Raw genomic sequence first — 57,671 nt, 5'->3', positions numbered from 1 at the left:
CGCGACGATGTCGCCGTGCAGGTTGGCGATCTGGATCTGCGATGTTCCGGTGTTGGGTTGGATCAGCGCGAGATCGCCGTCAGGCCCCAGGACGTTACGGGACCAGGCTGCCGCCCACCCGGTCGCCGCGTTAGGACGAGTTTCAGTGGCGATCCATGCCGGGGCGTCACCACCGTCGGCGTAGTGGTTGACCGTCTTGCGCAGTTCAACACCTGCAGTCGCATCCGTGCTGGACGACAGTCGCATGGCTGGGTCCAGAGTAAATACCTTAGATTTCGCGACAGTCCCTCCTGCACCATCCGGGACAGTCTGGGACAGCTTCGCGACCATGTCATTGCCGTGATAGTTCACCGTCAGATCACTACCGGTCGGCTGATCCGTGTGAGCCTTAGGAACTGTCCGCGTGCGGCCAAGGGAGTCATAGACGTAGCCGTCGGTGATCCGATCAGCAGCATCAAACGCACTCGTATCCGTCACGGCGCTGGTCGTCGTGCAGGCACCGCCAGCGTCTGGGCCTGAGGTGGCCAATGTGTTCCTGTTCGAGTCCAGGCTGAATCCGTACTGACGGGTGACACATCCTGCTGCGGTGGTGTCCTGCACCTTGGTCAACCGGTCACGATCGTCATACTCGTACGACTGCGTCGAACCAGTTGACTCAGCCACACGCACCCGCGACTCGGTATCCAAGGTGTTCGCGAAAGCGGCGATCTCCACGTCCGTGCCATCGACATACGACAACGCTGTTTCTGCACCAGTTGCATCGAACGAGGTGGTGGCCTTGATCCCGTTGGGGTACTTGGTCAGATAGGTGTTGCCGTCAGCGTTGGACGCGACCTGGAACTCATCGGGACCAGTAGCAAGCCCCACCTTCAGCTTCGTGACCTTGCCACGGCGTTCAAGCTCGCCCGCAGCGTCAGTTCCGTCGTAGGTGTAGGTGTAGGTGCCTTTGCCATCATCCAAGGCCTTGACCCGGCCAGCTGCGTCATACGATGTCGTCGCGGTGTTGCCAACCCCGTCGGTTTGGGTCAGCACCCGACCCCAGTCGTCATACGTCGTTGACTGAGTCATCGTGCCAGTAGCCGTCGAAGTCAGCGCACCTGTGGCCGGTGAGTATGTGTACGACACCTCCGGGACGCTCACATCACCAGTGGGTGCTCCCGACACTGTGGTCTTCTCACTGATCTTCCGACCGGCCGCGTCATATCCGGTGATCGACGCCCGGGACATCGTACCGCTAACACCTCCGGTGGCGGACTCTTCAGATCGGGTCTCGTTCAACAGGTAGTCGTACCCGGTCGCCCTGGTCTGCGGGACAGAACTGTCGCCGGTTTTGGTCAGGCATTCCAGCCCGGCCCACTCCGGCTTCTCGCGACATGCCGTGTCTGCCGCCGAGGCGTCAGCGGTGTAATAGACGGTTTTGGTTGAGCGAGCGTCGTTCGCCGTCCCGTCAACGTCTGCGACACCCTGCGGGGTACGAGTTTCGATCGTCTTGCCCTCGGTGTCAAAGCGCGTCAATGTCGTGGACGCGACGCTCGTGCCTTGCGCGACAGTGGTGCGTGTTGGCGTGCCGAGCACCCAGCCGTCACCATCGCCTGTCACGACGGGGTCGTACCACATGCGGGTTTTGGTGACGTCGTAGACGTTTCCAGCGGCGTCGACCGTTGCTGACCGTTCTTCAACCGGCAGGTTCAATGCCGGCGATTCCGGTTCTGGTGTCGGTCGCCCCGGTGTCGGAACTGACTCGTCGGCTGCTTCATCGTCGTAGACCGTCGTAGACAATGACCTGCCGGTGATCTGGGTACCGTCCTTGAGTACCACGTCACGGGTCGGACCGAAGGACTTCTCGACCCGTGTACCAGCAGGAATCCCTGGGGCCTCCTCGTTGTAGACCGTCAACGTTGCCAGCGAGTTCGCCACAGCAGCGGTGTCACCATCAGAAGCCAGAGCGGTGTTGCGGTTGCCCTCATCGAGCGCCCACACCTCGTTGCCCTTGGCGTCATAGACAGTCGAATCAATCTGCCAGTCACCCGCACCGAACGTCGCGGTATTGGTCGTGCGGCCTTCCACATCCCAATAGCTATTGGTGCCGTAGGTCGGATCACCGGTGCCGGGAGCATCCGGCCCGAACACTGTTGCTCCGGCCACGGGGGCAGCGTCCTGGCCCCACGTGCTGGTCGCTGTCTGTTTCAGATCAGGCAGGCCCGTGCCAGACAGCTGGGTGTCGTACACGACAGTCCAGGTGGCATCACCGGTCAACGGGGACACTTGGGCGCGTTTGGCGGTCTTGAACATGCCCGCATCCGCGCCGCTGGTTTCGTAGTCGAACCGCCACGGCGTCTGACCCGGAGGAGTTGCCTTCGCCAGGACCGTTTTGGAGCCGATCGTGGCGTATTCATAGGCGGTCTTCAACGCCGAACTGCCATCACCGGTGCGCGGATCCCACGTCGCCTTAAGGGTTCCGTTCGAGTTGTACTCGTACTTCTGCACGGTCACTGTTTCCATCTGCCCTGTGCCCGGCTCGCCGGTCGAGGTGGGTTTGGGGTCCCAGATCCGCAGATCAACCTGGCTCAGACGCTTGTCCGGTGACGTACCCGTATACGTGAGCAGCAGGGCGCGGCAGCCTTTGTCCTGCGTGGTCGCGTTGCAGGTCACACCTGCCGGTGTCGGTGCATAGATTCCCGTCACCAGACCCTCCGCGTCATGCGTGAACCTGGTGGTGCCGGTATCGCCAGCCTCATCGACCTTCTCAACAACCCACTGGCCCGCTACGAGCTTCCAGGTCGTCTCAGTCTTATCCTCTTCGTACAACGTCAGGAACTTGGCGCCACCGTCAACGCTGAGTTCCAGAACGTCATTGTCGGTCTCGGTTTCCGCATCACCGACATAGATTCCCGGTCGCTGTGCAGATGCGACACCTTCTTCATGAACATACGTCGACGACGACCCGTCCGGGTCAATCAGCGTGATCGCAGCCTCGGAGGCTGTGTTGTCCACGACCTCCATCGAGGCCACGCCAGCCTCAGGCCCGGTCAGATCAGCAACCCACCCTGGCCCGAATACACCTTGTGCTGGGGATGCGTCGCCCGCGTAGGAGCGGTGTGACCGCCCTATTGACAGCGTGCCAGAATAAGCCGGAACCTCAACATCGGACTCAGAGACTTGGAACTCACCGGTAAACAGGGCCACCTGGCCCGGGCCAGCGTCCTGAGTCGGGAACGAGCTACCAAAAGCGGATGGCACCACGGTCACTTCACGTGACGGCGTGCAGGAGTCGACCCCTGCGTAGGTGAAGCAGATCCGGGTTTCGCGGACAGCTGGTGCGGAGATGCCGGGCTCAGCCGAGATGTCCCAGATCAGTTTGCCCGTCGAATCGGACTCACGCCCTGTAGGCGTCACTGTGCCTAGCCACGGCCAGCTCGTTCCAGACGTGGTGACGTTCGTAGCAGTCACCCACGCACCCGGGCCCGAACCCACAGGCTGATACTCAATCCGAGCACCGGAGGCACCTTCAGGTCCCTCAGCCTCCACTGTCACGGTCGAAGAGGTCCGTTCGCCCTCCACAGGCGTGATGACACCACCCTTGCCGGTACCGAAACCGAAGGTGCCAGCCGGTGACAGGTTTCCGGCAGCGTCGCGGGCCCGTACCGATACTCCGAACACCCCATTGGTCGGAACATCAAAGGTCCCGAGGGTGGCGTTGCCGCCGGTTGCGGTGATCGCAGGTTGCGGTTTGTTGCCACGGGTCCAGTCAAATCCGACTGCGTCGGCACCACCGGCCACCGTGCAGGTGGTCGAAGTTGCGGGACGAGTCTCGTACCACTGGCCACTGGTCGCGTCCGTACACGTCACCACAGGTGCAGGCGGCGGCGTGGTGTCGACCTTCAAGGTCGTCGGCGCGGTCCAGTTCGAAGTCAAAGAACCGTCGGTGGCCCGGGCACGGATCGTGTAGGTGCCCTCTGTCAGCGCCGGGAGCTCTTTAGTCACCATGCTGCCGCTGGCGACGAGAGCAGAATCAACCACAGTCGCAGCAGCGGCGCCCTTCTTGATCTCGATGTTCGCGCGAACCATCTGCGCCTCAGGGTCCGACAACGCCATCGAGACCTTGGGCTTAGACGCGGTGGTCCACAAGGCCCCACTAGCAGACGTCGAGGGGCTGACCTTGAGCGACGTCGGCAGCCTCGGCGGCCCGTTGTACGTGACCGACAGATACGGCAGACGAGCGGCGGTGTTGCAGACCGTTCCTGCGGCGGTGTCCATCGAGCAGAAACGACGCTCAAACGTCGAGGAGTCAGCCTCCCCAGGAGTCAGGCGGATTCCTTCGTTGACAATCGTGCCTTTGGCCCAGGCCTTGGTCATACTCGTCACGTTCAACTTGGTGTAGCCGGCACCACAGCTGCCGGTGATTCCCCGGTTGTCTTCGACATGCGTGCCATAGGCAGCCACCACACCGGGCCGTGTCGCCCAGGTGACGTTCGAGTTCCAGTACCCGTCGGTCGGATAGGCATACATCCGCTTGTCCGCACACGTGTATGCATAAATCTGGAACAGCCCCAGCTCAGCCTTCAGCACATCCTTGCCAGCGATCGCGTCCGAATGGAACTTCATGAACGTATTGGCCGGATTCGTATTCGTCTGCCCGTTGATCCTGCCAACCACTGTGTAGTAGCTGTCGCTGCGGTTCGTCGTGTCACCGTTACGAATCCATGTATCACGCAGACGAGAAAGACTCGAAATGTTCGGGTCGACGATCACCGGATAAACAGTCTCCGGGTCCGACAAATAGCCCTGCGGCGTCGTCAACTCCAACTCATGGCGAGTCACATCACCCGACGACGAAGTCTCATCCAAGTTCACACCCAACGGAACGATCTCTGACGGCGTCCCCGCATCGTCGGTCTTGGAATCCCACGCCACCAGCGTCGTCGTCCCACCAAGCGACTTGCCATCCTCGTCAACCAGCTTCAACCCGCCACCAGACTCGGTAACCCCCACACCCTCAGCGCGCAAACCCAGCTGGAACACCGCATCGTCCTCGGCCGGAGCCTCATTCAACCGAATATGCGCGTTCACACCAGAACTCGTCACACCCACCAGCAGATCCGACGACTCAGACAACCGGTACGTCGCAACACCGTCTTCAATCGTCGGCTCGGGGAGATCCTGCGGCCACGTCACCGCCAACGACTGACCATCATCGAACGTGACCCGTGCGGCCTCTTTCGCCGAACCGCCATCGATCCTGACGTCGACCGGCGACACCCTCGGCGCGTACGACCCGTCCGTCTGCTTCACCAGGGTGTAATCGACGTCTTCCCAGACACCTTCCTCGTCCTGAACACGCACCGGGCCGGCGTACTGCTGATCCGTCAACGTGCCGTCTGGGTTCACGAACGTCTGCGACGTCTCCGTCCGCTTCGACAGATCCTCGACCCGCTTCTTCGACAAGCGCGCCGTGATCGCCGCGGCGACTCCGTCCGGGCGATCCAACTCACCGTCACCGTCGGAGTCGCCACCCGCCTCCCCCTTGGCAGCAGACTTCTTCGGCTTCGACTCAGCCGCGAAGGCGTCGCTCGGCAGGACGGTGACGATCAGCACCGAAGCCACGAAGGCCGCCAACAGGGCGAACACCAGGCGTGACAAACGGACACCAGTACGGGTGAAGTACAGATTCATGCGGACGCGCTTCCTTAAAGACTGTCTGTCACCCTGTCAGAAAGTCGAGTCCCCAAACCGAAGCGTCTGAACGGAACCTAAGAAAACCCAATAACAACAATAAAAAATATGAGTCCACATAGCGAGATGCCATCGCAATAGGACGAAGATCTCGGCGGTTTTGTGTCAAAAACCGGACGCCATCGACCTGAAATCGCCGAAATGTTGGCCGGGGCTGGTTAGCCGGCCGGGCGGACGAGCGGGGCTCGTGATGTCAACGGGGCGGCCTTCAGCGCTAGCGAGGCCAGCTTGTCGCCCTTGGCGTAGGTTGCCGCGGCGATGACATCGCCCTTGGGGCGCAGCACGAGGTAGGCCGCACCTTTGTCGGGTGCCGTGAAACCTTGCGTCGTACCGGCCGGGATCGTGACGGTCGTGATCTTGAGGGGCTTCATCGCGGCATCGAATCCCTGCACCTCCACCGTGGCGCCCTTGGCCGGCGCGGTCAGCAGGAGCCGCGGCATCCCGCTGTCGGCACCGACATCGACCGGTACAACCGTCGGCCCCGACAGCACCGGTGTCGACTCGGCGTAGGCGTAGTCCTTATTGGTCGGGCTCATCCGCACCGTGGTCGAGACCGGCTGATCCGAGGTGATGCGTAGAGCCTGCTCGTCGGTGCCGGCCGACTTGGGCACCGTGACGACTTTCAGCTTCCCTGCCTCGACCTGAATGCTCTCAAGCCCGGTAGGACTCAATGTGCCCTTGCGCCCGATGACATTGACCTTGACTCGCGCGGTCGCCTTCCCGGGATTAAGCACCAGCAGCGTACGGCCGGAGGAACCCTCGACGAGCCCGCCCACGACCTGATCACGAGTCGGTACCTGCGTGGCCGAAACCGGCTCGGTACCCCGATATGTTGCGGTCGACGTGTCATTGGCCACGACCGAAAGCGCGCCCTGGCGCCGGTGCACCTTGACGGCCAACTCCCGCTCTCCCGCAGCAAGGGCATCCAGTCGGATGCGCCGCACTGACTGCGGTTCGATCACGATTCCTTCGCTGTCGAATCCCTCGATCTCGCCGTCCGGGCCCCACAGCGTGACGTCCACCGCGGCGTTCGTCTCGCCGAGGTTAGTCAGGATCAGCGTCGAGAAATGCTTGCCACCCGAACCCAGCCCGAGGAACCAGGCATCGTCGACGACACCTGGGCAATCGCCGACCACCAGACCGCCACCGCCGGACGCCGGCGCAGTGCCCGCGAAGTAGCCCACGGCACCGGTCGAGCGTCCACGCTGCTGCACGATGACACCGGTGCCGTCGACGACCGCCTGCTGCCACGCCGCGGGATCACCCAATGCCGGGTCATCTGTATTGCCCGGCAGTGCCGTGGCGGTGCGGGACGTGCCCGCCGTGACCTGTCCGGACGCCACCGTGATGACCGAGCCTGCCGGGCACGCATAGGTCGACTGTGACACCGCGACGGTGCGCGTCGGCGTCGGAGCCGCTTCATCGTCGGGGTTGACGGCCCAAGCCGCAAGCACGAGTAGGACCGCCGCCAGCGGGAAGACCGCTCCCTTGAAGTCGTTCATGGCGCGACCTCTTCCGCGGGTTCGGCGCCGGTCGCCGCGCCACGACGTCGGACCGGAAGCGACAGCACGATCGCGACGATCCAGATCAGGATCTGCAGACCCATCACGACCCGGTGCCACCAGGGGGCGGTTGCCCCATCGTCTGCCGGTTCGTCGACGAGCGTCCAGACCTGGGCGCCGGGCTGATCGCTACCGGACGGCGACACCCCCGGTGCCGTGCCGATGCGCCGGGTCAGTTCGGGATCGGCGTCCGGCGCGTAGATCGCCGAGATTCCCTGAGCTGTGAGGGCCTCGACATCGCGTGCGGTCGGTTGGGCCAGCAGACGCCGGACGACCGTCGACATGCGTTCGGTCGCGGCCGTTGTCGGCGTGGCCGCTTCCTGACCGAGGAACGGTCCGGCCCCCGCTATCACGCGGTAGTCGATCGCATCGTCGATCGTGCCGGTCAGAATCAGCGTGTCTCCGGGCCGGTCAGCCAGGAAAACCGGGATCGACTCGACCCGATCATCGTCGATCGGTCCCGAGGAACCGTCCTTGAGCCACCAGCCCGCCGAGGCGACCGGCAGGATCAGCGCGACCACGATCGCGGTGACAAGCGCAGCGCGTGGCCAGTCGACCGTCGCGGGGAATGCGAGCAGGACGGCGGTCAACAACGCACCGATCCACACACCGGTCGGCACTCCGACCCACGGCGCGACCGAGGCCTGACCGGCACCGGCCGAGAAAGTCACGATCGTGCCGGCAAGCGCGACACCCAAACCGAGTAGCGCGACCATCCAGGCCAGATGAACGCCAGTCCGGGTACTGCGCGGCACGAGAGCCAACACCGCCAGAATCAGCAGTCCGACCGACAGCCAACCCGGAAGTCCACCATCTGTGGCACGTCCCAACACGACATCGCGGATCTCGGCGCTGCCAGGAATCGGCAGACCTGCTTCCCACCAGACCTGCCACGGACGCAACGCCCGCTGGACGAGCCACGGACCGAGCATCAGCAACGGTGTCACGAGCGCGACGACCAGCTGACGGCTGACCCAGCGGCCTTCGGAGTACCAGAGGATCAACAGACCGCCGAGACCGAGCACCAGGACGACCGGCGCGAACGCTGCGGCCACGGCGATCCAGATACCGAGTCGCAGAGCCAACTGCCAACCCGGCTGCTCCGCCAGCTGCCACGCGACGTTGACGATGATCGGTGCGATCACCAGAGCTATGACGGTGCCGATCCGGCCCTCGTTGACCGCCCCGAGCACGAAGACCGCGAGACCGTACGAGACCGCCCACACGATGCGGGGAGCGCGTTGCGGGCTGAACTGACGACCGAGCCGGTGGGCCGTCAGGGCAGCGAGCGGAACACAGAACACCATGAACGCCGTGACGACGAGACCCGGTGCGAACCACACCGGCGTCGACAAGGCCGCCACTGGAAGCACGAACAGGGCCGGTAGCGATGTGCTGGGCAAGCCGACGTCGTGCCGACGCTCGAACAGCAGGTGCCACCAGTCGCCGGCCGAGTCCGGCGCGGGCAACAGCGCGCCGCCACTCAGTGAACCGCCAAGTAGACCGCGTCCGGCGATCAGGGACAGGACCACGAGCACCAGGACGACCGTGAACCACGGACGCCGCAGGAACAGCGACGGCTGATTCTCGAGGTCGACCGCTTCGTCGGGTGCTTGATCGATGACGGTCGAACGCCGCCCGACCGTCGCGACGGCCTCCGGCTTGACCAGCGCCATCACGGTGTCACGCAGCAGATCGATCCCGTGCTGATACGGCAGCCAGAACGGCGCGAAGAGTTTGCGGATCTCCCGGTGGGACCGGCGAGACGTCCGGGCGCGACGGCGGCGCGCTTTGGCGAGCCTCAAGGGATGCAGATACGCCGACCGCAGCGCGAGCAACTCATCGCTCGCGGCCTCGGGATCCTTGCCGACGAGCTGTGCCACGACACGCAGCAGCGAACCGAAGAACAGTCGGATGTACTGCCACCAGAAACGCGACAGAGGCGTGTTGGCCAATGAGGTGTAGATCGCCGCCCGACGCTCCTCCCATCGGGGCACGTCACCGGCGGTGGCCGCACGCAGTCCGCGACGACTCGATTCGGCGTGGAAGATCACCGCAGTGGGCGCCGTGACGGTGCGATAACCCGCACGCGCCAGACGCCAACCGAAGTCGATGTCGTCGAAATACAGCGGGAGGTTAGGGTCGAAACCGTCGAGTTCGAGCCACACGTCACGGCGGATCAGCATGCCTGCAGTGTTGACCGCGAGCACATCGCGAGGCCGGTCGTGCTGGCCGGCGTCGGGCTCCCCCGTCTCCAGGCCGGTCTCGCGGGTTCCGGTCGCGGTGACTGTCAGACCGACTTCGAGCAGGCGCCGTAGCGACGGCCACTCGCGGATCTTGGGACCGACCGCAGCAATATCGGGGGCTGAGGTCGCGGTGTCGAGTAGGCCTGACAGCGTGCCCGGAAGCACCGAGGCATCGTCGTGCAGCAGCCAGATCCAGTCGGTTTCCGGGAGATCGGCCACGCCGCGACGTGCTGCTTCACCGAAGCCGGTGCCGGACGGCGCATAAGTGATGCGTTCCGCGCCGAATGAATCGCGCAGCAGATCCGCACTGCCGTCGGTCGAACTGACGTCGACGACCTGCCACGCCGTCGGCGCATAGAACATGTTGCTGAAGGACGCTAGAACTTTGGGCAGCCAGCGCGCTCCGTTGTGCGAGACCAGAACAGCTCCGACGGTGGGAGGATCGTCGAGCCAATGGCGCGTCGCTTCGATCTCGTCCACAGGGCCTAACCCTAGTGGACGAGCAAAGAGCCCGTTTACGCTCGCTTTTTGAGTTTGCGCCGTTCACGCTCGGACAGGCCACCCCAGATACCGAAACGCTCATCGTGCGCCAAGGCATATTCAAGGCATTCTCCACGCACATCGCACGTCAGGCAGACCCGCTTGGCCTCACGTGTCGACCCGCCCTTCTCAGGGAAGAATGACTCGGGGTCTGTCTGAGCGCACAGAGCACGCTCCTGCCACATGAGTTCTTCGTCGACCTCTTGTGGGATCCCCAATTCGAATGACATAGATGAAATTACAGTCCTGTGGTGTCTCACATGTCAAGCCGGAAGGCAAGATTGTCGAAATCTCCGGCGTGTCGGCCCGCTGTGTAGGAGGGCTGGGAGCGACACGACACAATGGCACCCATGCGGATCACGCTCATCAGCGGCGCCGACGGCGTTGACTTCACTCACTCCTTGGCCACCTGTCTGTCCCCCGACGACGAGCTCGTCGTCATCGCCCCGACGGTACGCGGGCACATCAGCGCGGGTCTCCAGGCCAGCCCTGACCTCGACGCTCTGTCGGCACCAGCCGGAACAACCCCGACATACGCGACGGCGGACTCGCTCGACGCAATCGGTTACGTCCCCAGTTGGCAACGTGCGAGCGATCAGGCCATCGCGGCCCGCATCGTCCGCACCGATCTCGCAATGAACGGCACCCCGTTGACCGATGCCACCATCGCCGCAGCCGTGCGGGCAAAGCTTCCGTACCGCCTGGTGCCGATGTGCGAGGAGCGCGCCGAGTTCCGCGTCGTCATCGGCACGGACGAGCCGCGCGCGATCCACATCGAGGAGTACCTCCACGATCCGGCCGGGCTGGACGTGACCCAGCTGCTACTCGTGGCCGATCAGATCTCGGTTTCGACGGCGGTGTCGCAGGCGCTTGCCAGCACGGACGTTCTGGTGCTCGGCCCGTCGAGCCGCACCTTGGCAATCGACCCGGTGCTGCGCACTCCCGGTTTCCGCGATCTGATCCGCACGGACCTACCGGTGTTGATCACGCGGTACGACGACCCGACGCCTGCCGATCTCGTCAGGATCGCGGGGCTGAGCGAGCCCGATCCCGGAAGTCCACGCCCCGTCGCGGCGGACGCAGCCGACGTGCTCGCACTGGCGCGGGAGCTGGCAGCGTGACAACTCTCGACCAGCTGCTGCGCGTGAGCCGCGATCCATCCCAGCCGCTCCTGACCTACTACGACATGTCGACCGGCGAGCGGATCGAGCTCAGCACAACCACGACCGCGAACTGGGTCGCCAAGACCAGCAACTTCCTGGTCGACGACCTCGATGCTGAGCCGGGCACACGCATTCGCATCGGGCTGCCGAGCCACTGGCTCACATCCGTGTGGATCCTGTCGGCCTGGAATGTCGGTGCCGCCGTCGTCGACTCGTCAGCCGATATCGGGCTCAGCGGGCCAGAGCTCGTCGCAGAGGAAGAACACCGAGTCGCGGCATCGCTTCGTCCGTTCGGTGGACGGTTCGTCGATCCGCCGCCGGGCTTCCTCGACCTCGGCGTCGAAGTGCCGGGCCACGGCGACTACTTCGCAGCGCTCGATCCGCCCGAACCGGCGACGCTGGCACTCGACCTGGGCAACGGACCCCAAACGCATCAAGACGTCCTGCAGACCGCTTCGCCGACGTCGGAACGACTCGTCGTCGGGGCCGGGTCGTTGGCTCGCGATGCGTCGCTGCTGGTCAACGCATGTCTTGGCAGCGGTTCGCTGGTCATCGTGACCTCCGCTACACCTGAGGAGATCGCCCGTGTGGCGGCACAAGAGGGCGGCCGAATCAGTTAGGCGATCCACTACACTCAACGGGGCTGCTGCGGGGTCCACCACCCCGACCCGGACCTCCTGAACAGTAGGGACACAAGACGAAATGACAACTGCCGAGGACGCGGCGCGCGCAGGCCTGATCAAGGTCGGCGGACGCCCCTCGCTCTTTGACTATGTCGCCGAGGTCTGGCGACGTCGAACGTTCATCTATTCGATGGCCCGGTTCAAGATCGAGTCCGAGAACCAGCAGAACTCGCTGGGCATGCTCTGGGTCATCTTGAAGCCGCTGCTGAATGCCATCGTCTACGGCGCGGTGTTCGGCTTCCTGATCGGAACCCAGGGACGTCCGCAGTATTTCGTCGAGTTCTTGATCATCGGCGTCTTCGTGTTCGAGTTCTTCGCCCAGTCGTGGACGGCCGGTGGCAAGGCCATCACGAGCAACGCCGCCCTGGTACAGAGTCTGGCGTTCCCCCGCATGGTGTTGCCGTTGGCGGCAGTCACGCAACGTTTCCTGCAGTTCTTGCCGACCATCGCGATCTTGTTGATATTCCTCCTGGTCATGGGTCACACCCCCAACTGGGAGTGGCTGCTCATAGTCCCCCTGATGGCGCTTTTCTACGTGTTCAACGCCGGATTGGCGTTGGTCACGGCGCGGCTCTCGGTGCACTGGCGCGATCTGAACAACTTCCTGCCGTTCCTGACCCGTTTCGTGTTCTACACCACCGGAATCTTCTTCAGTGTCGAACAGCGCTTCGGTCCGGACGCCAACGGCGGAGGCACTCCCTGGGTCGTGACGTTGAGCAACTGGCAGCCGGTCCACCAGTTCCTGAGCCTGGCCCGAGCCTGCCTGCTCGAGGGCCCCGGTTACACCATGAGTTCGAGCTTCTGGATCGCCGCCTCCGCATGGTCCATCGGCCTGTTCGTCGTCGGGGTCTGGTTCTTCTGGCGTGCCGAAGAGAGGTACGGACGTGTCGACTGATCCGCACTCCCTGTCCCCCGAACCCGTCGAGCCCATCGAGACCCGTCGTCCCGTGGTGATCGTCGACAATGTGCACGTCGAGTACAAGGTCTTCGCGACCGGCAAGCGACCCACCGCCGCGGATCGCCGCAGTCTCAAACTGCGTGGACGCGGCAAGCAGATGCGCACCGTGCACGCTCTCAAAGGCATTTCGTTCACAGCCTACGAAAATGACTCGATTGGCGTCATCGGCACCAACGGTTCTGGCAAGTCGACGCTGATGCGTGCGATCGTCGGGCTGACCCCGGCGAGCCAGGGCGCGATCTACGCCCAGTCGCGTCCGAGCCTTCTGGGAGTCGGAGCGGCGCTCATGAAGGACCTGTCAGGCGACCGCAACATCATCCTCGGCGGACTCGCGATGGGCTTCACGATGGAGGAGATCGAGGAGAACTACGACGACATCGTCTCGTTCGCCGGTCTCGAGAAGTTCATCGATCTGCCGATGCGCGCCTACTCCTCGGGCATGACCGCCCGACTGAAGTTCGCGATCGCCAGCGTCAAAACCCACGAGATCTTGATCGTCGACGAGGCCCTCGCGGTGGGTGACCGGACGTTCCGGCAGCGCAGTGAGGCCCGGATCCGTGAGATCCGCGACAACGCCGGCACGGTGTTCTTGGTCAGTCACTCCATGAAGTCGATCAAGGACACCTGCAGCCGGGTCATCTGGCTCGATCAAGGCACCTTGATCATGGATGGCGACCCCGACGAGGTCATCGCCGCGTACCACAAAGCCCAAGACAAATAGGCCGGGCGACGACGACCCGACCATAGGCCGAGCGAGCGCAGCGAGCGAAGGCATGAGCCCAGGCGAAGCCTGGCAGCGGTGAGGAAGGAGCCGCGCTCAGCAGCTGCCTTTCAGGTCGTCGGAGTTGTTGGCGGCTCGGCCTGAGGTGTCTTTCTTGACACCCGGCGTCGGCGGTGAGGCGACGCCCTCGGACTTGTCGATCGCCTTCTGGATTGCAGCGTGGATCGCATCGAAATCGGGAGTCACGGTGTTGAACTTCGGCGGCACGATCGAGACCGTACGGATCTTGTTGCCACGTGACTTCAGCGCAAGGTCGGCGAATTGGCCGAGTTCCTTGCGCGGGATCGTGGTGCTCAACAGCTCCTTGCCCGATTTGGCGATCTGGGTCGCATTGGTCAGCACCTTGGTCGGACTCAACTGATCGGCCATTGCGGCCATGAGGCACTTCTGCCGGCCCATGCGCGTGTAATCGTCCGACTGCACCCGGCTGCGGGCATACCAGAGTGCCTGCTGGCCGTTGAGCTTCTGCTTGCCCGGCTCGATGTAGATCTGCTTGTAGGCATCGTCGTGGCCGAACATCGCGATGCGGTCCTTGACGTCCATCTCGACGCCGCCGACGGCATCGACCAGACCCTTGAAGCCGTTGAGATTGACCATGATGAAGTAGTTGATCTTGAGGTTGGTCACACCTTCAACCGCGTCGATCGTCGCATCGAGACCCGGGTCCTTGCTCTTGGGATACAGATCCGCGCGGTTCGCGGCGGTCGTGTGCACCGCGTTCAGGAGGCACTCGGAGCCGCAGTTGAACCCGTAAGGATACAGCTGGCGCATCGGCGAACCCTTGGAGAACGGGACGTTCTGCAGATTGCGCGGCAACGAGACCAGGACGACCTTGCCGGTGTCGGCATCGATACTCGCCACGACCAACGTGTCTGGCCGGATGCCCGTTCGATCCGCCCGTGCGTCCGATCCGACCAGCAGGATGTTGTAGCGGCCCTTGAGCGGCGCGGAGACCTTCGTCTCGGGGAAGACCGTCTTGACGACGCTGCGCTGCACCTCGATCAGCTGAGAGGCGAACGCCGTCGACCCGGCAACGCTGCCGACGATCGCGACGTTGACGATCGTGATGACCGCGCCCCGCACGAACGTCAGCCTGAACGGCGAGCCGAGTCGGCAGGCATCGATGAACAGCGCGACCCACAGCAGCGCCACAACGACCATCGCGACGCGCACCCCGAACAAGATGTCGGGATCGGTGAACCAGGTCAGCACCTGCGCTCGATCGGTTCGCAGCTTCCAGTACAGGAAACCCGCTGCACCAAGCACGCTGACCCAGGCCAGCACGGCAGTCCAGCCGATGAGCTTCTTGCCCAGGGCGATCTGGGCCGAACCCGGCACCACGATCGTCATCAGACACAGCGCGAGGGCGCGCCGGAATCGGACTCGCGGCGAGTCGAGATGACGATCCTGATAGCCGCGGCCCAGGAGACTCGCGCGATGCGACATGTTCCCTCACGATGATGCGGCCGATGTTGAAAACCATTATGGATGATGCCCCCATGGCGCGTCAGCGATAGGGCAGGGATCTCAGCCTCTACTCAGGCCGAATGATCAGCAGTCCGCACCCAGATCGCTGCTTTGGTTGGCTTCGAGCGGATTCTTGTCGTCCTTGTCCTTCGGCATCGAGAGCTTGGCGGCGGCAATCGCGCTCTTGGCCTCAGAATTGCCTTCGGACTTCTCGATGGCCTTGCTGATCATGCGCCGGATCTTCGGATAGTTCGGGTTGCCGGTGTAGACGACCGGGGGCACCAACGAGACCGACGAGATCTTCTGCGACTTGGCCTTGAGCGCCAGATCGGCGAAGACGTCGAGGTCTTGACGCGGAATGCTCGTCGTCAACATCGTCTTGCTCGAGTTCGCGATCTTGTTGACGTTGAGCAGAACCTTCTTGGGGCTGAGTTGCTGGACCATGGCGTTCATGACGCACTTTTGACGTCCCATGCGGGAGAAGTCGTTGTTCTGAACCCGGCTGCGCGAGTACCACAGCGCCTGATCGCCAGTGAGCTTCTGCTCCCCTGCCTCGATGTATCCACGGATGGGTGAACCGATCCCGCCGATCGCGGTTCGCTCCCGCACATTCATCTCGACGCCGCCGACCGCATCGATCAGCTTCGCGAAGCCCTTCATGTTGACCATCGCGTAGTAGTTCATCTTCAGGCCCGTGATCTCCTCGACCGCGCCCATCGTGGCGTCCATGCCGGGATTCTTCTTGCCGAACTTGTCGGCATGGTCATTGGCCCAGGTATTGACCGCGTTGAGGTAGTTACCCTCGCCGGTGAACCCGTCCGGGAACTCCTTGTCCATGACCGAGCCGGCCGGGAACGGGACGTCTTCGAGGTTGCGCGGCAATCCGATCAGCACTGCGCGACCGGTGTCCTTGTCGATACTTGCGACAGTCAGCGAATCCGGACGCACGCCAGAACGATCCGGGCCGGAGTCACCGCCGAGCAGCAGGACGTTATAGCGTCCTTCGGCAGGCCCGGACGTCGTGCCCGACGCGAAGACAGTGCCGATCGAGGAATTGGCTGTGCTGACCATGTGCGCCGCGAACAGCATCACGGCTGCCGTGACGAAGCACAGCACACTGTTGAGGCCCGTCGTCCACAGGCGATGATGGCGGCGCATCTCGAGCGGACGTCCCAGCCGCCAGGCGTCGATCATGAGGGCGACCCACGCGAAGGCGCCGAGGATCAGCACCCATCGGCCGATCGTCAACGGGGTCGACGACTCCAAGGTCATCGACAACAGCGTCTGGCGCGAGGTCAGTGCGACGAGCACAACGCCAGCGCCGACGGCCAGGAAGCCGAGCCAGACCCGGATCGCGATGTGGCCGATCCGCTTGTTGCCGGCCACGAGCTGTGCCGAACCAGGCATCACGAGCGTCATCGCCATGAGGGTCAGGCCGCGGCGGAACTGGATCCGTGCAGAGGTGTCGGCCGGGCTGGCATAGGAGCCACCCAGGACACTGGAGCGAACGTCAGACATGAAGTCCTCGCAAATGGGGAAGGAGCTGAGGCGATCTCAGTATCCCCACAAACTCTCAATCAAAGGTTGAGGGCGCGCCGTGACCCGGCAGCATTTTCCGAGACCTTCACGGCGCTTGCTGCGCGATGGCCTGCGAGCCGTCCGGTACCGTCTTCGGCATGTCAGACGAGCGCCCCCAGGGCAACTATGGGTGGCTGTACGGCCAGGACGAGCCGACCCGGGCAATGACTCCGCCCCCACCCCCGGGAGATCTCCCGCCGCCCAACCTCCCACCGCCGGGCAAACGTCCGACCGCGGGCGCGACCCCGCCGGACAAGCCGAAGAAGCGCAAGACCAAACGCCGTGTGGTCGGGATTCTGGTACTGGCGTGGATCGTGTTCCTGGTCGCGGTGCCGATCTGGGCCTGGGGCAAGATCGACAAGGTCGACGCCTCCCCCGCGACCGGTCGCCCTGACGATCAGCCCGGAACGACCTATCTGCTCGTCGGCTCCGACAGTCGGCGAGGTCTGACCAAAGCCGAGCAAAAGGAGCTGTCGACCGGCGGTGACGGAGGTGGCCGCGGTCGCACCGACACCATCATGTTGCTGCACACCGGCAGCGGTCCCAGCGTGCTGATGTCGCTGCCGCGCGACTCCATCGTCGATATTCCAGGCTACGGCCGGACCAAGATCAACGCGGCCTATGCGTACGGCGGACCCAAACTGCTGGTCCGCACGATCGAGAAGAACACTGGCATCCGAGTCGACGACTACATCGAGGTCGGTTTCGGCGGGCTCGTCAAGGTTGTCGACTCGCTCGGCGGGGTCGAGATCTGCCCCAAGAAGGATCTGAAAGACAAAGACTCCGGACTCGACGTCAAGAAGGGCTGCCAGAACGCCGACGGCAGGACCGCACTGGCTTACTCGCGCAACCGGCATTCATATGCCAGCCAGGACATCCAGCGGGTGCAGAGCCAGCGCGAGGTTCTCGGTTCGATCGCGTCAAAGGCCAAATCACCGTGGACGATCCTCAACCCGTTCCGCTATGTCAGTGTCGCCAAGGGCGCTTCCGGCTCGCTGACGATCGGCGACGATGTGAGCCCTATCGCGCTCGGCAAGTTCGCGTTGTCGTTGTCGGCGGCGATGGGTGGCAAGGGTCTCAACTGCACCGTCCCGCTTCAGGACTTCGCGGTCAACTGGGACGCCGAACGCGCGCCGCAGATGTTCGAATACATCAAGGCCGACCAGACCGACAAGATCGGCTCGCTGTGCACCAAGGACGGCCTGCCGAAGAGTTGAGTCCCCCACGATAGATTTGCGGACATGACTTCTGTGGAACACCCCGGCGCCTACGCGTACGGCATCGCGACCCTGACGGCCGACGGCACCGTACTCGACGTCTGGTACCCCGAACCGCGTCTCGGCGCCGCGCCCTCGAGCTATCCCGAACCTGCCGAGCTGACAGCATTGACGGGTGACGACGAGGTCCGCCAGGTCGTCAAGGTCGTCGTGCACACCGAGATCGCCGATCTGCAGCAGGCGCCCGTCGATGCCTACGACGTGTGGCTGCGGCTGCACCTGCTGTCGCACCGGCTCGTGAAGCCCCACGGCCTCAACCTCGACGGGCAGTTCGGCCTGATGACAAATGTCGCCTGGACCTCGATCGGCCCGTGTGCCGTGACGGGCTTCGAGAGCACCCGCGCCCGCGCCCGCGCAGCCGGCCTCAACGTGCAGGTCACGAGCATCGACAAGTTCCCCCGCATGACCGACTACGTCCTGCCGACCGGTGTGCGTATCGGCGATGCCGACCGGGTGCGCCTCGGCGCGCATCTGGCCGAAGGCACGACCGTCATGCACGAAGGCTTCGTCAACTTCAACGCCGGAACCCTCGGGGCGTCCATGGTCGAGGGGCGGATCTCGGCCGGCGTGGTTGTCGGTGACGGCTCCGATGTCGGTGGCGGCGCCTCGATCATGGGCACGCTGTCCGGCGGTGGCAAGGAAGTCATCAGCGTCGGCGAGCGCTGCCTGCTCGGTGCCAACTCAGGTCTCGGCATCTCATTGGGCAATGACTGCGTCGTCGCTGCCGGGGTCTACGTGACCGCGGCCTCGAAGGTCACGACCCCCGACGGCAACGTCGTCAAGGCCGTTGAGCTCTCGGGCCAGGACGGAATCCTGTTCCTGATCAACAGCGAGACCGGCGTACTCGAGGCTCGTCCCCGCGGCGAGCGCACCGGTATCGAACTCAACGCCGCGCTGCACGCCAACTAGTCGGCATCGGCTTGAGATTTCGCTGGTTCGTCGTCCTGGGGCTCGTCGCGGCCTCGGTGCTGGTGGCGACAACCCTGCGTGATCGCACCCCGTCCCGCGCGGAGTACTGCGTCGCGGAGGTCGGTGACGTCCGCGCGCAGGTCGACCTGGAGCAGGGCCAGTGGAGCGCCCTGATGGCAGCGCTGGCCCAGCGCCGGGGTCTACCTCCACGCGCCACCACGATCGCGATTGCGACCGCGTTCCAGGAGTCGAAGATCCACAACATCGACTACGGCGACCGCGACTCCATCGGCCTGTTCCAGCAGCGCCCCTCGCAAGGCTGGGGATCGGTCGAGGAGATCCTCGATCCGCACTACTCGATCGGCAGGTTCTACCAGGCGCTCGCCAACGTCGACGGCTATGGCGAGATGAAGATCAACGACGCTGCGCAGCTCGTGCAACGTTCGGGCTTCCCGCACGCATATGCCCAGCACGAGCCGTACGCGCGGGCACTGGCCTCAGCGCTCCGCGGCTACAGCCCGGCGAAGTTCACGTGCCAGATCAACCCGCGTGGCACCGGCAGCACCAAGCGCGTCGCAGAAGATGTCGCGCTGGCGTTCGGCGACATCGCGGTCGACCGTCAGGGCGACGATGCCCGCTACCCGCTGAAAGGCAAGGCCGGCGACGTCAAGGCCCGCGGCTGGGCATTGGCGCACTATCTCGTCGCCAATGCGGCCAATCTACGGATCCACAGAGTCTCGTTCGGTGGACGCACCTGGAGCTCGACGGCCTCGCACGAAGGCTGGCGCAAGAACCCCGACGCGCTCAAGACCGAAGTGCTGGTCACGACCAACTAGCGCTGGGCCAGTTAAGACAGACGCGCCACAGCTGCGGCGATCCGCTCGTCGGTCGCGGTGAACGCGACGCGTACATGCTGTGCCCCGGCGGTGCCGTAGAACTCGCCTGGCGCCGCCAGGATGCCCCGCTCAGCCAGCCAGGCGATCGTGTCACGGCAGGGCTCGTCGCGGGTCGCCCATAGGTACAGGGCGCCCTGGGAGTGATCGACCCGGAAGCCGGCACCCTCGAGGGCTGCACGAAGATCCGTTCGGCGGGCCGCGTAGACCTCACGCTGGACCTCGACATGCGAATCGTCGGCCAGGGCGGCCGCCATGGCGTGCTGCACAGGCGTGGGAAGCATGAATCCCAAGTGCTTGCGCACCGCGAGCAACTCGGAGACGACTGCTTGGTCGCCGACCACGAACGCATCGCGGTAGCCGGCGAGATTCGACCGCTTCGACAACGAGTGCACTGCCAGGAGGCCGTCGAAACTTCCTCCGCAGATCTCAGGGTGCAGAACCGAGTAGGGCTCGTCTTCCCAGGCGAACTCCAGATAGCACTCGTCAGAGACCAGCAAGGCGCCACGTTCACGGGCGAACTCGACCACCTTGCGCAGGTGGTCGGGGCCGAGGATACGTCCGTGCGGATTGGCCGGGGAGTTGATGTAGATCAGGCTCGGCCTTCTCGGGCCGATCGCCACGGTCGAATCCGCGGCCAGCACCTCGCAACCGGCGTACTTGGCACCCACCTCGTACGTCGGGTAGGCCAGCTCGGGGATCACGACCAGATCGTCGGCGCCGAGGCCCAACTGGCTCGGCAGATTCGCGATGAGCTCCTTCGAGCCCACCGTCGGCAGAACCTGCGTGGCACTCAGACCTGTGATCCCGAACCGGCGCTCACACCAGTCGACAGCGGCCTGCCGCAGCGACTCGGGGCCGTACACAGTCGGATAGCCGGGCGAATCCGCCGCAGCGATCAGCGCCTCACGCGCGACTGACGGCGTCGGATCGACCGGCGTGCCGATCGACAGGTCGACGATGCCGCCGGAATGCGCCGCAGCACGCGCCTTGGCGTCCGTCAGCGTGTCCCACGGGAACTGCGGGAACCGAGCCGAGACCTGGCCCATCGACGCGTTCTATTCCTGGTTCTGCGGGGGCAGCGCCGCGATGATCGGGTGATCCTTGTCGATCACGCCGAGCTTGGCAGCACCACCGGGCGAACCCAGGTCGTCGAAGAAGTTGACGTTGGCGTCGTAGTACTCCTTCCACTCCGGCGGAGTGTCGTCTTCGTAGAAGATCGCCTCGACGGGGCAGACCGGCTCACATGCACCGCAATCGACGCACTCGTCGGGGTGGATGTAGAGCATGCGATTGCCCTCGTAGATGCAGTCCACGGGACACTCATCCACGCACGCCCGGTCCTTGAGGTCGACACATGGCTGGGCGATCACGTACGTCACGGGTTTTCTCCTTCGGCGAACTCACCCCAGTATCTCGTCTAGGACGACGACACCGGAGGTCAGGTCTGCCTAAACGGCATGGAACTCTTGTGTCATGACTCTAGATGGTGTGGCGCTCGGTTCGCGCATCGTTGTCCGGCATGAGACAGGTCGTGTCGGACCCAGCGGCGGACCGGAGATGACCGACGTCATCGGGCATGTCCGATCCGTCGATCCGTCGTCGGTCACGGTCGAGCATCGCAGCGGCCGTCTCGTCACCGTCGCACGCGGCAGCATCGTGAGTTGGAAGCCGGTTCCAGAGCGGGCCGTGCGACGTCGACGCGCCGTCGCGGTCAGCGCCGAGCAACTGATGCAGATCGCATCCCTTGGCTGGCCGGCGATCGAATCGGTGCCGCTGGGCGACTGGGAGTTGCGGGCCTCGGGCGGATTCACCGGCCGGGCAAATTCGGTCGCAGCGGCAGGTTCCCCCGACATGCCCTTCGCGGATGCGCTCGTCGAGGTACGCGGTTTCTACGAACGACGCGATACGACATCGCTGGCGCAGGTTATCGTCGGCTCGGATCAAGATCGATCCTTCGCAGCCGCCGGATGGGTCGAACTCGACGGATATCACGGCGGCGCAGTCGTCCAGGTCGCCGATCTGGCAGCCTCGTACACCGCAGATCCCGACGCGCGTGTCTCTCCCACTGCCGACGACGCCTGGCTCGCCAACTACGGCCGCGTGGACGACGTGCTCGCGGCCCGGGCCGTCATGGAAGGTCCCTCGCAGGTCGCCTTCATCTCGATCGGCTCCCCGACGATCGCGATCGGGCGCGTCGTCGCGACAGGAGAGTGGGCGGGTCTGTCGGCCGTTGAAGTCCGCCCCGAACACCGCCGCCAGGGACTGTCGCGACGCATCGTCGAAACGTCCTTGGCCTGGGCCGTCGAACACGGTGCCGACAAGGCCTACCTGCAGACGATGCGGACCAACACCGCGGCGCTGGCGCTGTACGCGCCGTACGGATTCGTCGACCACCACGACTACGTCTACCGCCACCCCCCGCTCGCGAGTCACCAAATTGCCGTCCATGAGTCACTTAATTACGTACCGCGAGAACGCAGGTGACTCGCGGTACGTAATTAAATGACTCGCGAGCGTTAGTTGTCGGACTTGGGTTTGGGTTTCTTGCCGCAGATGACGTGATCGGCTGCCTGGTAGTTGGCGGTGTCGGTCTCGGTCTTGACCTTCTTGCCGTCCTTGTAGAACATCCGGTAGATGTCGATGTCGAAACCGGTGATCGGCGCCTGCGGAACACACTGCGGCGTGTCGTCGTACTGCGTACCGGGCGCCCGGTAATTGCGGCGTTCGGACTTGCCGGCCTCGATCTTGTCCCAGACTTTGGTACTCCACAGCTCCACGTGCGTCTTGCCCGACGACGACGGAGTGCTCTTCTCGACGTAGGCCCGGATCAAGACTCCGTACTTCGTCGGATTCTTGAACTTCAGATCGAGGCTTCCGTAGTAGACCGTCGCTTCACGGCCGACCGGATAACGATCGATGTAGAACGCGTGTGGATGATGCTCGACATCGTCCATACCGCCGAAGAAGCCGGCGTTGTAGGTCGTGGTCACCACCTGCGAGACACCACCGCCGAGCTCCTCACGGAAGACCCCGCCGTTGATGACGGTACCCGTGACGAAACCGTTGGCGACAGTACGTTCGCCCACGGTGTCGTTGAAGCTGAACGTCTCGCCGGGTTTGACGATGATCCCGTTGATGAGCTCAGCTCCACGGGACTGGTTGATGTTGCGGTATTCGGCATAGGGGAACTCAGTCTTGCCCTGACCGATCTTCTCGGTGATTTTGAGTGCCTTTGCGTCAGCCGTGGTGAACTCCGGCTCGACCACCTTGGCCTCGACCTCGAGCGACCGGGCTTTGCCGGTCTGGGTCAGCACCGTGACGAGCCTGGTCGCCATCTCCTGGGGCTGGAGCCCGACACCTTCCTTGCCTGGAACCACAACGGGCTTGTTGTTCTGGATCTTGACCGTCGCGTCGACAGCTTTCTTGCCGATTCCGGTCGTGGAGTCGGTCAGGGGCTTGGCGAGCTTCTTGGCGTCGAGATTGAGCTTCAGCAGGCCGCCCTCCACCTGGACGGTCAGCGCCGGCGCGTAGGCCGAAACGGGCAGTGAGACCTTCTTGTCACCGACGACGAGTGTGACCGGACCGCTGACGGCGGGCTCTGCCAACGTCTTCATGGCATCGGCGAGACCTGCCGAATCGACCGCCGGCTCAACGTCGACCGTCGGCACTTTGATGGGTTTGTCGCTGACGAGGTAGGACGTCAGGATCGCGGTCTGCGTGTCGGACTTGGACACGACTCGGCCGGCTTTGGGCTCGCGAGGGACAGGCTTGCCCTTCGCGAACGTAATCTGCGACTCGACGACCTCCTTGTCGACCGACTCGCTGATCGTCGTGATGGCGCTCCGTAGGTTCTCGGCGTCGAAGTCGAACGCCAAGTCGGTCTCCTGTCTGCCGGAGACCAGAGCGACCATGTCGCGTGGATCCCAGCTGCGTTTCGCACCGGCCTGCTCGACCGATTGCTGGGCGTCAAGCACGAGACCGATGTCGCGAGGCTTGATCTGGAACGTCTTCTTGCCGTGGGTCAGATCAATCGGTTTGCCGGCCTGGGGCTCAAGCGCATCCTCCAAGGCCGTGCGGGCCGCGTCGGGGCTCTTACCGCCGACATCGATCCCGCCGATCGTGGCGTCGGCCGGCAACCGCGTCCCGGTGAGGAAGTAGCCGGCGACATACGCCGCTCCCACCAGCACGACGGCACCGAGAAGAACTCGGCGCCCGCGCCGGCGCTTGGGCTTCTTCGCCACCTCTACGGGCTCCTCATCGCGTTGATCTGTGTGTTGTTCGAAGGGTTCGTCACGGGGCTCATCGGAGACCGCCCCTGCCGGCACGACAATCTCCTCGACGGCGTCCTCGACCTCGGGTTCGACGTCGCCGTCGTCATCCAGCTCGTCGCCGTCCTCATCCTCGCTGTCTTCGTCCTCCGGGGCCTCATCGGAGTAGGCGCCGTCGTCGGATGCGACCGTCTTGGGCTCTTCGGGCTCGGAGTCGAGGTCGAGCTCATCGCTTTCGACAACCAGGCCTGGTTCGGCCTGCTGGTCGGGCTCGGCGGAATCCTCGGGCTTGCTGGACTCAGTCGGTTCTTCGGGCTTGTCAGTCATGGGCCGCCCTCATAGACAGTCTTCTCCGAGTCGGGACGCCGCACGATCGTGCCGTAGTGCGAACGGTAATACAACAGCGGGTCGTCGAGGTCTTCGCGGACGCCGGCGCCGGTGACCACACCCATCAGGACAGTGTGGTCCCCGCCGTCGATGACGGTCTCGGTCTCGCATTCGAGCCAGGCCAACGACTGATCGAGCAACACGACACCCGATTCGCCGCGATGGTGCGCGATACCGTCGAACTGACTGTGCAGCGGGCGCCCTTTGTGCGCGAACCACGCGGACGCCGCCATGCCCTCCTCGGCCAAGATGGAAATGCCCCAGAGCTTGCTGTCGAGGACCGCATCGTGGAACCGGCTCGACTTGTGCGAGCACACCAGAACGAGTGGCGGATCGAGCGAGACAGATGTGAAGGCACTGGCCGTCATGGCGTGATCGACGCCGTCGAGAACCGTGGTCACCACCGTCACACCGCTCGCGAACCGGCCCAGAGCCCCTCGAAAGTCGCTCTGGTCGACCGTGACTGTCATTGTCCCAGCCTAGGAGGACGCACCATTGCAAGCACGATGCCCCCCAGCGACACTCCGGTGAACACCCAACCGAGCCAGTCCGATGCGATCAGATAGCTGCCGCCCGGCGACCACTGCAAGACGAGCAATCCGGCTGCCCAACCGAGCGCGAAGCAGGCACTGCCGGTTTTCGCGAGCAGTCCGGCAGCGACCGCCACGACGTACGTCACCGCGATGGCCGACACAAGACCCCAGGGCCAGGTGACGCCGCCGGCATCCCAGACATGACGGTGCGTCACGGCTCCCAGTAGGCATATGTACAGCCCGAGGACCGCCACCACAAAGCGTCTCATCGGCTAGATCCCGGCGAACAGGTCTTCCTCATAGCCGCTGTCGCCGACCGGCCCGCGGACGCCCTTGACCAACCGGTAGAACTCCTGGCCCCAAACGACCGCGGCCATGTCCATACCGCCAGCGAAGAAGGCACCGTCTTCGGTGATCTGTGTGCGGTGCGCTTTCATGGCCGCCAATTTGGCCTGGATGTGGTCCGGTGACTCGATCAGCGCATCGAGGTACTCGTCCTCGATCGCGAACGGCGGCAGATTGTCTGGCTCCATGCCCTCGAACGTCGTCGTGTCGCCCGCATCGCGCAATGCCTGCAGCCCTTCGCGGAACCGCGAGGCCGACATCGCCATCCAGTAGATCTTGGCGATGTCCCACGCCTCGCCGAGGTCGGGTCGAAATGAGCGAGCCGCCGCGAGGTCGGCTGCATAGTGCGCGACCCGGTGGGCCTGGACGTGATCGGGGTGGCCGTAGTTGCCGAAGTCGTCGTACGTCACCAGCACCTGCGGGCGAATCTCGCGGATGATCTCGACCAAGGGCAAGGCTGCCTCGGTCAGATCGGCATGCCAGAAGGCATTGTCGTGAATCTCGTCGGCAGCCGTCGCATGGCCCTTCTCGTCCCATTTCATGCCCGAGTCGCGGAACCGGCCGGCGCCGCCGAGCAGGCGGTGATCCGTGACGCCGAGCACTGCCATCGCCTCATCGAGTTCACTCGCGCGATGCTGGCCCAATTGATCGTCCTGATCGGCTGCCAGGTACGCCAATTCCGGCACCAGTACCTCGCCCATCTCGCCCAGCGTGCAGGTCACCAAGGTGACCTGGGCACCTTCGGCGACGTAGCGGGCCATGGTGACTCCGTTGTTGATCGACTCGTCGTCGGGATGGGCATGGACAAGCAAGATCCGTCGATCGGCGAAGGTCATGAGCCAAGGCTACTGGCCTGGCACGACACATGCCGCGACCAGCTATTTGGGCCGCAGATGATTGGATCGGTGCATGACCGTGTCCTTTCCCCGTCTGGCAGCCCGTACGCTCCGCTTCACCCTCGGCATCCCGCGCAACATCACGGTGTCACCCGACGGCCGGACCGTGCGCTTCATCCGCACGCCTGACGGGGTCACACGTACCGGGCAACTGTGGGAGTTCGATGTCGAATCGGGCACCGAGACGATTCTGGTCGATCCGGCGACCTTGCTGGGCGATGACGGCGAACAGTTGTCGGCACAGGAACGGTCGCGCCGCGAGCGCAGCCGCGAATCCGCTGCGGGCGTCATCGCGTACGACGTCGACGAGACCGGCCGCTGGGCCTGCTTGACCCTCTCCGGGCAGTTGTGGGCCGTGCACCTCGGCGCCAAGGCCGTCACGGCGCTGCCGAGTGTAGGCGGAGTCATCGACCCACGCCTCGACCCGACCGGACGTCATATCGCGTACGCCTCGGACGGCGCACTGCGAATCATCGGTGTCAACGGTCAGGACGAACGCGCACTGGTCTCCCCTGCCTCCGACACCGAGGTCTGGGGGCAGGCCGAGTTCATCGCCGCCGAGGAGATGGACCGCTTCCGCGGATTCTGGTGGGCGCCAGACGGCAAGTCGTTGTTGGTCGAATGCTTCGACGACGCTGCGGTGCACACGTGGCACATCGCCGACCCGGAGAACCCCGACCGTGAGCCCGTCACCCAGCGCTACCCCGCTGCCGGGACGCCTAACAGCACCGTGACGTTGTGGCACATCTCCCTCGACGGGACGCGCACCGAGATCACCTGGGACCGCGACACCTACGAGTACCTCGGCCGGGTCACCTGGACCGCCCACGGAGCACCGCTGTTGCAGGTCCTGAGCCGCGACCAAAAGCGCTCACAGGTGCTGTCGGTCGATCTCACCAGCGGATCGACGTCGGTCCTGCGCGAATTGCATGACGATTCCTGGGTCGAACTCTCGTCGGCTCCGCGCTACACGCCAGGTGGCCGGCTCGTGACGGTCGAGGACGTCGACGGATGGCGTCGCCTCGTCGTCGACGGCACCCCCGTCACACCTGATGAGTGGCAGGTCCGCAGCATCGTGGAGACGTTCGAGGACTGCGTCGTCGCTGCCGCCTCACCAGAGCCCACCGAGATCCATATCGTCCGATTGGGATTCGACGGCACCGTGACTCCGGTCTCGGACGGTCCCGCCGTCCACAGCGCCGTCATCGGGGGCCCGACCACTGTCATCGTCCGATCCGGTCTGGAGTTCGTGGGTACGACGGTCGTGGTCCACACCGAGGACGCGAAGCCGGCCAAGATCCGCGTCGTCGCCGAGCCCGTGCCGTTCGAGCCCATCATCACGATGCTCGATGCCGGTCAACGCAAATTACGCACCGCAGTGCTGTTCCCCCGCAACCACCAGCCCGGATCGCGCCGTCTGCCGGTGCTCATGGATCCCTACGGAGGACCGCACGCCCAACGGGTCATGTCTTCGGCGCGAGCCTTCCTCGAGGCACAGTGGCTCGCCGACCAGGGATTCTGCGTCATCATCGCCGACGGGCGCGGGACGCCGGGGCGCGGGCACGCGTGGGAACGGTCCATCCGCGACGAGTTCGCGACCGTGACACTGGACGACCAGATCGATGCTCTCGCGGCCGTCGCGGCCGAATACCCCGAAGATCTCGACACCGAACGTGTCGGAATCACCGGCTGGTCGTACGGCGGCTACCTCGCAGCGCTCGCTGTCTTGAAGCGGCCGGACGTCTTCCATGCTGCCGTCTCGGGTGCGCCTGTCACGGATTGGCGGCTCTACGACACGTGCTACACCGAGCGGTATCTCGGTGATCCCGCGAGCAGCCCGGAGGTCTACGATCGCAATTCGCTGATCGGTCTGGCCCCCGAACTCGATCGACCGCTGATGTTGATCCATGGACTTGCCGACGACAATGTGGTCGCCGCACACACCCTGCGGCTCTCGTCCGCGCTTCTGGCGGCCGGGCGGGCCCACACAGTTCTGCCGCTGTCGGGAGTCACCCACATGACACCGCAGGAAGTCGTGGCCGAGAACCTCAAACTGCTGCAGGTCGAGTTCCTCAAGGACGCACTAGGAGTCTGACTTCTTCAAGCGTTTCGGCCCAGCCGGCAGGTCCAACGGCGCCGGAGTCGACCGTTCGTCGCCGGGCAGCCAGCCCCCATACACGTCTACCATCGCGATGACCCGATCGTCGAAGGGTGTGACGTGCAGGACCCAGGCACGATCTTCGGAATCGTCTTCGCCTGCGAATCCCTCACGCTCCAATGACGTTGAAAATCCCTCGGATTCCAGTGCCGCGATGAGTTCGGCGGCGTCTTCCTCGGAGTCGAAGTAAATCATCATGTCCACGATCGTATGATGGTCCGGTACGCATTCCCGATCACGAGGTCACCAGTCCGTTGAAGCTCTGAGGTCATTTCCCGCCCGCACAAGTCGATGACGACGGTGCGCGCGATTCCATCGACCTCATGGAGCGCACATGCGTGCAGCTATTTCAATCAACGACCTTCGATTCACCTGGCCCGACGGCAGCAACGTCTTCGATGGACTCGACCTCGGGATCGGCCCGGGCCGTCACGGCCTGGTGGGGCGCAACGGCTCCGGAAAGTCGACTCTGCTGAAACTCGTCGCGGGTGACCTGCCCGTCCAGTCGGGCTCGATCACCGTCGACGGGACATTGGCGTATCTGCCTCAAGATCTGACGGCTGATCCTCGTCGCACGGTGGCCGAGCTGCTCGGCGTCGCCGAGGTCCTCGCGGCACTCCAGCGGATGGACGACGGAGTTGTCCGCACCGAGGACTTCGACGTGATCGGCGACGACTGGGACATCGCCGAGCGGACGACCGCCGAGCTCGGACGACTGGGCCTCGGCCATATCGCCCTCAATCGGACGGTCGACAGCGTTTCGGGCGGGGAGCTCGTGCTGCTGTCCTTGACCGCACTGCTGCTGACCCGCCCCTCGGTGCTGCTGCTCGACGAGCCGACCAACAACCTCGATCTGGCCACCCGACGACGATTGATCGACGTCATCTCGTCGTGGCGCGGGACGCTGCTGATCGTGAGCCATGACCGTGAGCTGCTCAATGCGATGGACGACATCGGGGAGCTTCGGCAAGCTCAGCCGACGGGGTCGGGAGCCGTCCGCTGGTACGGAGGCGGCTACGACGACTACGAGGCCGCGATCGCCGCCGAACAGGAGGTTGCCGAACGCGCTGTCCGGTCGGCGGAGGCCGATGTCCGGGCACAGAAGCGCGAGCTCGCCGAGGCGCAGACCAAGCTCGCCCGGAGCGCCCGCCAAGGTCGCCAGCAGGCTGACAGCATGCCCAAGATCCTCGCCGGCGCCCGCAAACGTGCTGCGCAGGAGACCGCCGGGCGGGTCACCGGAACCCACAAGGATCGCCTGTCGAGCGCGAACGATCAGCTCGACGAGGCCGAGGCCCGGCTGCGCGATGATCGCGAACTCCACATCGATCTGCCCGAAACCGCGGTGCCGCAGGGACGACGGGTCCTCGAAGCCGTGGAGCTTCGTCCACCGCATGGCACCGTCACTCTGGATCTCGACATCCGAGGACCTGAGCGCATCGGTCTGACCGGAGCCAATGGCGTCGGCAAGACCTCACTGCTGCGGACCGTCGTCGGTGAACTCGAGCCGGCCAGCGGAACCGTCGACGTCCTGGTGCCGTGGCGCTATCTGCCGCAGCGCATGAATCTGCTCGACGACTCGCTGACCGTCGCCGAGAACATCGCCCGCATCGCACCAGAGGCCACCGAGACCGATCGACGCTCCAGGCTGGCCAGATTCTTGTTCCGCGGACGGGCCGCCGATCAGCTCGCAGCGACATTGTCGGGCGGTGAACGGTTGCGGGCGACTCTTGCGTGTCTGCTGCTCGCCGAACCTGCACCACAGCTCCTGGTGCTGGACGAACCGACCAATAATCTCGATCTGCCGAGCCTTCGGCACCTGGTCGAGGCACTACGGACGTTCCAAGGAGCTCTGCTCGTCGTGAGCCACGATGAACCATTCCTCCAACAGTTGGAACTGACTCGCCGTATCGAGGTCGAGCCCGCACACTGATCAGGTGAGTGAGACAAACTGGGCCGGCAATGTGATCTACCAGTCCACCACCGTGCACCGACCCAGCAGTGTCGAGCAATTGCAGGAACTCGTGGCGGCCGCCCCGTCGGTCCGCGCGATCGGCAGTCGTCACTCGTTCAACACGATCGCCGACACGCGCGGGATCCACGTGGACACCACGGCCTTGCCCGATCGTTTCGACCTCGACGAGAATGCCCGGACGGTGACCGTCCCGGCCGGTCTCCAGCACGGCGCACTCGTCGAGCGGCTCGATCGCGCAGGCTGGGCGTTGCACAATCTCGCCTCGCTGCCGCACATCTCGGTCGCCGGGGCCGTGTCGACCGGAACCCATGGATCCGGCGACACGAACGGCAGCCTGGCCACGGCCGTCGCGGGCCTCCAACTCGTGACGTCCGATGGTGGATGCCGCGATGTGTCGCGCGGGGACGAGGATTTCGAGGCGATGGTCGTCTCACTCGGGACCCTGGGTGTGCTCACCTACCTGACACTCGACATCGAACCGACCTTCGAAATACGCCAGGACGTCTTCGAGCACCTGCCTTGGTCGGCGGCCGAGGCACATTTCGACGAGATCACCGCCGCTGCCTACAGCGTCAGCATGTTCACCGACTGGGGCGATGACGTGACGTCGGTCTGGCTGAAGTCGCGCGCCACGAAGCCGCGCACGGATCTGTTCGGCGCCGGACCCGCGACCCGGGAGCTGCACCCGCTCCCGGACGTCGATCCGGGCGCCACAACGCGCCAGCTCGGCAGGCCCGGTCCCTGGTGGGACCGGCTCCCGCACTTCCAGCTCGCGTTCACCCCGAGTCACGGCGAAGAACTGCAGACCGAATATCTCCTGCCCCGGCAGCACGCGATCGATGCGATCCGGGCCGTCCGGGCCATGGCTCAGGCCGTCCGGCCGTTGCTGCTGGTCTCAGAGATCCGCACTGTCGCGGGCGATGATCTGTGGCTGAGTCCCAGCCACAGCACCGACTGTGTCGCCCTGCATTTCACCTGGCGTCGTGACGTGCCCGCTGTGACAGCCCTGCTGCCACGGCTCGACGATGCTCTCGCGCCGTTCGTCGCAAGGCCGCACTGGGGCAAGCTGTTCGCCACGACCCCCGAACGACTGGCCGCGGCCTATCCCCAGATCAGTCGATTCCGTACGCTCGCCGATCGGCTCGACCCCGCTGGAACGTTCCGCAACGAACTGACCGATCTATGGCTTGGCCGTGACCGCTCGACGTGACAGCAGGTAACCCCACGCGCCGGCGAAGGCGAACATGAAGATCGAATACACTGCTGCCGGCACCGAGATCTCCGTGTTGTCGAGCACCTCGACCGCGATATAGATCGCGAGCGTCCCGTTGTGGACCCCGATCTCCATCGACGAGGCGATCGCCTGCGATTCAGTGACGCCCAACGCCTTCGGCACGACATAGCCCACGATCAGGCTGATGGCGCAGAACAATCCGGTCGCGAGTCCCACGTCACCGAAGTAGTCGGCGATCTTGTCGCGCTGATCGACCAGGATGCCGATCACCAGGACAGCCAGGATCACTGCCGATCCGATCCGGACAGGTTTGTCGGCGCGGGCGGCGAACCCTGGCCGGGCCGACCGGACGACCATCCCGAGGATGACCGGCACGAGCACAACTGCGAAAACCTCGACGACCTTGGAGAACTGCAGCGACACCGAGTCCTCGCGGTCGTAGTACGCGATCGCGAGGTTGGTGATGATCGGCAGGGTGAAGATCGCGATGACCGAGTTGATCGCGGTCAACGTGACATTGAGAGCCACATCGCCATGGAACAGGTGACTGAACAGATTGGCGCTCGTCCCGCCCGGTGAGGCGGCCAGGAGCAGCATGCCGATGCCCAGCAACGGCGGCAGGTCGAGTAACAGCACCAGCCCGAAACACACCAATGGCAACAAGATCAGCTGACAGGCCAGGGCGATGAAGACCGCTCGCGGGTGTTGACGCACCCGGCGGAAGTCGTCGACCGTCAAGGACAGACCGAGACCGAACATGATGATGCCGAGGGCCAGCGGGAGACCGACTGTCGTCAGTGGTGAATCCATCCAGACACACTAGGGGTGATGTGGGTCACAGCGCAGCATCTATCGCCGGAATGCGGACGCGAAATGCCTCGACCCGGTCGCGGGTGCGCTGAGGTTCGCCGACATCGGCCAGATGGGCGAAGCCCTGATCACCGCGTGCCTGACCTGCCTCGATCCTGTCGGCGGCGGTCGTCATCCGCTCGACGACGGCATTCAGCACCGTCATCGGACCCCACTCGCCGTAGGCGTCGACCAGGATGTCGAGCCTGCGGACGACGTCGTCGATCGGGATCTCGCGGTACAGCGGGATCGCGGTCCACGCCAGGAACGCCAGATCGTCGAGCGGGCGGCCTGGTCCAGCCATGTCCCAGTCGATCATCGCCACGAAGTGACCGCTTTGGATGATCCAGTTGTAGGCACCCGGATCGTTGTGGCAGATGATCTCGTCGGCTCCGAGCGTCGCCTCACCACCACGCCAGACCCGCGCTCCCTCTGGTCGGAACCCCTCGACGATGTCGTGGAAGTCCCGTAGCCATACGACAGCCTCTTCCAGCACCGAATCGAGCACGACTTCCGCATCGATCGGCACACCGCGCCCCTCGACGTACTCCAAAACCTCGCGGCCGTCATCACTCATCCCGTGCAGTCGTGGGATGGCTCCTAGCCCGTTGTCGTGCAAGTACGTCAACAGTTCGTGCACCGCCGGGGTCCACGCGCCGGTCGGTCGGCGCACGGTGCGACCCACCCTCGTGGCGCCGCCCATGGCGCCGGGAAGGTGCTCCGTGTCGTTGGCTGCGTCATCCTCTGGCACGCTTTCATCGTGGCACATTCGCATTCGCACTCACACTCCACAGTTGACTCCGGTCCGCCTCGTCGACAGTTGGCCACAGCACTGGCGGTCGTCGTCCTGGCGATCGCGGCCGTGGCGCTCGCGGCGATGGTCGCTTTGTGGCCCGACAGCGACGCCGTGCCACGGGCTCAGAACCCGTATGGCGCCGACGGGGTCAGCACCGTCGACGCCACCGTGACCAAGGTCGCGCCCTTCAACTGCAACAGCGGCGGCGAGGGCCCCGACGGCAGTGTCGAGATCGCCGGTGACTGCGCCAATGTCACGATCTCGGTCGACGGGGGTACGGGCACTTTCGGCCTCGACGCGTCCCGATACCGGGCCGGCATCGAACCCGGAGACAAGATCCGAGTCATCAGGATCGAGCCTGCGGGCCAGGACGTGTCCTACGAGTTCCTCGACTTCAAGCGCGGCTTCCCGCTGACCGCCCTCGCGTTGATCTTCGGGGTGCTCGTGATCGCCGTCGCCAGATGGCGCGGGCTGTTCGCGATAGTCGGCATCGGAGTGACGCTGTTGGCGCTGACCAAGTTCATGCTCCCGGCCTTCCTCGCCGGCGAGAATCCGCTCCTGGTCGCGATAGTCGGCTCCACCGTCATCATGCTGATAGTCCTGTACCTGGCCCACGGAGTGTCGATCCGTACGACGTCGGCGCTGTTCGGGACCCTGGTCGGCATCGCGATCACTGCCCTCATCGGTCTCGCCGCCACCGGGTGGACCCAACTCAGCGGCATCGGGTCGGAGGACGATCAGCGGTTGATCGCGACGGCTCCGGGCATCTCCTTGTCGGGGATCGTCGCCGGAACCATGGTCATCGCGGGTCTCGGCGTACTCAACGACGTCACGGTCACCCAAGCCAGTGCCGTCTGGGAGATGCGGGCGCTGAAACCCGCCGCTCGCGGCGCCGAATTGTTCGCCTCGGCGATGCGGATCGGCCGCGATCACATCGCCTCCAGCGTCTACACCCTCGTCTTCGCGTACGCCGGTTCGGCCATGACGATCCTGCTGCTCGCATCGGCGTACCAACGCGGATTCGCCGATATCGCCACGACCGAGGAGATCGGCCAGGAGATCGTCCGCACCTTGGTCGGGGCCATCGGGCTCGTGCTCGCGGTACCCGTCACGACGCTGTTCGCGGTATGGCTCGCGCCGTCACGAAGCAATGAGCCTGCGGCAATGCGGACAGGCGGCAGCCACGCCGGCCCGGCAGGCGGCTGAACCGCAGGAAAACCGCGAAATAGGGGGGCTTCGCAGGCATGCTGACACCTTCGGGGGTAGCATGAATGCGACACCGAACCCCGCAGCGTTGCTTACCGAGCGACATTGATTGCTCAGGGCCGTGATGCGAGATCTGATCCGCGATCAGTTCGCCGTATGTCACCCGTCCGCCGTAGCTGTGTCTTGTTTCGCAGGTCTACCAGCAGGAACGGTGTCGGCAGATCGCCGGACGACCGTCCGGCACTCCAACAGGAGGAACTCTTGGCTCGACGAGGCCCGCGGCAGACCGGCAACACTCGCACGGCACCCCGCCAGCAACGCACTGCCCGACCCCTCGAAAAGGGCGACATCATCCGGGTGCTCGCCCGTGCTGTCCGCGAGGTCGAGGCCAAGGCCCAACGCGGCCCGTTGACGGCATCCGGTCGGACCAAGTTCCAGGTCGTCGCTCTCCTCGTGCGCGAAGAACGCAATCGCGTCAAAGCCCAAAAGGACATCACCGACGCGCAGCGGGCCGAACAGCTCAAGCGTCTCGACGGCGTCGCCACGATCCTGGCGCAGACTGTTGCGCTGGATCCCACGGTCTACCCGTTGCTCGACGAGAATGCGGTCTTCACCGACGCTGCCGACACACTGCGCAGCGAGATGCTGCAGGCCGCCGGTATCGAGCAGGCCACCACGACCCAGTCCGACGACACCGTCGCGACTCCGGCCGCCGCCGAACGTCGGGTGGTCCCGCAATCGGTCATCTCCCGCCAGCTTGCGAATCCATTCCTCGCCCCCGACTTCTCGGCCGTCGAGCAGAAATCGGCCAGTCCCAAGCGACTGTCGACCTGGGAGTTGCTCGGGCCACTGTTCCGTGCCTTCGAGTACGGCGGCTCGTCATCGTGCATGCCGCTTCCCGAACCGGGATTCCTCATGACCCCGGGCGGTCTCGAGCTGATGCCGCACCAGGCACAAGTCGTCGCCGCAGCAGCCGAGGGACACCGCACCTTCCTGCTCGCCGACGAGCCGGGTCTGGGCAAGACCGCTCAAGCGCTGCTCGCCGCACACGCCGCAGATGCGTACCCCTTGCTCGTCGTGGTGCCCAATGTGGTCAAGACCAACTGGGCGCGCGAGGCCGATCTCTGGACGCCCAGCCGCAAGGCCACTGTGATCCACGGTGACGGCGATTCGATCGACGGCTTTGCCGACATCGTCGTCGTCAACTATGAAGTCCTCGACCGACACGTCGGCTGGCTGGGCGACTTCGGTTTCCGCGGCATGGTCGTCGACGAAGCGCACTTCATCAAGAACAAGTCATCGCAGCGATCACAGCATGCTTTGGAGCTGTCGGAGCGGATCCGCAAACGGGTTCCACGTCCGCTGCTCATGGCGCTGACCGGCACCCCGCTGATCAACGACATCGAGGATTTCCGCGCGATCTGGCAGTTCCTGGGCTGGATTGATGACAAGAAGCCCCTCGACGAGCTCATGGAGCGCCTCGAAGACACCGGCCTGTCCCCCGCCGATTCCGGTTTCTACTCCGCAGCACGCACCAGCGTCATCAGCATGGGCATCGTGCGCCGCCGCAAGGTCGACGTCGCGGCTGACATCCCGGCCCGCCGCATCGCCGATCTGCCCGTCGAGCTGGACGACGCGATGGGACGCTCGATCCGCGATTCCGAGCGTGAGCTGGCGCGTCGTCTCGTCGCGCGCTACGACACCGCGCTGGAGACCCGTTCGTCCGGCATCGTCGTCGACGGTATCGATCACGAACTCGTGCGCCGGGTTGCGACGTGGGAACGCGAGGACACCGACAACGAGAAGACCGGTGAGAACGTCTTCGGCATGATGCGACGCATCGGCCAGGCCAAGGCCGGCCTCGCGGCCGATTACGCCGCGCAACTGTCGCGCAATGTCGGCAAGGTCGTGTTCTTCGCCAAGCACATCGACGTCATGGACGTCGCCGAGGAGACCTTCACCAAGCGCGGGATCCGGTTCACCTCGATCCGCGGCGATCAGACGGCCAAGGCCCGCCAGGCCGCGATCGACGGCTTCACGAACGACGAGGACGTCGAGATCGTGGTCTGCTCGCTGACCGCCGCCGGCGTCGGGCTCAATCTGCAGGTCGCTTCCAACGTCGTCCTGGCCGAACTGTCGTGGACCGACGCCGAGCAGACCCAGGCGATCGACCGCGTGCACCGTATCGGTCAGGCCGAGCCCGTCACGGCATGGCGCATCATCGCCGCGCAGACGATCGACGGCAAGATCGCCGAGCTGATCGACAGTAAGGCCAGCCTGGCTGCCCGGGCGCTCGACGGCTCCGATCAGGAGATCTCGTCGTCGGCCGATATCCAACTCGAGGCACTCGTCGCGCTGCTCACCGAGGCGCTCGAAGACCGCTGACCGTCACGGGCCACGTCGACGTCCGAGCTAGAGCGCCGACCCGCCGGTGAGTGCCTCCAACATTCCTTTGGTCGCCAGCTGGTCGGCCAGCTCATTGTCGGGGACTCCCGAGTGGCCCTTGACCCAGAACCACTCGACCTGGTGGCGTTCGCAGGCCTTCTTGAGTCGCTGCCACAGGTCGACGTTCTTGACCGGCTGCTTGGCGGACGTCCGCCAGCCATTGCGCTCCCAGCCGGCCATCCATTGCGTGATACCGCCGCGGACGTACGTGCTGTCGGTGTGCAGATGAACCAGGACCGGACGGGTCAAGGCTTCCAGCGCCATGATGGGGGCGGTCAGCTCCATGCGGTTATTGGTCGTCGCCGACGGTTCGGCGCCGTACATCTGCCGCACATGGGTTCCGTGCCGCAGCACGGCTCCCCATCCGCCGGGACCAGGATTGGGCTTGCAGCCGCCATCGGTGTGGATCAGAACTGCTTCTTCGGCCGCGAAGCCCTCCGGCTGCATCATGCGCGCAGGACCTTCTCGATCGTCTTGCCCTTCGCCAACTCATCGACGAGTTTGTCGAGGTAGCGGATCTTCTGCATCAACGGGTCCTCGACTTCCTCGACCCGCACCCCGCACACCACGCCGGTGATCAGTTTCGCGTTCGGGTTGAGCTGCGCGTCCGCGAAGAAGTCCTCGAACGTCGTCTCCGCGGCCAGATGGGCGTCCAACCGGGTCGCGTCGAAACCGGTCAGCCATTCGATGACACGATCCAGTTCGGCTTTCGTGCGCCCTTTCTTCTCGACCTTCGTCACGTAATGGGGATAGACCGACGCGAAGCTCGTCGTGAAGATGCGGTGCATCCGACGAGTTTAGCCGCGCCGGAGCCGCAGCAGCGGGTACGGACGTCCCGCCTCGTCCACCTCGCTGCGACCCACGATCTCGAACCCCTTGTGGACGTAGAACCCGGTGGCGTCAGGATTCTGCTCGTTGACCTGCACCGCGAGTACCCCCTGTTTACGCACGACGTGATCGAGCAGTACGGAACCGATCCCCCGACCACGGAACGTGTCGTCCACGAACAGCATCTCCAGGTTCTCCTGTGCGGTTCCGGCAAATCCGACAGGTCGTCCGCCGACGACGGCGACTGTCAACTCGACGCTGGGCAGATAGGCCGAAGGCAACTGGTCCTCGATCTCCTGGCGGTCGGCTTGCGTCAAGAAGCCGTGCGTCGCTTCTACGGCACTTCGCCAGATCGCCACCAGCGCGGGGAACTCCTCGACGCCCAGGCACGGGCGCACTTCTACATCACGCATATCTTCTTCCTTGATTTTGAGCGTGCTCAATCGAGCAGACGCCGAACTGCCGCCCGCGACAGCAGAAGGGTCGCGATCAAACCGCTGACCGACCAGAAACCACCAAGGCTGACCGACTCGCCGAAGGCCAGATTGACGAGTTCGAGGACGATGAACTTACTCCCGGCGGCAACCAACCAGATCAGCAACGCCGAACCGATCTTGCCGCGCCTCGTCGTCGCCGCGAGCAGGCGGATCTTGAGCCGTTCCTTCACCGCGAGCACCACCTCGAGGGAGACCTTGAGCAGCACCGCCGTCAGTAGCGAGAGCGTGAATCCCTCGCTGATCACCGCAGGGACGTACTCCACTGCAAGGTTGAGCACCACGACGTATACGAAGACGTCGACGACGTCGCTCGGACGCGCACGCGCCCATCGGCGTACGGGACCACTGCGCTTCTCGCTCGTCACCGCGTCAGCATGGCAGGTCGACGTCAGGCCGAGCCAGCGCGAGCACCTCGTCGAGAGGGGCCAGTCCGCCAAGGCTGCAATCCCGCTGAGGCTCCGAAGCCCCTTCACAAGAGCCTGTGCACCGCTCCTTCTGGCTCAAACCAGCCTGCCAGTGACCACTGACAGGGGCCCGATCGGCGCCTTGACTCGAGGTGCTGTGGGCAGGAGCGGACCCTGAAGCCGTTCGTGCGGGCCGGCCCCCGAGAGAGCCGACCCGCACGACACCGCCTTTCACCTCAGCGGCGTACCTTGGCACTGCGCTTCGAGGTGCGCTGGGCAGTCTCGTAGCCGGCCTTCGTACCCTTCACCGTGACGCGGATCCGCTTGCCGACGTCGGCCTTGCCCAACTTGAAGCTCGGCCTGGACGTGACTCGCACCAGCTTGGTGCCGCGGTACCACCGGTACGTCAGCTTGGCGCCATTCCACTTTCCGGTGGCAACCCGGAGCACCTTGCCCTTCGCCGCCTTGCCACGCAGTACCGGCTTGCTCGTGGCAAGTTTGCCCGGCCGCACCTTCGCGGTGACCGTGCTGTCGCGGCTGACGGCGACCTTGCCGGCCTTCGCCCCCAGTACCCGGACCGCGAGTTGCCTGCCGTGATCCGCGGCGGTCGGCGTGTACGCCGAACCGGTCGCACCGACGATCGGCCTGCCCGATCGCAGCCACTGGTAGCTGAACGATGCGCCCGCCTCCCAACGGCTGGCCACAGCTCGTAGTCGTACCCCGACCCTGGCTGCACCCGAGATGACCGGTACCGCCGAGTCCACGACTTCGGGAACCGGCTCTGGATCAGGCGGAGTCGTCGGCCGGGTGACCGTCGCGCTCGCCTCGCTCGTCACCTGAGCGTCGGCATAGCCGTCCAGGTGCCCGGTCACGACCACCTGGATCTGCGCGCCGAGGTCGGCATCATCCACCAGATAGCTGCTGGAACGAGCACCGTCGATCGGCACACCATGACGCAGCCATTGGTACGTGAGCGTGGTTCCAGCAAGCCACTCACCCATGTGTGCACGTAGTCCGGCACCCACCACGGGGTCACCGGTCAGGCCCACCGTGGGTGCCTGCTGGCTTGCCGGTGCGACCGCACCTTGCGTTGCAGCGGTGACCGTCACCGTGGCCCGGCCATCGCCGGAGACAGTTGCCTGAACCGTCAGAGGCTGCCCGATATCGGCGACGTCGACCTCGCGGGTTGCTTGGGTCGCCCCCGCAATCGGGGTGCTGCCACGCAGCCACTGATACTTGACATCAGCGCCGTCGGCCCATGGACCGAGCTTGGCTGCCAGTTTCGCGCCGTACACGGCTTGGCCGTCCAAAGCGATTTCGCCGCCCGTGACGGAGAAGTCGACCGTCGCCGAACCGTCATTGACCGCCAGTTCGGCCGTTCCTGAACCGGCGCGCAACGCCGTCAGCTGCTGAGTCTCCGGGTCGAGTGCGGCAATGCTGCCCGCAGGGGCATCGTCGACCGAACCGATGAAAACGCCAGCAGATCCTGTCCACCGCGAGCTGACCGGGTAGGCCAGATCGAATGGCTGGGTGTCGTCCTGGGTGACCTTCGGCTCGGTGTCGAAAACCTCGCCGACCTTGAGTACCTTGGTCGGCTTGGCCACCTTGAGCTCGTCGACACGAGCGTTGACCTCTGCGCTCAACCACTGCGAGCCGAGAGTCTCCGAATCCTGCCAGCGTCCCTCAACCGGGTCGATGCCGAGCATCGTCCACCCGGTGAAGCCACCTTGAGCCGGAGTCGAGGCAGGACCCTTGCCGGAGTTGCCGTTGACCAGATGGGGCACCCCGTCAACCGTCTCGGCATGGAACACTCCGACGTGCGAACCGACGAATGCGACCGACTTACCTGATTCAGCTCTGAACCCGGTCAGCCAGTCTTCCAGCATCGCCGCTTCCTTGCGGTCGGTGAGCTGGCTGCCCTTGGTCGGCAGCGGGTCGTCGATCGGATGATGTGAGAACAACACGACACCGGTGACCTGGGGGTCGTCGGCCGCCTCATCGAGCTGCGTACGAAGATCTCGAACCTGACTGAACGAAGTGGCAAGCTTTCCGGTCGAGGAGTTCAGTGTGATGAACCGGGTGTTCTTCAACTTGAAATCGTGATTCGTCGCCCCGAACTCATCGGAGAAGTTGCTGATCGGACCGCCCATGATTTCGTGGTTGCCCGGCACGTAGTACCAGGGGAAATCGGCGTCGGCCAGCTCCTCGTCGAGGATGTCGCGAGCCAGGTCGAAATCTGCCTTCGACGCCTCGTCGACGAAGTCGCCGTTGATCACCAACGCGTCCGGCTTGGCAGCCACGATCTCCCTCAGGGCATCGCGTGCACCCGCCACCGCGCCGCTGTCGGGATCACGTGCCACGAACTGTGCATCCGACATCACCGCAACGCGCAGCGGCTCTTCGGACGTGCCGCCAGTCGTGGTCACGACCGGGTCTTCGATCCGTTCGCTCGCCGGCGCCTTGACGCCGTCGGGCGGCAGATAGGCATAGATCTTGGAAAATTCCATCGAGCCGACATACTGCTTGGCCGCGACAGTCTCCAGGATTCTGATCCGCTCAAGCTTCAGCGGGAACTCAAATGAGCTCGGCACCACAAAGTCCTTGCGCTCCCAACCGGTCCAGGTCGCGTACAGAGAAGTCGGCTCGCCAGTCACCTCGTCCGCTCCGTCGATCCAGTTGCGCACCCCATTGGATTGCATGACCTGGAGGCGTAGGAGCGCGCCATTGCCATCGCCCTTGATCCAGACCGAGAGCTTCTGCGGCCGACCTGGAATGTCGATCCCGCCCGAACCGCCCGCAACCGCACCTGGGGCGACGGCGTAGCGACCGCGTGTGCCCGTGGACTCGGTGAAGTTGTAATCGAGCTTGATGCTGGGAGCGCCGTCATGGCCCTCGCCTGCCGTCATACCACCTGTCGGGGCCCGATCCTGGGCAGTCGTCCAGCCGCTCGTGTCGGAGAAGTCGTCGATGAGCCGCACTTCGAGCGGTACTGCGACCGCGACCTCGGCGGTCAGGTTGCCATTGCGGAACGTCACCGTGCCAGTGCCTTCGTCGCCGGTTGCCGTGACCAGGAACTGCCCGTCAGGTGTCGGCTCAACCGAGAACGCGCCGGGATTGGGGTTGTCCACCTTGAGGTCTGCGGGTTCCACAGGAGCCGTGAAGCCCTGGCTGTCTCGACCCGTGATCGACAACAGCTTGCTCGAACCCTTGCGCTCCAAGTTGACGACGCTGTGGTCGACGGTCAACTGCGTAGGACGACCGAGAACCTGCACCTTGGTCGCGCCGACGGCGACACCGCGGCCGGCGCGGACGTTGACAGTGCCCTGCTCCTGCCCGAGGACGATGCCGTCCTTGACCGTCGCGGTACGACGATCACCGCTCGACCACGATGTGGGGTCCTGCTTGACGGGAGAACGAGTTTCGTCATATCCGCGACCGATCAGAGTGCGTTGAAAGCCGGTGAAAACCCGATCAGCGTCATCGCCCTGCGCCCGGGGCTCCACGGAGTAGCCTTCCAATTCACCGGAGCCCTGCTGCGCCAGCGCCAACCCCATCCCATCGCCGTCGTGACGCTCATAGCCGTCGGAAGGAGAGTTGGTGATGGTGGTCTTTTCGCTGCCAGCGCGACGTAGGTTCATCTGACTCGACCCGCCTCCGTCGGCGTTGATCGCATCGTCCGCGCCGAGATCGAGCATCAGGCGGCCCATTTCACCAAAGCCCATGCCCTTCGCAACAGCCGTGCGACCGTCGACGACCGCGAAGTAGGCGGTGCGCCGATCCTCGCTGAAGCCGATCATGGTGCGCGGGTTGAGCCCGGAGAAGTAGTCCTGGGAGGCATCGAACGCAACTGTCTTTCCGTCCGTCACCAAGGGGTGCCAGGCACCACCGGCCTGCTCGATGTCGAGGTTCGCCTCATTCACGCCGTAGTCGATGGTCAGCCGATCCCCTGCACCGAGCTGGCGGAATTTGACGGCGGCAGGACTCGAGTCGGCTGCGACCAGGGCTTGGTGGCCTGCAGCGAGCGTCCCCTCGCCGACCGTGTCGTCGACCGACACCACTCTGCCGTCCGAACCCACGACGACTTCGACGCCCGCAGCCGGGGAGTTGAGGGTACGCGCGCGCGAAAAGTCACCCCACTGCGCGTTGTAGAGAGAGACGCCGTTGGTCGGCGCCGACGAAACGTTGACACCGGTGATCGTCACTGCGGTGTCGTCGGCGAACTTCGCTGAACCGACCAATGCCAGGTTCACCAGCGCACCCAGTCCGTCGCGGGTCATGCCGATCGAGGCGGAGGCATCAGGGTTGCCGGACTTGATGATCTTGCCGTCCTGGATCCCCCAGCCCGCCGCCGCTGCGGAGTTGTTGATATCGAACCGGTCGAGGTTAACTCCGGCGATCGCGCCGTTGTCTTCCGTCATTTCGGTGACCGTGCCACCCTTACCTGCCACCGTTTTCGGTGTCAGATAGCGCATCTTCACCGTCGAATCGGACAACTTGGCCTTGAGCACGTTGATCTGCTGCCAGCCGTCAGGACCGAGTCGTTCCCACTTGACGTGGACGAGTCCCGGTGCGATCTCTTCACGCTCGACTTGATTGACCACGGCACTGCCACTGCGGTCGAGGTTCATACCGTCCACCACCACAGATGCCGATTCCGCAACGGCGGGCGGCGCCATGGCCACCACCCCGCTCACGGTCAGGCCCACGATGGTCGCGCCGGTGACTGTCCGCCACCCGCGTCTGGCTGTACTACTCACTGTTGGTTCTCCGTCTCCGCGCCGGTCATTGGGCGAGCTCCGGGAACAAACCCGGAGCTCGCTCGAACCGTCTCGAAACCAGAAGAACCATCGACCAACGAGATGCCAACCTGACACGAACACCTGGCACCTTCACACCAACTCGGGGTGCCTATCCGTTTTGTCGGTCAGCCACCATCGCCCGGAACACCTCGAACGTCTCCTGCTCGTCCTGCTCGGTGCCGTGGTCGCTGAGCTTGACGATGACGGTCTTCGTGTCCGGATTGACGTACGTGTATTGGCCGTAGATGCCGATGGCGGAGAAGTCGACACCGACTCCACCCGACGGATGCCACCACTGGGCGGAGTAACCCCAGTCGTCGATCGTCAGCGGCGCAGGCGTCGCGATGCGGTCGACCCACGCCACCGGCAGCACTTGTTGATCACCGACGCGTCCGGCGTCCAGAACCAATTGCCCCACCCTGGCGTAGTCGCGGGCCGTGGCATTGACGGCAGCAAAGGCCTTCTCATGCCCGCCGTCGTGGTCGAGACTCCACGTGGCCGACCGCTCGGCGCCCATGGGTTTCCAGATGCCTTCAGACAGCAGTTGCGACAGATCCTTGCCTGTGACCTTCGCAAGGATGAGGCCCAGCACTTCGGTGTCGACGCTGCGATAATCGGCCTTGGTACCGGGTTCATAGTCGACCGTCCGGTGATCTTTGACGAATCCGGGCAGATCACGGGTCAGGAACATCCGCGAGGTGCCGGTGAACGGCCAATACTCGTTGTAGACCTCTGAAACGTCGATGCCTGCGGTCATGTCGAGAAGATGTCTCACCGTGATCTTGTCGAAGTCCTCGCCGGTCACGAAATCAGGCAGCAGATCTACCAGCCGATCATTCTCCGACAGCTCGCCGCGATCGATGGCCTGCCCGACCAGCAACGAGACCAGCGATTTGGCCATCGAGAACGATGACTGCCGGGTCGAACTGTCGAAGCCGTCGCGGTACCACTCGCTGGCGAGCTTGCCGTCCTGCAACACCACGAATGAATTCGTGTGCGTCTTCTTCAGGAACTCGTCGAACGAGATCTGCGAGCCCTTCCACGGCACCTTCTCAGGCAGCGGCTCCGGAGCGGTCACCAGTCTGCGTGACTGACCTGCCTCGATCGTGCGGGAAGGAAAGTACTCGCCCCACTTCGACGGCGCCGAGCTCGAAATCTTCAGCAAGGTGTGCGGCGGCGGGACCTTCATGATGGTTGTGGCGATGTACGCACTGCCGACCAGGAGCAGCAGCACCACCGGTATCGCGATCAGGATCCGCCTCATGGCACCCTAGTCTGCCCGTCGTGCGGGGTCTCACGTCGCGAAACCGATCAAGCGAGGTCAGGGGCGGATGGCGCGACCCGAAGACACGAAGATCCACGGCCGGCTGAGCTTGGGTCCTGGCATGTAGCGCTGGTCGAGCTCCGCCACCTCGAATCCCGCAGCGACGAGCAGTGCGGGGACGTCCCGGGTGAGGTGGCATCCGCCGCCGAGCGTCTTCTGCAGCGGTTCGAGCCGACGTTGCCAGCGTGCGACACCGTCGTCTGGGGCCAGCCCGTGTTCCAGGAACACCAGCGAACCGCCAGGGCGGAGTACCCGATGAGCCTCGCGCAATGCCAGGTCGATCTTGGGGATCGTGCACATCGTGAACGTCAGCAGCACGTTGTCGAATGACTCGTCCGGCTCCTCGAGCCGCTGACCGTCCAGGCCGGAACGGATGACCGGCACGCTCGACACAGCCCGCCGTTCCTGCGACATACGCCAGGCTTCGTCGGACGGTTCGACGGCCGAAACCGACTCGACGCTGTCGGGGTACTTCTCGATATTGAGCCCAGACCCGAAACCGATCTCCAGCACTCGGCCGCTCAACTGCGCGCATACACGTTGCCGCGCCTTCATGACTGATCCCGTGGACAACGCACGGTCCACGAATCGGGGAAGGATCTGATCGGACCACCAACGCATGCGCCCAGACTACGGCTCATGTGTCGAGGAGCAGCCATGCTGCCGCGCCTTATCTTGCCGAGTCGGTCGACCTCTCGCTCCAGGTGCGATGATGACCGGGTGCGTCGTGCCGTAGCTCCCCTGCTCGCTGTGACCGTGGCGATGGTGCTCGCGGATTCCGCGGTCGTGACCCTCGCCCTGCCCGACATCCTGGTGAACCTCGACGCATCCGTGGGGCAGGTCGCGTGGGTGCTGATCGCCTACAACCTCGTGCTGGGTCTGGCAGCAGTTCCCGCAGCTGCGCTCTATTCGCGGGCACAGCCGCACATCTTCAGCGCTACCGGTATCGCGGTGTTCGCGGGCGCCTCGGCCTGGTGCGCCATGGCGGACTCGATCGAGATACTGATCATCGCCCGATGCGTTCAGGCGATCGGCGGAGCTTTGGCTCTGGTCGGTTGCCTCGAGCAGTTGGTCGCGGAGTACGGCGATCGTCGCGGCGTCGCGACCTGGGTCACGGCCGGTGTGATCGGCACTGCAGCCGGACCCGTCGCGGGCGGGCTGCTCACTCAGGCCATCTCGTGGCAGGCCATTTTCGTGGTGCAGGTGCCATTCGCCGCTCTGGCAGTCCCGGCGGCTCTTGCCGTGCGTGCAGCTCCGATGCCTGAGACAGATCGCCACCGTCCGGCCATCCGCCCCAATCTGACCCTCGCACTGATGTCGGCCGCCCTCACTGCGGCACTGTTCCTGTTGGTGCTGCTTCTCGTGGAGGGCTGGGGCCGCTCGCCTGCAGCCGCAGCCATCACCGTGTCGGTCGTGCCGATCGCGGCCTTGGCCGCACGTCCGCTCGCGCGCCTGTTCCGCCCGCCTGCCCAGATCGAAGTCGCGGTCGGTTGCTTCCTCGTGGCCGGTGGACTACTCGGCCTCGCCATCCCGCCCTCGGCCAATCTGGCTTGGAGCATCGCACCCCAAGCGCTGGTGGGCCTCGGCCTCGGGCTGACAGTCGACCAGCTCACCTCCCAGGCCATGCAGATGCGGCTGCCACGAGCTCACCACGCAGGGTGGACGATCGGCGCACGCCACGTGGGCGTCGTTGTCGGTCTGGCGATCCTCACACCGGTGTTCACCGCTGATCTCAGAGACGCTCAAGAGCCGGCTCAGCAAGCCATCACGTCTTTGGTACTCGATGCTCCCTTGGCGCCTCAAGACAAGATCGCGGTGGCCCAAGCCCTCGGTAAGGAGTTGTCGAATCAACAGGGGCAGGTACCCAATCTGCGTCCGGCCTTCGCTTCGCTCGACCTGGATCCCGAAGAGCGCGACGCCGCCAAGCAACTCGAACACGAGCTGAACGGGCAACTGGAACGCGCCGCGACCTGGGCATTCCGCGACTCCTTCCTCATCGGAGCAGGCCTTGCCCTCTTGGCCCTCTTCACCGTGGTCTGGCCCCGCAGACGGGAGACACTGTGAACGCGCCACGCTGGGTCGGTCTTCCGGTCGCCGCGCTGATCCTCGTTATCGGCGTGATCGGGGTGCAACTCGCCAACGGCGGTGGGAAGTACGAGCCCTTACGATCCGCCGACGCATGCGCCGAGCGAGCTGTCACGTCACGAGCTGACGGCATCAACGGTCTCGCCGAACGTCTCGTGCTGCTCGGAATCGACGGCGCCGCCTGCAGCCTGGGGGTCAGCCGCGAAGCGCTGACGTTGGAGATCGCGCAGTCCGGTGCGCGCGACGACACCGAAGTCGACGCTCTGCGCGCCGGCTTACTGTCGGCTGTCGGCAAGATGAAGGCCGACGGGACATTGCCTCGGGCCTCAGAGCTGGTCGATGAGGCGCTCGAATCGGCGAACCTCAACGGTCTGCTCGAGAAGGCAATCCGTGCCATCCCTGATTCGGCGATCAACAAGGTGCTGAAGACCGACGATGTCCTCACCCGGGCGATCAACGACCTCGACCTGCCGGACCTGCTCGCCAATCTGGACAACCAGGACGACCTCGAGAAGCAGATCGAGATCGCAGTCACCGGGGCCGTAGAGGAATCAATCAAGGACCGTCTCAGCGACTTGCTGTGACCGACTTGCGAAGACTTAAATGGGCAGAGTTCTCCTGCCGAGCGAGGTCAGGGGCGCCTCAGTAGGCCGTCGTCGAGTTTGGTGGTGCGCGGAGTTGTCCACAATCGATGTAGGACTATTCCCGTGACGACCTCAATGCGGACTCAAGCCGTCCGCGCCCTGCCATGATGATCTGCTGCCACTTGGCCTGTTCCTTTGCCGATACCACGGGCGTATATGTGACCCCGGGCGGTATGACCTCTTGAAGATTTATTCCCCAGAAGAGCTTGTCCAAGGTCCGGCGTGCGATCTGCCCTTGAAAGCCCAGCGGGCGACCAATCGTCAGACACACGTCATCTATGAAGCTCCAGCCATCCCAGAGCACCCTGGCGATCTCTGGGGACAGTTGCTCTCTTGGAATAGGTATAAGACCGTCCAAGAGAATCGTCACTACAGTTTCGCGACTCTCGGGAGACACCGCTAGGCCACGGCTTCTCAGTTCGATCTCTAGGCCGAGCATGTCTCGGCCGGTGACGACACAGCCATCGGCGTCCAAAAGAACTTGATCAGTCCCGTCGCCATTGTTGATCAGGTACGCCAACCAGTAGCTTTCGCCGTTCAGGATCACTTCAACCGGCTGAATCGAGAACAAATCCAGATTTTGCCTCAGCACCAGGACGTTCCCTGTTCGGGTTTGCGTCGTGCCGCTACAGCAACTAACAGCACCATCAGATCGCGTCGATGATGCTACGCCGCTGCTCGTCGTACTCCGCCTGCGTGATCAGTCCGTCGTCGAGCAACACCTTCAGCTCCCCCAGACGCTTGGCTGCGGTTGTTTGCTCTGCCGCTGGGGACTTCGATGCTGCCAGCGGCTCGCGAAGACTGGCGGCGAGATAAGTGCTCTCCAACCCGTTGTCAGTCAGCAGCGTCATCTGCGTCGCGAGTGACGGGTCCATGCCTGACTGGGTCGCCAACCGACGGGCGGTCCCGACCTTCCACAGCAAGATCGCAATGCTGGCCACTATCGCGAGCACGAACAAGATGACGAAGGCCTCGGTCCCACCGTCGAATTCGGACACCTCATCCGGCCAACTCGCGACCCATCCGCCATCAACCTCGGTGCACACTGGCGGTTCGCCACCATGGTTCTCGGCCTGATCCATGCATTCCTGGAGAGATTGCGCGGCGAAAGCCGAGCCGGCCGTGCCTGCAACGATCACAGCCGCCGTGCCCCCAACAACACTGACCACTCGCGCGAAAGGAGACATGCCCGAATCCTATCGATCGATCCGGGACTGCGACTCGCTTTCGAACTTATCCCGGCGCCGCAGCCAACCGCCGCCGAACAGGGCCCACAACACCAGCAGCGGCTGGAAGAACAGCCGGACGAATCGTTTGGAGTCGGTGTCCAGGCCAAAGGCGTCGGTGCCCTCGACGTACTGAGCGATGTTGCCGGGAAAGATCGCCACGAAGAAGGCTGCCAACAGCCCCCCGATCAGCCTGCGGTGCCGAGGCGCCGCGACGAACGCCGCTCCGAGAGCGATCTCGACCCCGCCGGACGCGAGCACCGTGACGTCCGTGTCGATCGGGAACCACTCAGGCACCTGCGCCTGGAACTCCTCACGCTGGGTCGTCAGATGCAGTATCCCCGCACCGACCATCACGGAGCCGAGAACGATCCTGGCTGCTGTCTGCGCTGTGCTCATCTGCGCAGCGTACGCATGGTTCGGCCGTCCGGCTCACAACATCTGGAAATACTGGGTCTGCCACTCCTGCGTACGGCGAGCCTGCGCACTCGATACCTGAATCCACGGCGCATAGAGACGAAAACCCCGCTTCCCCGCCGATCCGCGCCCTGACACGATGCCTCTCTCACGCAGAACCGCAGTAGGACATGAGAACGCACCGACTTGCCCGTTCCCGCGAACCACGACAAGCAGTCCGCTGACGCCATCGTCGTCCCGAAACGGCTCCGGCACACCGTCCTCGTTCCGCCGCCACACCGTCACGAAATGACCCACTTTGGTAGGCGTGGCCTTTCCCACACGAGCGCGCACGGGGATCCCGTCGAGGACGACCACGACACCGCCGTACTCGGCGTTCTCGATGTCCGGGCGAATCGCACCGAGCACTGCGCCGTGATTGACACGGTGCTGCAGGGCCAGAGCAACGTCGGGGTGCAGAGTGTTCAGCAAGGAAGTCCGCTCGTTCCTGGAAGTCATGGCGGACCGCTGCCGCAGGTCTCATTGTGGCAGTGCGGCCGTCGCCGTCCGCTTGACTCGACGTCATCGGCTGCGTTGGCTACCCCTATGAGCATCCAACGCATCGTGCCTAACCTCGCCGTCGCGGATATCCACGAGGCCGCGCGACAACACAGCGAGATCCTCGAGTTGGAAGTAGTCATGGACCACGGCTGGATCGTTACGCTCGCCGATGATCACGGCCATCAGCTGAGTCTGATGAGTACGGATGCCAGTGCCCCCGTCAATCCAGACGTGTCGGTCTTCGTCGACGACGTACGCGCCGCACATGACCGGGCGCTGGCAGCCGGTGTCGACATCGTCCATCCGCTGACGGACGAGCCGTGGGGCGTGACCAGATTCTTCTACCGCGATTCGGCTGGTCGGGTGATCAACGTGGGATCCCACACTTAGACCACCGCAGACAAATATTGCCGAGGTGCCCTGGCGTGCCATGCTTACTCCTCGATTGCGATCGCTACTGAGGGGACGCGAGCATGAGCGGACGGACCGACACGACGACACATCGCCCGATCCCCTACTGGTGGTTCGCGGCGATCGTGATCGTCTACCTCGCGATCATCCAAGTCGGCGGCCTGATCGGCAAGAGGGTCGCCGATGTCGAGGGTGACGCAATCGCCACCAATGGGGTTGTGATCTGGGTGCTGATCGTGCCTCTGTCGGCGGCGCTGATCTTCGTCTACACGACCGTGGCGGTCCTCGGACGGTTGAGACCGGTCATGCGTGACGACCGTCCGGTTCAGAAGTGGGTCTTGATCGTTCCCGTGATCTTCGTGGTGTGCATCCTCGTGGCGACCGACTACGGCGCGCTCTCGGACAAAACAGGCAGCTTCATCGTCTTGCTGTTCATCGCCACCCAACTCGTCGGCTGGGGTGAGGAGGGAATGTTCCGCGGTCTGGGAGTCACGACTTTGCGCGAACATGGGCTCTCCGAGGGCAAAGTCGCGCTCTGGTCGAGCGTCGTGTTCGGGCTCGTGCACCTTTCCAATGCGATCAGCAGCGGCGTCAGCGCGATCCCTCAAGCTGTCATCGTCAGCTTCGCGGGCTACTTCTTCTACCTCATCCGCCGACGCACAGGATCCAACGCCCTGAACTCCGTCATCCACGGATTGTTCGACTTCTCGCTACTCACCGGGACTGTGATCCTGGTGGACCAGTCGCCCTATCTCGGTTCTTTCGCCGCGATCCTTGCTTACGTCGTGACCGGCATCGTCATCTTCACCCGACGCCACCGCATCGAGCCGGCAGCATCGCCGGTCAGCTGACCTTGCTCACGCCGCGAGCCAGCCTGATCTCGCTGTCGCTAACCTCGGTCGCATGTCCGACGAACACATCGACCTCGTGACGCTTGACAGCTTCCGTTTCGCCGACGGCGGAGGGTTCCCGGCGTCCTATCGAGCGTTTGTCCAACGCGCAGGTTGGGGACGGTCGTTCGGGCTCTGGCTCATCTATCCCCCTGTTCTACCGGGATACGCAGACGGGTGGCAGGGGCGGTCAGCTCACCTCACATCCCGGTTCCGCACCGCATACGAGGACGGTCAAGTCGAAGACTTCGACTGGATGATCGAACCCGACGGCACCTGGCCCCTCGCGAAGTCACTGGAAGTCTTCGGCTGGAGCGAGAACGGTGACGCCTTGCTCTGGGACACCGCCGCGCGCCATGCAGACGGCGAGTTCGCGGTCTGGGAATCACGATCTCTGAACTCGCTGCATCTGCTCGGCGCGAATCTCGACGAGGCGCTGCCACGCATCCGTGACCGCGCCATGGCACTCTTCGGACCAGACCTACGCGACTTCGAGTCGCTGCCTGCGGTGCGACTCTGACCAGCCTCTCGACCCGGTCATCCCGCGAGCGGGGACGGGATCTTCTTCGCCCGATATGAGCTGCCATCGCGCGCGAGAACCCACCGGCGCCAATGCCTGGCAGACAGCCGGAACGGCAAATGATCCTGGAGATGCGACGCTGCGGCCGACAAGCGGTCATCGCCGGGCAGATTGATCCACAGCGATAGGGATGACGCTGTCGTTCCGATCATGGCGCGCACCCCTGATAGGCCGAGTCGACGCCCATATCCGTCCACTGCGAATCTCCCGAAGTCGTCAGGACCGATTCCCTGGTAGGGGGCGTCGGTAGCCGGGTCGATGAGCAGCACCTCGGCACTCCACACCAGCGACGCGATCGGCTGCCCATATTGCGTCACGGCATCAGGACCGGCGTCGGCAAGGACTGCGAGGGTGGCGTCGACCGCATCTGCCCTCACTCCCCACTCGGTGTGCTTCTCCGCACGACTGCGGGCGCCGCCCAGGTGCTCAGATGCGTAAGCCGTCAGTCGTTCGGTGACATCCGCCGGCCCGCCAGACCACACTTCGAACGTCAATCTCGGCGTGGACATCGGACGCGCACACGCGGTGACGAACTCGTGGACCTTGGCCCAAGCCACGTCGGGTTTCTTCGTCCGCAGCGAATGCGCTCCCCCGGCGGCCGCAGGAAGACCGTCGTAGGTCACTACTTCGACCCCGGTCGTCATGAGTCGGGCTCGAGCGGCCAGTCGTCGGCGTCGCTTGCCGCGGCATAGCGCTTCGCGTAACTGTCGAACGCCGCCGATGCCTCTGTCTCGCCAGTCCATTGGTCCGAAACCGCTTGCCCGTCGATGGTCACTCCGGTGAGTCGTGCGGGGCCAGGGTCGATGGTGGTGCCGATGAGCGTGCAACGGGTCAAGCTGCTGGTGGCGGAGAACTCGGCGTCGACGAAGCTGCAGTCGACAAACGTCGTATCGGCGAACTCGGCACCGGAGAGATCCACGCTGTCGAAAACGCACCGTTCGAATCGCGTGTTCGGCAGGGAACGCAGCTTCCGGGCATCGGCACCCGTGAAGTCGCAATCCACGAGGTGTCTGCCGAGCGCCAGCCCCCGAACCGACGCATCGCGGAAGCTGCACCGCTCGAAGCCGCGATCGAAGTGCGGTTGCGCCGAGAGGGAGACCGCATCGAATCTGCAGTCCACGAGCTCGCACTCGAAGAACGACAGCCGTCCTTTCGCGTGCTGAAAATCGACCCGGGAGAGGCTGAGGAACCGGAACTGTATGCCCTCTCGTCCCACGGCGAGCCCACGCAAGTCGGTCCGCCCCTCGTCGGTGTCGGCCCAATCGCTCTCAAACCGATGCGGCCCTTTGACGATGCGCGATTGCTCCACCACCTGTGTCTGCAGGGCCGCGAGCGTTTCAGCGGTCCAGCGACGGCGCAGCGTTGCGGCTTCGGGATACTTCACCGGGCTCCTCACAGGTCGATGAATCCGGCAACGACGTCACGCACGACGCCATCCGGTCCAGGGGTTCCGTAGAAGTAGACCGAGCCATATCCCCACAGATACTCGGCGATGACATCCTCCAATTCACCGTGGACCGGCCACCCCTCCTCGTCCACCTGGAAGAGGAAATGATGGCCGTCTGCGCGCACCGCGTTGGCGTAGCTCGGTTCGTTCTGGATCAGGACCGGTTCAACGTCGATCCTCACCAGTGGGGTCGTGCCGTCGTCATCCGGCAACCTGCTGAGCCCGACGGACCGCAGCCCCGGCCACCCGAGATCACTCCGATTGCCGCGAGACGAGGGTTTGTGCACGAGTGCGCGCATCGCCATGCCCGGATACACGAGATCGTCATCGCCGATGTCGAAATTCTGGCGAAGCAGCACAGACACCTCGACACCGTCATTCCACGGCGCGCACCCGACAGGCAAAGTCAGCACGTAACGATGGGTCCGCATGAGGGGATGTGACTCGATTTCCAGTGGAGGAGCTCCACCCACACGCCCGCCGTCCGCGAGATCGGGCAGGGATGGCCCGAGGAACACCGACATGTTCAGATCCTATGAGACCGCGAGGAACGCGATCTTGCCCGACTCGACGTCCACGTCGACGGACTTGTCCTTGGCGGCGACACGTTCGATCATCTGCCGCACGGCCTCATGGATCGTCCGCCGCAGAAAGCCACGACAGTCCGACGCGGTCAGGATGTCGTCCGCGCCGATACGGATCTGCGCCGTCGCCGACCGTTTGGCGACCGAAACCCGCGGCGCGTAGAGGCCTGTCGGGCCGTCCGTCGACGAGACGTCTCCGCCGATGTGGAGGACATGTCGAAGTCGTAAGGAAACGAGAGCTCCCGCAATTCGATCTTGAGCCGGGTCAGCTCCTCGGCATATTCGAGTGCCACATCCGGACCGCCGTACACGGTTCGGAACGTGAGCCTGCCGCCGTTATCCGCGTCGCTCGTCACGCTCGCATCGTATCGATTCGGCCCGATCGAACGGGCCGATCCTGCGACATTCGGGGAGCGTGTCTCATCCCAAGCCAACCAAACGGCCCGGCCATCGCGTCTATTGTGTGACAGCGTCTTCACCGACCAAGGAGCCAGCGTGCGCCAGACCAGCGAGGCGGAATACAGCGAGTTCGCCAAAACCGTCTGGCCACAGCTGTACCGCACGGCGGTCATGATCATGGGAGACCGTCACCTCGCCGAAGATCTCGTGCAGTCAGCTCTGGTGAAGGCCTACATCGCCTGGCCGAAGCTCCGCGAAACCGACAAGGCGCACGCCTTCACCCGGCAGATCATGGTGAACGTTGCCCGTGACTGGTTCCGCAAACATTCGTGGACACACGAGAACACCACCAGCATGGCAACCGAAGAGGGTATGCCCGGAGACGACCACTCCTCCGCACTGGTCGATCAGATCACCTTGGCCGACATCCTGCAGACCCTGCCGCTAGGCCAACGATCCGTCGTCGCACTGCGATTCCTCGACGACTTGTCAGTCCAAGAGACCGCCGATCTCCTGAACGTCACCACCGGCACCGTCAAGAGCCAGACCTCAGCTGCCCTTGCGGCGCTTCGCTCACACGCCCACCTCGTTCCCGAAGGAAGCCTCCATGACTGATCAGTTGATCGACCAGATCCGCAGCCAGGCCGCCGCCGAACCAGTGCCCGATCTGGACCTGGCTGATGTGATCCGCCGGGGACGCCGAGTGCACCGCCGTCGCTCCGTCGCTCGGCGGACCATCGCGACGCTAGCAGTCGGCGCGCTCGCAGGCACCGCAATCGTCCTCGGAGCGAACCGGGACGACGCTGAGAAGCAATGGGAGGTCAGCACCAGCATCGCGGCCGGCGATGTCGACCTCGTCTCGGCCGCCTACCGCACTGGTGGAGCATTCTCACGCGGCGACACCCTGTGGTTCAGCGACCCCGACTATGCGGTCGATCTCGGCGTCACGATCCAACTCATGTACTACACAGCCGACGGCGTGGTCGCCGGTGTGACGAACGACGAGGCCGGCGACGTGAAGCGCGACTACGTCTACGTCGGAACCGACGGTTCGGCACGTCCGCTGAACCTTCCGGGCAAAGTCGTACCGGGAACGGATGCTCAGGCAGATCGCTTCGCCTACCTGACCAAGAAGGGCTCCGGCTACCTCATCCACGTCGTCGAGGCCTCCACCGGACGCGAGTTGGCGACTCGGCCATTCGATGCGCCCTACACCTGGGCCGGATGGGATGTCCCCCCGATCGGACTCACGGGTGACTTCGTGGTCCTCGGCGTCGACAAGTTCCAGCAAGTCGTCAACTGGCGAACCGGCGAGCGAGCAGCCGATGTGCCGGTCGGACAGCTCCCGACCACCGGTGGCGGACGGGCCCTCGGCGGCGAGCTTGGCGATGTGACGTACCGGCTGGGCGACTCGACCGCATTGCGATCCACGACCGATCTCGCGGCGATCGACGAGTCCGACGAATCTGCTGCGGAGCACCCCTGGGCCATCAATGAGCTCTCCCCCGACGGTCGCTTCGTGCTGACGACCAACACGACGATGGGTGTCGACGACTCGGGTCGTGTCACCGAGGTCTACAGCGGAGTCGGTGGCGAGGTGATCGACAATCCAGTCGTCCACGTGACGAATGTCGACACGGGTCGACGCATCACCCTGCCCGGTCACGCCCGAACCTATGGCTGGACGCCCGACGGACGCCTGATGCGCGTAGACGGCACCGAAGTCACGACGTGCGACGCCTCCTCGGGAACCTGCACCGCCCGCACCGTGCCTGATGGTCCGGGCACGATACGGATGGCCGGCCGATACCTGGGATCCTGACGGTCAGCATTCGACGACGTTGACCGCCAGTCCCCCACGCGATGTCTCCTTGTACTTGGTCGACATGTCCATCCCGGTCTCGCGCATCGTGTCGATGACCTGATCGAGGCTGACCTTGTGGATTCCGTCGCCGTGAAGCGACAGTTGCGCGGCATTGAGCGCCTTGACCGACGCGATGGCATTGCGCTCGATGCACGGAATCTGCACGAGCCCGCCGATCGGATCGCAGGTCAGTCCCAGGTTGTGCTCGATACCCATCTCTGCCGCGTTCTCCACCTGGGCCGGGGTGCCGCCCAGCACCTCACACAGTCCGGCGGCCGCCATCGAACAGGCCGAACCCACCTCCCCCTGACAGCCCATTTCGGCGCCCGAGATCGAGGCGTTGGTCTTGATGAGGATCCCGATCGCGGCCGCGGTCAGCATGAATCGGACGACGCCCTCATCGCTCGCCCCCGGCACGAACCGCGTGTAGTGGTGCAGGACCGACGGGATGATGCCTGCTGCCCCGTTGGTCGGCGCAGTGACGATCCTGCCGCCGGCCGCGTTCTCCTCATTGACCGCCAGCGCGAACAGATTGAGCCAATCGATCGTGTCGGGCGGGACGCCCGCCTGTTCCTTGCGGACCAAGGTCTGGTGCAGTGCAGGTGCTCGCCGCAGGACCTTCAAGCCACCAGGCAGCACACCTTCGTGGACGACGCCGGCTCTGACGCACTCCTGCATGACGTCCCAGATCTCCAACAGACCCGCGCGAACTTCGTCCTCAGTACGCCAGACGAGCTCATTTCGCATCATGACGTCGCTGATCGACAACCTTTGTGCCGCGCAGTGTCCGAGCAGCTCGGCGCTGGTACTGAACGGATATGGCACGTGAGTGTCGTCCTCGGCAAGCTGCGGTGCGTCGCCGACTGTCTCCTCGACCACGAAGCCGCCACCTACTGAGAAATAGGTCCGCTTGACGATCTGAGCGTCCCCCGCGCCCCGGGCCTCGATCGTCATCCCATTGGGGTGCTGCGGAAGAGATCTGAGGTGGTGGAGGATCAGATCCTCTTTCGGATCAAACCGGATGGTTCGCACGCCGGCGATCCGGATCAGACCGTCCGTACGGATCGCGTCGACCCGCGCCTCACCAGCAGCGATATCGACCGTCGCCGGGTCTTCACCTTCGAGTCCCAGCATCACCGCCTTCTCCGAGCCGTGCCCACGGCCCGTCGCGCCCAGGGATCCGTAGAGCTCGACCACAACCCGTTGCGTCCGGTCGATTTCGTCGTCGGTCAGGGCGCAGGCGAACATGCGAGCAGCTCGCATCGGACCCACGGTGTGCGAACTCGACGGCCCGATACCGATCGAGTAGAGGTCGAACACGCTGAGCGCCATCAGACCGCCGACTTTGTGCCGCGTCCTGAGGCGATGGCTTGTTTGTAGAGGCTGCCGGCGCGGTAGGAGGAACGGACCAGGGGTCCGGACATGACTCCGGCGAAGCCGATCTGTTCTGCTTCGGCTGCGAGTTCGACGAACTCTTCGGGCTTGACCCACCGGTCGACCGGGTGATGCAGCTTCGAGGGTCGCAGATACTGGGTGATCGTGATCAGATCACAACCCGCCGCATGCAAATCGGTCAGTGCCTGGGAGATCTCTTCACGAGTCTCACCCATACCCAAGATCAGGTTCGACTTGGTGACCAAACCGAAATCACGGGCCTGGGTGATGACATCCAACGACCGTTCATATGTGAACGCCGGACGGATCCGTTTGAAGATCCGGGGCACGGTCTCCACATTGTGCGCCAACACCTCAGGACGTGACTCGAACACCTGCGCCAACAACTCCGGCACACCGTTGAAGTCCGGAATCAGATTCTCCACACCCGTCTCCGGGTTGAACTCATGGATCTT

Annotated in this window: 51 protein-coding genes (1 of these 51 running past the window's edge); 20 read left to right on the top strand and 31 right to left on the bottom strand. The window is 64.3% G+C overall.

What is annotated here, in order from left to right:
* The 4 genes from ACXJKC_RS18655 to ACXJKC_RS18640 form a co-directional block, all read right to left on the bottom strand.
* Window positions 1-5,673 carry the 5' portion of a DNRLRE domain-containing protein gene (locus ACXJKC_RS18655; RefSeq protein WP_456698249.1) on the bottom strand. The gene continues 594 nt to the left of window position 1, outside the view, so the window shows 5,673 of its 6,267 coding nt (coding positions 1-5,673); it begins with the start codon at window positions 5,671-5,673; its stop codon lies off the left edge, out of view.
* A gap of 218 nt (window positions 5,674-5,891) precedes the next feature.
* Window positions 5,892-7,235 carry a DUF5719 family protein gene (locus ACXJKC_RS18650; protein WP_456698248.1) on the bottom strand — a complete coding sequence of 448 codons (1,344 nt, stop codon included), beginning with the start codon at window positions 7,233-7,235 and terminating at the stop codon, window positions 5,892-5,894.
* Complete coding sequence (locus ACXJKC_RS18645) at window positions 7,232-10,021, bottom strand: glycosyltransferase family 2 protein (protein WP_456698247.1); 2,790 nt, start codon at window positions 10,019-10,021, stop codon at window positions 7,232-7,234. The genes ACXJKC_RS18650 and ACXJKC_RS18645 overlap by 4 nt, the downstream gene beginning before the upstream one ends.
* A 35-nt stretch (window positions 10,022-10,056) precedes the next feature.
* Entirely contained in the window at window positions 10,057-10,311 is a 255-nt protein-coding gene (locus tag ACXJKC_RS18640) for a WhiB family transcriptional regulator (RefSeq protein ID WP_456698246.1), read from the bottom strand.
* 120 nt (window positions 10,312-10,431) lie between these two features.
* Here ACXJKC_RS18640 and ACXJKC_RS18635 point away from each other — a divergent pair, with 120 nt between their 5' ends.
* The 4 genes from ACXJKC_RS18635 to ACXJKC_RS18620 all read left to right on the top strand — a co-directional run bounded on the left by ACXJKC_RS18635 (window position 10,432) and on the right by ACXJKC_RS18620 (window position 13,606).
* Window positions 10,432-11,202 (top strand): 2-phospho-L-lactate transferase CofD family protein, encoded by a 771-nt coding sequence (locus tag ACXJKC_RS18635; RefSeq protein WP_456698245.1) that lies wholly within the window; start codon window positions 10,432-10,434, stop codon window positions 11,200-11,202.
* A complete protein-coding gene (locus ACXJKC_RS18630; protein ID WP_456698244.1) occupies window positions 11,199-11,864 on the top strand; it encodes a TIGR03089 family protein in 666 nt (221 codons plus the stop codon). Before ACXJKC_RS18635 ends, ACXJKC_RS18630 begins: the two co-directional genes overlap by 4 nt.
* 82 nt (window positions 11,865-11,946) lie before the next feature.
* Window positions 11,947-12,822 (top strand): ABC transporter permease, encoded by an 876-nt coding sequence (locus tag ACXJKC_RS18625; RefSeq protein ID WP_456698243.1) that lies wholly within the window; start codon window positions 11,947-11,949, stop codon window positions 12,820-12,822.
* Window positions 12,812-13,606 (top strand): ABC transporter ATP-binding protein, encoded by a 795-nt coding sequence (locus ACXJKC_RS18620; protein WP_456698242.1) that lies wholly within the window; start codon window positions 12,812-12,814, stop codon window positions 13,604-13,606. The genes ACXJKC_RS18625 and ACXJKC_RS18620 overlap by 11 nt, the downstream gene beginning before the upstream one ends.
* A gap of 96 nt (window positions 13,607-13,702) precedes the next feature.
* Here ACXJKC_RS18620 and ACXJKC_RS18615 read toward each other — a convergent pair whose 3' ends face one another.
* The gene (locus ACXJKC_RS18615; RefSeq protein WP_456698241.1) at window positions 13,703-15,112 is read right to left on the bottom strand and encodes an LCP family protein; all 1,410 of its coding nucleotides are present in this window, start codon (window positions 15,110-15,112) and stop codon (window positions 13,703-13,705) included.
* Between the two features lie 105 nt (window positions 15,113-15,217).
* Entirely contained in the window at window positions 15,218-16,651 is a 1,434-nt protein-coding gene (locus ACXJKC_RS18610) for an LCP family protein (RefSeq protein WP_456698240.1), read from the bottom strand.
* Window positions 16,652-16,809: 158 nt separating this feature from the next.
* On the opposite strand from ACXJKC_RS18610, the gene ACXJKC_RS18605 reads away from it, so the two are divergent.
* From ACXJKC_RS18605 to ACXJKC_RS18595, 3 genes are read left to right on the top strand one after another with little or no spacing between them, the layout of a single operon-like run.
* Window positions 16,810-17,928 (top strand): LCP family protein, encoded by a 1,119-nt coding sequence (locus ACXJKC_RS18605; RefSeq protein WP_456698239.1) that lies wholly within the window; start codon window positions 16,810-16,812, stop codon window positions 17,926-17,928.
* 24 nt (window positions 17,929-17,952) lie between these two features.
* The gene (gene dapD / locus ACXJKC_RS18600; protein WP_456698238.1) at window positions 17,953-18,897 is read left to right on the top strand and encodes a 2,3,4,5-tetrahydropyridine-2,6-dicarboxylate N-succinyltransferase; all 945 of its coding nucleotides are present in this window, start codon (window positions 17,953-17,955) and stop codon (window positions 18,895-18,897) included.
* Between the two features lie 11 nt (window positions 18,898-18,908).
* Window positions 18,909-19,733: a hypothetical protein gene (locus ACXJKC_RS18595; RefSeq protein WP_456698237.1), complete on the top strand. Its 825-nt coding sequence runs from the start codon at window positions 18,909-18,911 to the stop codon at window positions 19,731-19,733.
* A gap of 11 nt (window positions 19,734-19,744) precedes the next feature.
* Here ACXJKC_RS18595 and dapC read toward each other — a convergent pair whose 3' ends face one another.
* Both dapC and fdxA read right to left on the bottom strand, forming a co-directional pair.
* Window positions 19,745-20,839, bottom strand: coding sequence for a succinyldiaminopimelate transaminase (gene dapC / locus ACXJKC_RS18590; RefSeq protein ID WP_456698236.1), 1,095 nt, complete (start codon window positions 20,837-20,839; stop codon window positions 19,745-19,747).
* A 9-nt stretch (window positions 20,840-20,848) separates the two neighbouring features.
* A complete protein-coding gene (fdxA, locus tag ACXJKC_RS18585; protein WP_456698235.1) occupies window positions 20,849-21,172 on the bottom strand; it encodes a ferredoxin in 324 nt (107 codons plus the stop codon).
* Window positions 21,173-21,266: 94 nt separating this feature from the next.
* Here fdxA and ACXJKC_RS18580 point away from each other — a divergent pair, with 94 nt between their 5' ends.
* A complete protein-coding gene (locus tag ACXJKC_RS18580; protein ID WP_456698234.1) occupies window positions 21,267-22,277 on the top strand; it encodes a GNAT family N-acetyltransferase in 1,011 nt (336 codons plus the stop codon).
* Between the two features lie 32 nt (window positions 22,278-22,309).
* Here the strand turns inward: ACXJKC_RS18580 and ACXJKC_RS18575 are convergent, their stop codons facing one another.
* From ACXJKC_RS18575 to mshB, 4 genes are read right to left on the bottom strand one after another with little or no spacing between them, the layout of a single operon-like run.
* Window positions 22,310-24,388: a VanW family protein gene (locus ACXJKC_RS18575; protein WP_456698233.1), complete on the bottom strand. Its 2,079-nt coding sequence runs from the start codon at window positions 24,386-24,388 to the stop codon at window positions 22,310-22,312.
* On the bottom strand, window positions 24,385-24,918 hold the full coding sequence (locus tag ACXJKC_RS18570; protein WP_456698232.1) for a flavin reductase family protein: 534 nt from the start codon (window positions 24,916-24,918) through the stop codon (window positions 24,385-24,387). The genes ACXJKC_RS18575 and ACXJKC_RS18570 overlap by 4 nt, the downstream gene beginning before the upstream one ends.
* Window positions 24,915-25,250 carry a hypothetical protein gene (locus tag ACXJKC_RS18565; protein ID WP_456698231.1) on the bottom strand — a complete coding sequence of 112 codons (336 nt, stop codon included), beginning with the start codon at window positions 25,248-25,250 and terminating at the stop codon, window positions 24,915-24,917. Before ACXJKC_RS18565 ends, ACXJKC_RS18570 begins: the two co-directional genes overlap by 4 nt.
* Window positions 25,251-25,253: 3 nt before the next feature.
* Window positions 25,254-26,162: an N-acetyl-1-D-myo-inositol-2-amino-2-deoxy-alpha-D-glucopyranoside deacetylase gene (gene mshB / locus ACXJKC_RS18560; protein WP_456698230.1), complete on the bottom strand. Its 909-nt coding sequence runs from the start codon at window positions 26,160-26,162 to the stop codon at window positions 25,254-25,256.
* Between the two features lie 73 nt (window positions 26,163-26,235).
* Here mshB and ACXJKC_RS18555 point away from each other — a divergent pair, with 73 nt between their 5' ends.
* Window positions 26,236-28,317, top strand: a complete 2,082-nt coding sequence (locus ACXJKC_RS18555) for a prolyl oligopeptidase family serine peptidase (protein WP_456698229.1) — start codon at window positions 26,236-26,238, stop codon at window positions 28,315-28,317.
* Here the strand turns inward: ACXJKC_RS18555 and ACXJKC_RS18550 are convergent.
* Entirely contained in the window at window positions 28,306-28,578 is a 273-nt protein-coding gene (locus ACXJKC_RS18550; RefSeq protein ID WP_456698228.1) for a hypothetical protein, read from the bottom strand. The genes ACXJKC_RS18555 and ACXJKC_RS18550 overlap by 12 nt on opposite strands.
* Window positions 28,579-28,714: 136 nt before the next feature.
* Here ACXJKC_RS18550 and ACXJKC_RS18545 point away from each other — a divergent pair, with 136 nt between their 5' ends.
* A complete protein-coding gene (locus tag ACXJKC_RS18545; protein ID WP_456698227.1) occupies window positions 28,715-30,310 on the top strand; it encodes an ABC-F family ATP-binding cassette domain-containing protein in 1,596 nt (531 codons plus the stop codon).
* A 4-nt stretch (window positions 30,311-30,314) separates the two neighbouring features.
* Window positions 30,315-31,562 carry an FAD-binding protein gene (locus ACXJKC_RS18540; protein ID WP_456698226.1) on the top strand — a complete coding sequence of 416 codons (1,248 nt, stop codon included), beginning with the start codon at window positions 30,315-30,317 and terminating at the stop codon, window positions 31,560-31,562.
* Here the strand turns inward: ACXJKC_RS18540 and ACXJKC_RS18535 are convergent.
* Complete coding sequence (locus tag ACXJKC_RS18535; protein WP_456698225.1) at window positions 31,533-32,396, bottom strand: bile acid:sodium symporter family protein; 864 nt, start codon at window positions 32,394-32,396, stop codon at window positions 31,533-31,535. The genes ACXJKC_RS18540 and ACXJKC_RS18535 overlap by 30 nt on opposite strands.
* A 25-nt stretch (window positions 32,397-32,421) precedes the next feature.
* Complete coding sequence (locus ACXJKC_RS18530) at window positions 32,422-33,186, bottom strand: phosphotransferase (RefSeq protein WP_456698224.1); 765 nt, start codon at window positions 33,184-33,186, stop codon at window positions 32,422-32,424.
* Between the two features lie 9 nt (window positions 33,187-33,195).
* On the opposite strand from ACXJKC_RS18530, the gene ACXJKC_RS18525 reads away from it, so the two are divergent.
* Window positions 33,196-34,437, top strand: a complete 1,242-nt coding sequence (locus ACXJKC_RS18525; RefSeq protein ID WP_456698223.1) for a YibE/F family protein — start codon at window positions 33,196-33,198, stop codon at window positions 34,435-34,437.
* A 261-nt stretch (window positions 34,438-34,698) separates the two neighbouring features.
* Window positions 34,699-36,822, top strand: coding sequence for a DEAD/DEAH box helicase (locus ACXJKC_RS18520; protein ID WP_456698222.1), 2,124 nt, complete (start codon window positions 34,699-34,701; stop codon window positions 36,820-36,822).
* 27 nt (window positions 36,823-36,849) lie between these two features.
* Here the strand turns inward: ACXJKC_RS18520 and rnhA are convergent, their stop codons facing one another.
* The 7 genes from rnhA to ACXJKC_RS18485 all read right to left on the bottom strand — a co-directional run bounded on the left by rnhA (window position 36,850) and on the right by ACXJKC_RS18485 (window position 45,355).
* Window positions 36,850-37,332: a ribonuclease HI gene (gene rnhA / locus ACXJKC_RS18515; RefSeq protein WP_456698221.1), complete on the bottom strand. Its 483-nt coding sequence runs from the start codon at window positions 37,330-37,332 to the stop codon at window positions 36,850-36,852.
* Entirely contained in the window at window positions 37,329-37,670 is a 342-nt protein-coding gene (locus ACXJKC_RS18510; RefSeq protein ID WP_456698220.1) for a DUF2200 domain-containing protein, read from the bottom strand. Before ACXJKC_RS18510 ends, rnhA begins: the two co-directional genes overlap by 4 nt.
* Window positions 37,671-37,679: 9 nt before the next feature.
* On the bottom strand, window positions 37,680-38,123 hold the full coding sequence (locus ACXJKC_RS18505; protein ID WP_456698219.1) for an acetyltransferase: 444 nt from the start codon (window positions 38,121-38,123) through the stop codon (window positions 37,680-37,682).
* Window positions 38,124-38,149: 26 nt separating this feature from the next.
* Window positions 38,150-38,572, bottom strand: coding sequence for a hypothetical protein (locus ACXJKC_RS18500; protein ID WP_456698218.1), 423 nt, complete (start codon window positions 38,570-38,572; stop codon window positions 38,150-38,152).
* A 275-nt stretch (window positions 38,573-38,847) separates the two neighbouring features.
* A complete protein-coding gene (locus ACXJKC_RS18495; protein ID WP_456698217.1) occupies window positions 38,848-43,368 on the bottom strand; it encodes a phosphodiester glycosidase family protein in 4,521 nt (1,506 codons plus the stop codon).
* Window positions 43,369-43,519: 151 nt separating this feature from the next.
* Window positions 43,520-44,674, bottom strand: a complete 1,155-nt coding sequence (locus tag ACXJKC_RS18490; RefSeq protein WP_456698216.1) for a serine hydrolase domain-containing protein — start codon at window positions 44,672-44,674, stop codon at window positions 43,520-43,522.
* A gap of 57 nt (window positions 44,675-44,731) precedes the next feature.
* Complete coding sequence (locus ACXJKC_RS18485; RefSeq protein ID WP_456698215.1) at window positions 44,732-45,355, bottom strand: class I SAM-dependent methyltransferase; 624 nt, start codon at window positions 45,353-45,355, stop codon at window positions 44,732-44,734.
* 36 nt (window positions 45,356-45,391) lie between these two features.
* On the opposite strand from ACXJKC_RS18485, the gene ACXJKC_RS18480 reads away from it, so the two are divergent.
* Window positions 45,392-46,798, top strand: coding sequence for an MFS transporter (locus ACXJKC_RS18480; protein ID WP_456698214.1), 1,407 nt, complete (start codon window positions 45,392-45,394; stop codon window positions 46,796-46,798).
* Window positions 46,795-47,403: a hypothetical protein gene (locus tag ACXJKC_RS18475; protein ID WP_456698213.1), complete on the top strand. Its 609-nt coding sequence runs from the start codon at window positions 46,795-46,797 to the stop codon at window positions 47,401-47,403. The genes ACXJKC_RS18480 and ACXJKC_RS18475 overlap by 4 nt, the downstream gene beginning before the upstream one ends.
* A gap of 115 nt (window positions 47,404-47,518) precedes the next feature.
* Here the strand turns inward: ACXJKC_RS18475 and ACXJKC_RS18470 are convergent, their stop codons facing one another.
* The 4 genes from ACXJKC_RS18470 to ACXJKC_RS18455 all read right to left on the bottom strand — a co-directional run bounded on the left by ACXJKC_RS18470 (window position 47,519) and on the right by ACXJKC_RS18455 (window position 49,577).
* Window positions 47,519-48,034, bottom strand: coding sequence for a hypothetical protein (locus ACXJKC_RS18470; RefSeq protein WP_456698212.1), 516 nt, complete (start codon window positions 48,032-48,034; stop codon window positions 47,519-47,521).
* 76 nt (window positions 48,035-48,110) lie between these two features.
* Window positions 48,111-48,650, bottom strand: coding sequence for an SHOCT domain-containing protein (locus ACXJKC_RS18465; RefSeq protein WP_456698211.1), 540 nt, complete (start codon window positions 48,648-48,650; stop codon window positions 48,111-48,113).
* 9 nt (window positions 48,651-48,659) lie between these two features.
* Complete coding sequence (locus ACXJKC_RS18460) at window positions 48,660-49,088, bottom strand: DoxX family protein (RefSeq protein WP_456698210.1); 429 nt, start codon at window positions 49,086-49,088, stop codon at window positions 48,660-48,662.
* Between the two features lie 33 nt (window positions 49,089-49,121).
* On the bottom strand, window positions 49,122-49,577 hold the full coding sequence (locus ACXJKC_RS18455) for a MepB family protein (protein ID WP_456698209.1): 456 nt from the start codon (window positions 49,575-49,577) through the stop codon (window positions 49,122-49,124).
* A gap of 114 nt (window positions 49,578-49,691) precedes the next feature.
* On the opposite strand from ACXJKC_RS18455, the gene ACXJKC_RS18450 reads away from it, so the two are divergent.
* The 3 genes from ACXJKC_RS18450 to ACXJKC_RS18440 all read left to right on the top strand — a co-directional run bounded on the left by ACXJKC_RS18450 (window position 49,692) and on the right by ACXJKC_RS18440 (window position 51,467).
* The gene (locus ACXJKC_RS18450; RefSeq protein WP_456698208.1) at window positions 49,692-50,036 is read left to right on the top strand and encodes a VOC family protein; all 345 of its coding nucleotides are present in this window, start codon (window positions 49,692-49,694) and stop codon (window positions 50,034-50,036) included.
* 83 nt (window positions 50,037-50,119) lie between these two features.
* Window positions 50,120-50,908, top strand: a complete 789-nt coding sequence (locus tag ACXJKC_RS18445) for a CPBP family intramembrane glutamic endopeptidase (protein WP_456698207.1) — start codon at window positions 50,120-50,122, stop codon at window positions 50,906-50,908.
* Window positions 50,909-50,960: 52 nt separating this feature from the next.
* Window positions 50,961-51,467, top strand: coding sequence for a hypothetical protein (locus tag ACXJKC_RS18440; protein ID WP_456698206.1), 507 nt, complete (start codon window positions 50,961-50,963; stop codon window positions 51,465-51,467).
* A 17-nt stretch (window positions 51,468-51,484) separates the two neighbouring features.
* Here ACXJKC_RS18440 and ACXJKC_RS18435 read toward each other — a convergent pair whose 3' ends face one another.
* From ACXJKC_RS18435 to ACXJKC_RS18425, 3 genes are read right to left on the bottom strand one after another with little or no spacing between them, the layout of a single operon-like run.
* Window positions 51,485-52,171 (bottom strand): hypothetical protein, encoded by a 687-nt coding sequence (locus ACXJKC_RS18435; protein ID WP_456698205.1) that lies wholly within the window; start codon window positions 52,169-52,171, stop codon window positions 51,485-51,487.
* Complete coding sequence (locus ACXJKC_RS18430; protein WP_456698204.1) at window positions 52,168-52,911, bottom strand: pentapeptide repeat-containing protein; 744 nt, start codon at window positions 52,909-52,911, stop codon at window positions 52,168-52,170. Before ACXJKC_RS18430 ends, ACXJKC_RS18435 begins: the two co-directional genes overlap by 4 nt.
* Window positions 52,912-52,919: 8 nt before the next feature.
* Entirely contained in the window at window positions 52,920-53,405 is a 486-nt protein-coding gene (locus ACXJKC_RS18425; protein WP_456698203.1) for a hypothetical protein, read from the bottom strand.
* 648 nt (window positions 53,406-54,053) lie between these two features.
* Here ACXJKC_RS18425 and ACXJKC_RS18420 point away from each other — a divergent pair.
* On the top strand, window positions 54,054-54,572 hold the full coding sequence (locus ACXJKC_RS18420; protein ID WP_456698202.1) for a SigE family RNA polymerase sigma factor: 519 nt from the start codon (window positions 54,054-54,056) through the stop codon (window positions 54,570-54,572).
* On the top strand, window positions 54,565-55,779 hold the full coding sequence (locus tag ACXJKC_RS18415) for a hypothetical protein (protein WP_456698201.1): 1,215 nt from the start codon (window positions 54,565-54,567) through the stop codon (window positions 55,777-55,779). The genes ACXJKC_RS18420 and ACXJKC_RS18415 overlap by 8 nt, the downstream gene beginning before the upstream one ends.
* 3 nt (window positions 55,780-55,782) lie before the next feature.
* Here ACXJKC_RS18415 and ACXJKC_RS18410 read toward each other — a convergent pair whose 3' ends face one another.
* Window positions 55,783-57,153 carry an L-serine ammonia-lyase gene (locus ACXJKC_RS18410; protein ID WP_456698200.1) on the bottom strand — a complete coding sequence of 457 codons (1,371 nt, stop codon included), beginning with the start codon at window positions 57,151-57,153 and terminating at the stop codon, window positions 55,783-55,785.
* A partial coding sequence (locus ACXJKC_RS18405) for a lipoyl synthase (protein ID WP_456698199.1) occupies window positions 57,153-57,671 on the bottom strand: 519 nt, incomplete at its 5' end. The genes ACXJKC_RS18405 and ACXJKC_RS18410, both read right to left, overlap by 1 nt.

This window comes from Aeromicrobium sp. P5_D10 (assembly GCF_054049535.1).
The sequence above is the reverse complement of the archived record's forward strand: the minus strand, read 5'-3'. Positions and strand labels throughout refer to the sequence as shown.

What these genes read in the sequence shown, in the direction of transcription:
- ACXJKC_RS18485 (WP_456698215.1), bottom strand. Translation starts at nt 45,355, where the DNA reads ATGCGTTGGTGGTCCGATCAGATCCTTCCCCGATTCGTGGACCGTGCG.
- ACXJKC_RS18615 (WP_456698241.1), bottom strand. Translation starts at nt 15,112, where the DNA reads ATGTCGCATCGCGCGAGTCTCCTGGGCCGCGGCTATCAGGATCGTCAT.
- ACXJKC_RS18460 (WP_456698210.1), bottom strand. Translation starts at nt 49,088, where the DNA reads ATGAGCACAGCGCAGACAGCAGCCAGGATCGTTCTCGGCTCCGTGATG.
- ACXJKC_RS18510 (WP_456698220.1), bottom strand. Translation starts at nt 37,670, where the DNA reads ATGCACCGCATCTTCACGACGAGCTTCGCGTCGGTCTATCCCCATTAC.
- ACXJKC_RS18440 (WP_456698206.1), top strand. Translation starts at nt 50,961, where the DNA reads ATGTCCGACGAACACATCGACCTCGTGACGCTTGACAGCTTCCGTTTC.
- ACXJKC_RS18565 (WP_456698231.1), bottom strand. Translation starts at nt 25,250, where the DNA reads ATGAGACGCTTTGTGGTGGCGGTCCTCGGGCTGTACATATGCCTACTG.
- ACXJKC_RS18625 (WP_456698243.1), top strand. Translation starts at nt 11,947, where the DNA reads ATGACAACTGCCGAGGACGCGGCGCGCGCAGGCCTGATCAAGGTCGGC.
- ACXJKC_RS18555 (WP_456698229.1), top strand. Translation starts at nt 26,236, where the DNA reads ATGACCGTGTCCTTTCCCCGTCTGGCAGCCCGTACGCTCCGCTTCACC.
- mshB (WP_456698230.1), bottom strand. Translation starts at nt 26,162, where the DNA reads ATGACCTTCGCCGATCGACGGATCTTGCTTGTCCATGCCCATCCCGAC.
- rnhA (WP_456698221.1), bottom strand. Translation starts at nt 37,332, where the DNA reads ATGATGCAGCCGGAGGGCTTCGCGGCCGAAGAAGCAGTTCTGATCCAC.
- ACXJKC_RS18535 (WP_456698225.1), bottom strand. Translation starts at nt 32,396, where the DNA reads ATGGATTCACCACTGACGACAGTCGGTCTCCCGCTGGCCCTCGGCATC.
- ACXJKC_RS18410 (WP_456698200.1), bottom strand. Translation starts at nt 57,153, where the DNA reads ATGGCGCTCAGCGTGTTCGACCTCTACTCGATCGGTATCGGGCCGTCG.
- ACXJKC_RS18635 (WP_456698245.1), top strand. Translation starts at nt 10,432, where the DNA reads ATGCGGATCACGCTCATCAGCGGCGCCGACGGCGTTGACTTCACTCAC.
- ACXJKC_RS18610 (WP_456698240.1), bottom strand. Translation starts at nt 16,651, where the DNA reads ATGTCTGACGTTCGCTCCAGTGTCCTGGGTGGCTCCTATGCCAGCCCG.
- ACXJKC_RS18425 (WP_456698203.1), bottom strand. Translation starts at nt 53,405, where the DNA reads ATGCGGACCCATCGTTACGTGCTGACTTTGCCTGTCGGGTGCGCGCCG.
- ACXJKC_RS18505 (WP_456698219.1), bottom strand. Translation starts at nt 38,123, where the DNA reads ATGCGTGATGTAGAAGTGCGCCCGTGCCTGGGCGTCGAGGAGTTCCCC.
- ACXJKC_RS18570 (WP_456698232.1), bottom strand. Translation starts at nt 24,918, where the DNA reads ATGACAGTCACGGTCGACCAGAGCGACTTTCGAGGGGCTCTGGGCCGG.
- ACXJKC_RS18550 (WP_456698228.1), bottom strand. Translation starts at nt 28,578, where the DNA reads ATGATGATTTACTTCGACTCCGAGGAAGACGCCGCCGAACTCATCGCG.
- dapD (WP_456698238.1), top strand. Translation starts at nt 17,953, where the DNA reads ATGACTTCTGTGGAACACCCCGGCGCCTACGCGTACGGCATCGCGACC.
- ACXJKC_RS18435 (WP_456698205.1), bottom strand. Translation starts at nt 52,171, where the DNA reads ATGACGACCGGGGTCGAAGTAGTGACCTACGACGGTCTTCCTGCGGCC.
- ACXJKC_RS18480 (WP_456698214.1), top strand. Translation starts at nt 45,392, where the DNA reads ATGCTGCCGCGCCTTATCTTGCCGAGTCGGTCGACCTCTCGCTCCAGG.
- ACXJKC_RS18415 (WP_456698201.1), top strand. Translation starts at nt 54,565, where the DNA reads ATGACTGATCAGTTGATCGACCAGATCCGCAGCCAGGCCGCCGCCGAA.
- ACXJKC_RS18575 (WP_456698233.1), bottom strand. Translation starts at nt 24,388, where the DNA reads ATGACTGACAAGCCCGAAGAACCGACTGAGTCCAGCAAGCCCGAGGAT.
- ACXJKC_RS18450 (WP_456698208.1), top strand. Translation starts at nt 49,692, where the DNA reads ATGAGCATCCAACGCATCGTGCCTAACCTCGCCGTCGCGGATATCCAC.
- ACXJKC_RS18650 (WP_456698248.1), bottom strand. Translation starts at nt 7,235, where the DNA reads ATGAACGACTTCAAGGGAGCGGTCTTCCCGCTGGCGGCGGTCCTACTC.
- ACXJKC_RS18465 (WP_456698211.1), bottom strand. Translation starts at nt 48,650, where the DNA reads ATGTCTCCTTTCGCGCGAGTGGTCAGTGTTGTTGGGGGCACGGCGGCT.
- ACXJKC_RS18445 (WP_456698207.1), top strand. Translation starts at nt 50,120, where the DNA reads ATGAGCGGACGGACCGACACGACGACACATCGCCCGATCCCCTACTGG.
- ACXJKC_RS18545 (WP_456698227.1), top strand. Translation starts at nt 28,715, where the DNA reads ATGCGTGCAGCTATTTCAATCAACGACCTTCGATTCACCTGGCCCGAC.
- ACXJKC_RS18640 (WP_456698246.1), bottom strand. Translation starts at nt 10,311, where the DNA reads ATGTCATTCGAATTGGGGATCCCACAAGAGGTCGACGAAGAACTCATG.
- ACXJKC_RS18605 (WP_456698239.1), top strand. Translation starts at nt 16,810, where the DNA reads ATGTCAGACGAGCGCCCCCAGGGCAACTATGGGTGGCTGTACGGCCAG.
- ACXJKC_RS18490 (WP_456698216.1), bottom strand. Translation starts at nt 44,674, where the DNA reads ATGAGGCGGATCCTGATCGCGATACCGGTGGTGCTGCTGCTCCTGGTC.
- ACXJKC_RS18580 (WP_456698234.1), top strand. Translation starts at nt 21,267, where the DNA reads ATGACTCTAGATGGTGTGGCGCTCGGTTCGCGCATCGTTGTCCGGCAT.
- dapC (WP_456698236.1), bottom strand. Translation starts at nt 20,839, where the DNA reads ATGGGCCAGGTCTCGGCTCGGTTCCCGCAGTTCCCGTGGGACACGCTG.